Annotated in this window: 61 protein-coding genes and 1 tRNA gene (2 of these 62 cut by a window edge); 31 read left to right on the forward strand and 31 right to left on the reverse strand. The window is 63.5% G+C overall.

Annotation, left to right across the window (positions count from 1 at the left end):
* Positions 1-336: the 5' portion of an aa3-type cytochrome oxidase subunit III gene (gene ctaE / locus AB4Y63_RS03985; RefSeq protein ID WP_441789749.1), read on the reverse strand. The gene continues 333 nt to the left of window position 1, outside the view; only the first 336 of its 669 coding nucleotides appear in the window; its start codon is at positions 334-336; its stop codon lies beyond the left edge, outside the window.
* Between the two features lie 105 nt (positions 337-441).
* Here ctaE and trpD point away from each other — a divergent pair, with 105 nt between their 5' ends.
* Positions 442-1494, forward strand: coding sequence for an anthranilate phosphoribosyltransferase (trpD, locus tag AB4Y63_RS03990; RefSeq protein ID WP_441789750.1), 1053 nt, complete (start codon positions 442-444; stop codon positions 1492-1494).
* 80 nt (positions 1495-1574) lie between these two features.
* Here trpD and glpK read toward each other — a convergent pair whose 3' ends face one another.
* Positions 1575-3089 (reverse strand): glycerol kinase GlpK, encoded by a 1515-nt coding sequence (gene glpK, locus AB4Y63_RS03995; RefSeq protein WP_441789751.1) that lies wholly within the window; start codon positions 3087-3089, stop codon positions 1575-1577.
* A 275-nt stretch (positions 3090-3364) separates the two neighbouring features.
* On the opposite strand from glpK, the gene dhaK reads away from it, so the two are divergent.
* The 5 genes from dhaK (at position 3365) to AB4Y63_RS04020 (ending at position 6573) form a co-directional block, all read left to right on the forward strand.
* Entirely contained in the window at positions 3365-4366 is a 1002-nt protein-coding gene (gene dhaK / locus AB4Y63_RS04000) for a dihydroxyacetone kinase subunit DhaK (protein ID WP_441789752.1), read from the forward strand.
* A 57-nt stretch (positions 4367-4423) separates the two neighbouring features.
* Positions 4424-5062, forward strand: a complete 639-nt coding sequence (gene dhaL, locus AB4Y63_RS04005; RefSeq protein WP_441789753.1) for a dihydroxyacetone kinase subunit DhaL — start codon at positions 4424-4426, stop codon at positions 5060-5062.
* Positions 5063-5064: 2 nt separating this feature from the next.
* Positions 5065-5766 (forward strand): dihydroxyacetone kinase phosphoryl donor subunit DhaM, encoded by a 702-nt coding sequence (gene dhaM / locus AB4Y63_RS04010; protein ID WP_441789754.1) that lies wholly within the window; start codon positions 5065-5067, stop codon positions 5764-5766.
* Positions 5767-5840: 74 nt separating this feature from the next.
* Complete coding sequence (locus AB4Y63_RS04015) at positions 5841-6149, forward strand: hypothetical protein (protein ID WP_441789755.1); 309 nt, start codon at positions 5841-5843, stop codon at positions 6147-6149.
* 76 nt (positions 6150-6225) lie between these two features.
* Positions 6226-6573: a hypothetical protein gene (locus AB4Y63_RS04020; RefSeq protein WP_441789756.1), complete on the forward strand. Its 348-nt coding sequence runs from the start codon at positions 6226-6228 to the stop codon at positions 6571-6573.
* Positions 6574-6598: 25 nt separating this feature from the next.
* Here AB4Y63_RS04020 and AB4Y63_RS04025 read toward each other — a convergent pair whose 3' ends face one another.
* Complete coding sequence (locus tag AB4Y63_RS04025; protein WP_441789757.1) at positions 6599-7297, reverse strand: class I SAM-dependent methyltransferase; 699 nt, start codon at positions 7295-7297, stop codon at positions 6599-6601.
* Positions 7298-7538: 241 nt separating this feature from the next.
* On the opposite strand from AB4Y63_RS04025, the gene helR reads away from it, so the two are divergent.
* The 9 genes from helR (at position 7539) to AB4Y63_RS04070 (ending at position 15812) form a co-directional block, all read left to right on the forward strand.
* Positions 7539-9716: an RNA polymerase recycling motor ATPase HelR gene (gene helR / locus AB4Y63_RS04030; protein WP_441789758.1), complete on the forward strand. Its 2178-nt coding sequence runs from the start codon at positions 7539-7541 to the stop codon at positions 9714-9716.
* 126 nt (positions 9717-9842) lie between these two features.
* Entirely contained in the window at positions 9843-10196 is a 354-nt protein-coding gene (locus AB4Y63_RS04035) for a VOC family protein (protein ID WP_441789759.1), read from the forward strand.
* Complete coding sequence (locus AB4Y63_RS04040) at positions 10193-10690, forward strand: GNAT family N-acetyltransferase (protein WP_441789760.1); 498 nt, start codon at positions 10193-10195, stop codon at positions 10688-10690. The genes AB4Y63_RS04035 and AB4Y63_RS04040 overlap by 4 nt, the downstream gene beginning before the upstream one ends.
* Positions 10691-10753: 63 nt before the next feature.
* Entirely contained in the window at positions 10754-10903 is a 150-nt protein-coding gene (locus AB4Y63_RS04045) for a hypothetical protein (RefSeq protein ID WP_441789761.1), read from the forward strand.
* A 263-nt stretch (positions 10904-11166) separates the two neighbouring features.
* Positions 11167-11304 (forward strand): CDGSH iron-sulfur domain-containing protein, encoded by a 138-nt coding sequence (locus tag AB4Y63_RS04050; protein WP_441789762.1) that lies wholly within the window; start codon positions 11167-11169, stop codon positions 11302-11304.
* 160 nt (positions 11305-11464) lie between these two features.
* A complete protein-coding gene (locus tag AB4Y63_RS04055; protein ID WP_441789763.1) occupies positions 11465-13078 on the forward strand; it encodes a phospholipase D family protein in 1614 nt (537 codons plus the stop codon).
* Between the two features lie 121 nt (positions 13079-13199).
* Positions 13200-14063, forward strand: a complete 864-nt coding sequence (locus AB4Y63_RS04060; RefSeq protein WP_441789764.1) for a PPK2 family polyphosphate kinase — start codon at positions 13200-13202, stop codon at positions 14061-14063.
* Positions 14063-15061, forward strand: coding sequence for a diacylglycerol/lipid kinase family protein (locus AB4Y63_RS04065; protein WP_441789765.1), 999 nt, complete (start codon positions 14063-14065; stop codon positions 15059-15061). Before AB4Y63_RS04060 ends, AB4Y63_RS04065 begins: the two co-directional genes overlap by 1 nt.
* A 43-nt stretch (positions 15062-15104) precedes the next feature.
* Positions 15105-15812: a phosphatase PAP2 family protein gene (locus AB4Y63_RS04070; RefSeq protein WP_441789766.1), complete on the forward strand. Its 708-nt coding sequence runs from the start codon at positions 15105-15107 to the stop codon at positions 15810-15812.
* Between the two features lie 29 nt (positions 15813-15841).
* Here the strand turns inward: AB4Y63_RS04070 and AB4Y63_RS04075 are convergent, their stop codons facing one another.
* Entirely contained in the window at positions 15842-16654 is an 813-nt protein-coding gene (locus AB4Y63_RS04075) for a DUF1206 domain-containing protein (RefSeq protein ID WP_441789767.1), read from the reverse strand.
* Between the two features lie 236 nt (positions 16655-16890).
* Between AB4Y63_RS04075 and AB4Y63_RS04080 the strand changes: the two genes are divergently transcribed.
* Both AB4Y63_RS04080 and AB4Y63_RS04085 read left to right on the forward strand, forming a co-directional pair.
* Positions 16891-17631, forward strand: coding sequence for a phosphatase PAP2 family protein (locus tag AB4Y63_RS04080; protein ID WP_441789768.1), 741 nt, complete (start codon positions 16891-16893; stop codon positions 17629-17631).
* Positions 17632-18248: 617 nt separating this feature from the next.
* Complete coding sequence (locus AB4Y63_RS04085) at positions 18249-18848, forward strand: HdeD family acid-resistance protein (RefSeq protein WP_441789769.1); 600 nt, start codon at positions 18249-18251, stop codon at positions 18846-18848.
* A 64-nt stretch (positions 18849-18912) separates the two neighbouring features.
* On the opposite strand, the gene AB4Y63_RS04090 is transcribed toward AB4Y63_RS04085, so the two are convergent.
* Positions 18913-19674: an SDR family oxidoreductase gene (locus AB4Y63_RS04090; protein ID WP_441789770.1), complete on the reverse strand. Its 762-nt coding sequence runs from the start codon at positions 19672-19674 to the stop codon at positions 18913-18915.
* Positions 19675-19789: 115 nt separating this feature from the next.
* On the opposite strand from AB4Y63_RS04090, the gene AB4Y63_RS04095 reads away from it, so the two are divergent.
* The 4 genes from AB4Y63_RS04095 to AB4Y63_RS04110 all read left to right on the forward strand — a co-directional run bounded on the left by AB4Y63_RS04095 (position 19790) and on the right by AB4Y63_RS04110 (position 22464).
* Positions 19790-20263, forward strand: coding sequence for an NfeD family protein (locus AB4Y63_RS04095; protein WP_441789771.1), 474 nt, complete (start codon positions 19790-19792; stop codon positions 20261-20263).
* The gene (locus tag AB4Y63_RS04100) at positions 20260-21231 is read left to right on the forward strand and encodes an SPFH domain-containing protein (protein WP_441789772.1); all 972 of its coding nucleotides are present in this window, start codon (positions 20260-20262) and stop codon (positions 21229-21231) included. The genes AB4Y63_RS04095 and AB4Y63_RS04100 overlap by 4 nt, the downstream gene beginning before the upstream one ends.
* Before the next feature lie 76 nt (positions 21232-21307).
* Positions 21308-22009: a glycerophosphodiester phosphodiesterase family protein gene (locus AB4Y63_RS04105; RefSeq protein WP_441789773.1), complete on the forward strand. Its 702-nt coding sequence runs from the start codon at positions 21308-21310 to the stop codon at positions 22007-22009.
* A gap of 89 nt (positions 22010-22098) precedes the next feature.
* A complete protein-coding gene (locus AB4Y63_RS04110; RefSeq protein WP_441789774.1) occupies positions 22099-22464 on the forward strand; it encodes an RNA polymerase-binding protein RbpA in 366 nt (121 codons plus the stop codon).
* Between the two features lie 74 nt (positions 22465-22538).
* Here the strand turns inward: AB4Y63_RS04110 and lnt are convergent, their stop codons facing one another.
* The 10 genes from lnt to AB4Y63_RS04160 form a co-directional block, all read right to left on the reverse strand.
* Positions 22539-24173, reverse strand: a complete 1635-nt coding sequence (gene lnt, locus AB4Y63_RS04115) for an apolipoprotein N-acyltransferase (RefSeq protein ID WP_441789775.1) — start codon at positions 24171-24173, stop codon at positions 22539-22541.
* A gap of 9 nt (positions 24174-24182) precedes the next feature.
* A complete protein-coding gene (locus AB4Y63_RS04120; protein ID WP_441789776.1) occupies positions 24183-26630 on the reverse strand; it encodes a DEAD/DEAH box helicase in 2448 nt (815 codons plus the stop codon).
* 25 nt (positions 26631-26655) lie between these two features.
* Complete coding sequence (gene tatC / locus AB4Y63_RS04125; protein WP_441789777.1) at positions 26656-27408, reverse strand: twin-arginine translocase subunit TatC; 753 nt, start codon at positions 27406-27408, stop codon at positions 26656-26658.
* 46 nt (positions 27409-27454) lie between these two features.
* On the reverse strand, positions 27455-27658 hold the full coding sequence (gene tatA, locus AB4Y63_RS04130) for a Sec-independent protein translocase subunit TatA (RefSeq protein ID WP_441789778.1): 204 nt from the start codon (positions 27656-27658) through the stop codon (positions 27455-27457).
* On the reverse strand, positions 27643-28005 hold the full coding sequence (locus AB4Y63_RS04135; protein ID WP_441789779.1) for a hypothetical protein: 363 nt from the start codon (positions 28003-28005) through the stop codon (positions 27643-27645). Before AB4Y63_RS04135 ends, tatA begins: the two co-directional genes overlap by 16 nt.
* 2 nt (positions 28006-28007) lie before the next feature.
* On the reverse strand, positions 28008-28994 hold the full coding sequence (locus AB4Y63_RS04140; protein WP_441789780.1) for a helix-turn-helix transcriptional regulator: 987 nt from the start codon (positions 28992-28994) through the stop codon (positions 28008-28010).
* The gene (locus tag AB4Y63_RS04145; protein ID WP_441789781.1) at positions 28991-30040 is read right to left on the reverse strand and encodes a helix-turn-helix transcriptional regulator; all 1050 of its coding nucleotides are present in this window, start codon (positions 30038-30040) and stop codon (positions 28991-28993) included. The genes AB4Y63_RS04140 and AB4Y63_RS04145 overlap by 4 nt, the downstream gene beginning before the upstream one ends.
* 127 nt (positions 30041-30167) lie before the next feature.
* Complete coding sequence (locus tag AB4Y63_RS04150; RefSeq protein ID WP_441789782.1) at positions 30168-31136, reverse strand: FKBP-type peptidyl-prolyl cis-trans isomerase; 969 nt, start codon at positions 31134-31136, stop codon at positions 30168-30170.
* A 109-nt stretch (positions 31137-31245) separates the two neighbouring features.
* A complete protein-coding gene (locus AB4Y63_RS04155; RefSeq protein ID WP_441789783.1) occupies positions 31246-32307 on the reverse strand; it encodes a tRNA (adenine-N1)-methyltransferase in 1062 nt (353 codons plus the stop codon).
* On the reverse strand, positions 32304-33065 hold the full coding sequence (locus AB4Y63_RS04160; protein WP_441789923.1) for an HAD family hydrolase: 762 nt from the start codon (positions 33063-33065) through the stop codon (positions 32304-32306). The genes AB4Y63_RS04155 and AB4Y63_RS04160 overlap by 4 nt, the downstream gene beginning before the upstream one ends.
* A gap of 91 nt (positions 33066-33156) precedes the next feature.
* Between AB4Y63_RS04160 and AB4Y63_RS04165 the strand changes: the two genes are divergently transcribed.
* Positions 33157-34116, forward strand: a complete 960-nt coding sequence (locus AB4Y63_RS04165) for a PAC2 family protein (protein ID WP_441789784.1) — start codon at positions 33157-33159, stop codon at positions 34114-34116.
* A gap of 35 nt (positions 34117-34151) precedes the next feature.
* Here AB4Y63_RS04165 and mshC read toward each other — a convergent pair whose 3' ends face one another.
* Genes mshC through AB4Y63_RS04180 form a run of 3 tightly spaced genes read right to left on the reverse strand, consistent with a single transcriptional unit; the run spans position 34152 to position 37663 of the window.
* Positions 34152-35450, reverse strand: coding sequence for a cysteine--1-D-myo-inosityl 2-amino-2-deoxy-alpha-D-glucopyranoside ligase (gene mshC, locus AB4Y63_RS04170; RefSeq protein ID WP_441789785.1), 1299 nt, complete (start codon positions 35448-35450; stop codon positions 34152-34154).
* Positions 35451-35464: 14 nt separating this feature from the next.
* Positions 35465-36319, reverse strand: coding sequence for an undecaprenyl-diphosphate phosphatase (locus tag AB4Y63_RS04175; protein ID WP_441789786.1), 855 nt, complete (start codon positions 36317-36319; stop codon positions 35465-35467).
* An 18-nt stretch (positions 36320-36337) separates the two neighbouring features.
* Complete coding sequence (locus AB4Y63_RS04180) at positions 36338-37663, reverse strand: M20/M25/M40 family metallo-hydrolase (protein WP_441789787.1); 1326 nt, start codon at positions 37661-37663, stop codon at positions 36338-36340.
* 142 nt (positions 37664-37805) lie between these two features.
* Here AB4Y63_RS04180 and AB4Y63_RS04185 point away from each other — a divergent pair.
* Positions 37806-37890: transfer RNA gene (locus tag AB4Y63_RS04185), tRNA-Leu, on the forward strand.
* A gap of 283 nt (positions 37891-38173) precedes the next feature.
* Here AB4Y63_RS04185 and AB4Y63_RS04190 read toward each other — a convergent pair.
* The 8 genes from AB4Y63_RS04190 to AB4Y63_RS04225 form a co-directional block, all read right to left on the reverse strand.
* A complete protein-coding gene (locus tag AB4Y63_RS04190; RefSeq protein ID WP_441789788.1) occupies positions 38174-38635 on the reverse strand; it encodes a hypothetical protein in 462 nt (153 codons plus the stop codon).
* Between the two features lie 75 nt (positions 38636-38710).
* Positions 38711-39139, reverse strand: coding sequence for a hypothetical protein (locus tag AB4Y63_RS04195; RefSeq protein WP_441789789.1), 429 nt, complete (start codon positions 39137-39139; stop codon positions 38711-38713).
* Positions 39136-39378 (reverse strand): hypothetical protein, encoded by a 243-nt coding sequence (locus tag AB4Y63_RS04200; protein ID WP_441789790.1) that lies wholly within the window; start codon positions 39376-39378, stop codon positions 39136-39138. Before AB4Y63_RS04200 ends, AB4Y63_RS04195 begins: the two co-directional genes overlap by 4 nt.
* Positions 39379-40083: 705 nt before the next feature.
* Positions 40084-40593, reverse strand: a complete 510-nt coding sequence (locus AB4Y63_RS04205) for a hypothetical protein (protein ID WP_441789791.1) — start codon at positions 40591-40593, stop codon at positions 40084-40086.
* Between the two features lie 379 nt (positions 40594-40972).
* Positions 40973-41374, reverse strand: a complete 402-nt coding sequence (locus AB4Y63_RS04210) for a DUF4190 domain-containing protein (protein ID WP_441789792.1) — start codon at positions 41372-41374, stop codon at positions 40973-40975.
* Positions 41375-41789: 415 nt separating this feature from the next.
* Positions 41790-41948, reverse strand: coding sequence for a hypothetical protein (locus AB4Y63_RS04215; RefSeq protein WP_441789793.1), 159 nt, complete (start codon positions 41946-41948; stop codon positions 41790-41792).
* 1 nt (position 41949) lies between these two features.
* A complete protein-coding gene (locus tag AB4Y63_RS04220) occupies positions 41950-42408 on the reverse strand; it encodes a DUF6325 family protein (RefSeq protein ID WP_441789794.1) in 459 nt (152 codons plus the stop codon).
* A gap of 90 nt (positions 42409-42498) precedes the next feature.
* Positions 42499-43803: a cation:proton antiporter gene (locus AB4Y63_RS04225; RefSeq protein ID WP_441789795.1), complete on the reverse strand. Its 1305-nt coding sequence runs from the start codon at positions 43801-43803 to the stop codon at positions 42499-42501.
* Positions 43804-43896: 93 nt separating this feature from the next.
* Between AB4Y63_RS04225 and AB4Y63_RS04230 the strand changes: the two genes are divergently transcribed.
* The 3 genes from AB4Y63_RS04230 (at position 43897) to AB4Y63_RS04240 (ending at position 47661) form a co-directional block, all read left to right on the forward strand.
* Entirely contained in the window at positions 43897-45537 is a 1641-nt protein-coding gene (locus AB4Y63_RS04230) for a LuxR C-terminal-related transcriptional regulator (RefSeq protein ID WP_441789796.1), read from the forward strand.
* A 138-nt stretch (positions 45538-45675) separates the two neighbouring features.
* Positions 45676-46878 carry a flavin-containing monooxygenase gene (locus AB4Y63_RS04235; protein ID WP_441789797.1) on the forward strand — a complete coding sequence of 401 codons (1203 nt, stop codon included), beginning with the start codon at positions 45676-45678 and terminating at the stop codon, positions 46876-46878.
* A gap of 234 nt (positions 46879-47112) precedes the next feature.
* Positions 47113-47661 (forward strand): SRPBCC family protein, encoded by a 549-nt coding sequence (locus AB4Y63_RS04240; protein WP_441789798.1) that lies wholly within the window; start codon positions 47113-47115, stop codon positions 47659-47661.
* Here AB4Y63_RS04240 and AB4Y63_RS04245 read toward each other — a convergent pair.
* Positions 47658-48533 (reverse strand): alpha/beta fold hydrolase, encoded by an 876-nt coding sequence (locus AB4Y63_RS04245; RefSeq protein ID WP_441789799.1) that lies wholly within the window; start codon positions 48531-48533, stop codon positions 47658-47660. The two genes, AB4Y63_RS04240 and AB4Y63_RS04245, sit on opposite strands and share 4 nt — an antisense overlap.
* A gap of 84 nt (positions 48534-48617) precedes the next feature.
* Here AB4Y63_RS04245 and AB4Y63_RS04250 point away from each other — a divergent pair, with 84 nt between their 5' ends.
* Positions 48618-48962: a PadR family transcriptional regulator gene (locus AB4Y63_RS04250; protein WP_441789800.1), complete on the forward strand. Its 345-nt coding sequence runs from the start codon at positions 48618-48620 to the stop codon at positions 48960-48962.
* A gap of 2 nt (positions 48963-48964) precedes the next feature.
* A complete protein-coding gene (locus AB4Y63_RS04255; protein ID WP_441789801.1) occupies positions 48965-49735 on the forward strand; it encodes a hypothetical protein in 771 nt (256 codons plus the stop codon).
* A gap of 166 nt (positions 49736-49901) precedes the next feature.
* Here AB4Y63_RS04255 and AB4Y63_RS04260 read toward each other — a convergent pair whose 3' ends face one another.
* Together AB4Y63_RS04260 and AB4Y63_RS04265 are read right to left on the reverse strand one after the other, a co-directional pair.
* Positions 49902-50531, reverse strand: coding sequence for a hypothetical protein (locus tag AB4Y63_RS04260; RefSeq protein WP_441789802.1), 630 nt, complete (start codon positions 50529-50531; stop codon positions 49902-49904).
* Between the two features lie 101 nt (positions 50532-50632).
* Positions 50633-51004, reverse strand: coding sequence for a hypothetical protein (locus AB4Y63_RS04265; RefSeq protein ID WP_441789803.1), 372 nt, complete (start codon positions 51002-51004; stop codon positions 50633-50635).
* Positions 51005-51091: 87 nt separating this feature from the next.
* On the opposite strand from AB4Y63_RS04265, the gene AB4Y63_RS04270 reads away from it, so the two are divergent.
* Positions 51092-51967 carry a hypothetical protein gene (locus AB4Y63_RS04270; RefSeq protein WP_441789804.1) on the forward strand — a complete coding sequence of 292 codons (876 nt, stop codon included), beginning with the start codon at positions 51092-51094 and terminating at the stop codon, positions 51965-51967.
* Here AB4Y63_RS04270 and AB4Y63_RS04275 read toward each other — a convergent pair.
* Complete coding sequence (locus AB4Y63_RS04275) at positions 51964-52923, reverse strand: J domain-containing protein (protein ID WP_441789805.1); 960 nt, start codon at positions 52921-52923, stop codon at positions 51964-51966. The genes AB4Y63_RS04270 and AB4Y63_RS04275 overlap by 4 nt on opposite strands.
* A gap of 208 nt (positions 52924-53131) precedes the next feature.
* Here AB4Y63_RS04275 and AB4Y63_RS04280 point away from each other — a divergent pair, with 208 nt between their 5' ends.
* Positions 53132-53794: a DUF1345 domain-containing protein gene (locus AB4Y63_RS04280; RefSeq protein WP_441789806.1), complete on the forward strand. Its 663-nt coding sequence runs from the start codon at positions 53132-53134 to the stop codon at positions 53792-53794.
* Between the two features lie 49 nt (positions 53795-53843).
* Here the strand turns inward: AB4Y63_RS04280 and AB4Y63_RS04285 are convergent, their stop codons facing one another.
* On the reverse strand, positions 53844-54008 hold the full coding sequence (locus tag AB4Y63_RS04285) for a hypothetical protein (RefSeq protein WP_441789807.1): 165 nt from the start codon (positions 54006-54008) through the stop codon (positions 53844-53846).
* Between the two features lie 199 nt (positions 54009-54207).
* Between AB4Y63_RS04285 and AB4Y63_RS04290 the strand changes: the two genes are divergently transcribed.
* Positions 54208-54325 carry the start of a Dps family protein gene (locus AB4Y63_RS04290; RefSeq protein ID WP_441789808.1) on the forward strand. 368 nt of this gene lie beyond the right edge of the window, so the window shows 118 of its 486 coding nt (coding positions 1-118); the start codon lies at positions 54208-54210; its stop codon lies off the right edge, out of view.

Below are 54325 nucleotides of genomic sequence, written 5' to 3' on the forward strand. Positions count from 1 at the left end.
GGGCTTCCAACCGGTCGCCCGAGGCTGAAGTCGCTCTGCAGCGAACACGCCGAACTGGCATGTCACTGAGGAGGACACCAGGATCAGTGTGTTGATCAGCGCGTAAGTGAAATTGTGCTTGTCCGTCTCGAACTGCCACAGTTCGGGCGCAGTCGACCGAAGGGTGAAGTAGATGGCAAAGAGGCCGGCGAAGAACATAACTTCGCTGCCTAGCCAGACAATGGTGCCCACTGCCACGCTGTTGGGCCTGTTCACTACCGGCGCAACAGCCGTATGAGTAATTGAGGTGCTCGTCACCCCTCCATTATGGCCGATATTCGTACAGCTTTTTCTCATTCAGGCATGCCTGTCGCCCAATGGTTATGGTTAGGTAAGCCTTACCGAGCGGTGAAAATCCCCGTGATTTCGGGGGAGTAGGCAGATTCCTCTACGATTGTGCGCATGCTGGAATCGCAGTCTTGGCCCAATATCCTGAGCTCCCTTCTCCGTGGAGAGGACCTGAGTGTCGCCGATGCCGCCTGGAGCATGGAACAGATCATGGTCGGCGAGGCCACAGCGGCCCAGATGGGCGCGTTTCTGGTGGCTCTTCAGGCCAAAGGGGAGACTGTCGACGAGATCGTCGGGTTCCGTGACGCGATCCTCGATCACGCCATTCCACTCCCCGTCAACCCCATGGCCTTGGACATCGTCGGCACGGGTGGAGACAGGTTCGGCACCGTCAACGTGTCCACGATGGCGTCAATTGTTTGTGCGGCCTCTGGCGTACCAGTAATCAAGCACGGCAATCGAGCGGCAAGTTCCGACTCGGGCGCGTCGGATGTGCTCGCGGCGCTCGGCATCGACCTCACGCTGTCCGCCACCACGGTCGCCGAGATCCTGGATGCGACGGGAATCACTTTTGCATACGCCGCCGCTTTCCATCCCGGTTTCCGTCACGCAGCGGCCACGCGCAGCGAACTGGGCATCCCCACGGTCTTCAACTACCTCGGCCCACTGTGCAACCCGGCGAGGCCGGAGGCCTCGGCGGTCGGCGTCGCGACGCTGTCTCGCGTTCCGCTGTTCGTCGGCGTGTTCCAAACCCGCGGTGCGACGGCCCTTGTCTTCCGCGGCGATGACGGCCTCGACGAGATGACCACGACAGGCCACAGTCACGTCTGGGAGATCTCCCGCGGACTGGTGACCGAGCACGACATCGATCCTCGCGACCTCGGCATCAAGCGGTCCAAGATGAGTGACTTGACCGGGGGAGACGCCGCGCACAACGCCTCCGTTGTGCACTCGGTTCTGGCCGGCGATCAGGGTCCGGTGCGCGACATCGTGTTGCTGAACGCCGCGGCCGGATTGGTCGCCTACGCGTTGGCGCAGGATCCCTCCCAGAGCCAGATCAGCATTCTGGATCGTTTCCGCGCTCAGATGCTTGTCGCAGCGGAGGCGATCGATTCGGGCGCCGCCGCTCGCAAACTCGCACAGTGGGTCGAGGCAACCCGGGGCTGAGCCGGGCGCGCGACGCGCTGCCCCACACGAGTCCGACCGACCTGCCCTGACGGCGTGGTCGGTCGGACTCTGCTGTTTTGTCAGTTGACGTCTTCGTCGACCCATCCGAAGGTCTTTGTCACGGCCTTCTTCCAGTTGCGCAGCTGACGCGCCCGCTCCGCCTCATCCATCTGCGGCGTCCACCGGCTGTCTTCTTGCCAGTTGGCCCGCAGATCGTCAAGGTCGCTCCAGAACCCGACGGCAAGGCCTGCCGCATAGGCAGCGCCGAGCGCAGTCGTCTCGGCGACCACGGGGCGAACGACCGGGACACCCAGGATGTCAGCCTGGAACTGCATGAGCAGATTGTTCGCGATCATTCCGCCATCCACCTTGATTTCGGTCAGCGGCACGCCAGAATCTGCGTTGACGGCTTCGATGACCTCACGCGTCTGAAAGGCAGTCGCCTCGAGTGCAGCACGGGCGATATGCCCCTTGTTGACAAACCGGGTCAGACCAACCAGCGCGCCACGGGCATCCGATCGCCAGTACGGTGCGAACAGGCCGGAGAACGCCGGCACGAAGTAGGCGCCGCCGTTGTCGTCGACGGTTCGAGCCAGTGCTTCGATCTCGTCGGCCGACGAAATCAGGCCGAGGTTGTCACGCAACCACTGCACGAGAGCGCCGGTCACGGCGATTGAGCCTTCCAAGGCGTAGTGCGGGGCTGCGTCTCCGAGCTTGTAGCCCAACGTGGTGAGGAGGCCGTTCTTGGAGTGGACGATTTCTTCCCCGGTGTTGAAGATGAGGAAGTTGCCCGTGCCGTAGGTGTTCTTCGCCTCGCCGGTGTCGAACGCGGCCTGGCCGAACGTCGCTGCCTGCTGGTCGCCCAGGATGCCCGCAACCGGAACTTCTCGCAGCAACGAGTGTTCCTCGACGATCCCGTACACCTCTGACGAGCTCTTGATCTCGGGAAGCATGGACTTCGGCACATTGAATGCGGCGAGGATGTCGTCGTCCCACTGCAGCGTCTCGAGATCCATGAACATCGTGCGCGACGCGTTGGTCACATCCGTGGCATGCACGCCGCCGTTGACACCACCGGTGAGATTCCAGAGAACCCACGCGTCGGTGTTGCCAAAGAGCAGGTCGCCGGCTTCCGCCTTCGCCCGGGCACCCTCCACGTTCTCCAGGATCCAGACGATCTTGGTGCCCGAGAAGTAGGTCGCCAATGGCAGGCCCACCTTCTGCTTGAAGCGTTCGACGCCACCGTCGGCGGCCAGCCGGTCGACGATCGGCTGGGTGCGGGTGTCTTGCCAGACAATCGCGTTGTACACCGGCTCGCCGGTTGTCTTGTCCCAGACGACTGCAGTCTCACGCTGGTTCGTGATTCCGACTGCCTTGATGTTGTGGCGGGTGATGTTCGCCTTGGCCAAAGCCTGACCAATTACTTCACGAACGTTGTTCCAGATCTCCTTGGGGTCGTGTTCGACCCACCCGGCTTGCGGAAATATCTGTTCGTGTTCGAGCTGGCCGGTCGAGACGACCGAGCCTTCTTTACTGAAGATGATGGCCCGAGAACTCGTTGTTCCCTGGTCGATCGCGAGAATGTAATCAGTCATGGTGACCTCCGTTGGGCGGACTCTCTACCGTCGCTGGCCGGCGCAGTTGCTGCACATGAGGCGTGGAGATGAGACGCTGCAACGAACGGGGGCCAGGGTGAGCGTTTGGCTACACCCTAGCCTCGGCGCTCTGTGAGGGGAATGGCCAGCGCCCTCCGTGCGCGTTGCCCTTACCCCGCGGGCGAGCATGGCGTAGTTTGAGCGGGAGAACCACGACGACTCGAGACGGAGCAGACGTCCGGGTGGTTTCAGATTTGCCGAGTGAACGGAAGCTCATGAAGAAGCTCATCAATGATCCGAAGAATGTCGTTACCGAGGCTGTGTCAGGTTTCGGTGCGGCCCATGCCGATCTGGTCACGGTCTCCCTCGACCCGATCTTCATCGTTCGCCGTGACGCGCCGGTGTCCGGAAAAGTGGGAATAGTGAGTGGCGGTGGCAGCGGCCATGAGCCCATGCACGGCGGGTTCGTCGGGCCGGGCATGCTCGATGCCGCAGTTCCTGGGGCAGTGTTCACTTCCCCGACGCCCGATCCCATCCTTGCGGCGACGAAGGCAGTCGACGGCGGCGCCGGAGTGCTGCACATCGTCAAGAACTACACCGGCGACGTGCTCAATTTCGAGACAGCGGCCGACCTGGCAGCGGCCGAAGACATCGACGTGCGCGCGGTGATCATCAACGACGATGTTGCGGTCAAAGACTCGCTGTACACGGCCGGGCGTCGTGGCGTTGCCGGTACCGTGCTCGTGGAAAAGATTGCCGGTGCGGCGGCCGAACGCGGCGACGATCTCGCCGGCGTGGCTGCAATTGCCGAAAAGGTGAATGCGCAGGTGCGAACCATGGGCGTTGCCCTCACCCCGTGTGTGGTTCCTCACGCCGGTGAGCCGAGCTTCACCCTGGCCGATGACGAGATCGAAATCGGTATCGGTATCCACGGCGAACCCGGGCGGGAACGCATCAAACTCGAACCGGCCGATGCGATTGTCGACCGGCTGCTCGCCGCGGTGGTCGACGATGTGCCCTTCGTCGCCGGTGACAAAGTGCTGCTGATGGTGAACGGCATGGGCGGCACGCCGCAGGTCGAGCTGTACATCGTCTATCGGCGTGCGGCAGAGGTGCTCGCCGAAAAGGGGATCGACGTCACCCGGTCATTGGTCGGAAACTTCACCACCTCCCTCGAAATGCAGGGCGCGTCCATTAGCGTGTTGAAATTGGATGACGAACTGACCACGCTCTGGGATGCACCGGTTCACACCGCTGCATTGCGCTGGGGTCGGTAGGGAACTGAGGCGGATCTGCCCCGGACGGTCGAGGTCAAAGTTGAAGAAGGAGACCGAATGAGTGTGGGAGCCGACTGGGCCGAGGCATGGATCAGGCGAAGCGCGGCGGAGATCGCCCTGAATCGCGCCGAGTTGAACACGCTGGATCGGGACATCGGCGACGGCGACCACGGTGAAAACATGGATCGCGGCTTTCAGGCTGCCCTTCCGAAGCTCACCGAGCTCGCCAATACTGCGACGCCGTCCGATGTGTTCAAAGTCCTCGCCACGACGCTGATCTCCACGGTCGGCGGCGCGGCCGGCCCACTCTACGGCACCGCGTTTCTCAAGGGATCGCTTTCGATCGTCGGTCTGACCGAACTCGACGGCACCGGCATCGTCACCTTTCTCACCGCGGCACGTGACGGCATCGTTTTGCGCGGCAAGGCCGAGTCGGGAGACAAAACCATGGTCGATGCGTGGACGCCCGCCGTCGACGCCGCGGCGGCGGCAAACGGGGCGGGCGCGAACGTCGCGGAGATTCTCACCCGCGCGGCCGATGCCGCGCAGGCCGGGGCTGTGGCCACTGAACCCTGGGTCGCCCGCAAGGGGCGGGCGAGCTACCTGGGCGACCGGGCCATCGGTCACCGTGACCCCGGGGCCGAGTCGACGGCGCTACTGCTTCGGGCTGCGGCCGACGTGGCAGGGACGGCCTAGTCGTGGCTGCAGCAGGCGCGCGAGTCGGAGTCGTCTTTGTCTCGCATAGTGAGAAGATCGCCGATGGTCTCGTTGACCTCGCCCGGCAGATGGCGCCGACCGCGCTTCTTGTCGCGGCAGGTGGCACCGACGAGGGCGGCATCGGCACGAGCTTTGATAAGGTCAGTTCAGGGATGGCAGCGGCCGACACCGGTGCCGGCGTTGTGGTGTTGTGCGACCTCGGCTCAGCGATTCTAACTGCGGAGACGGCGCGTGATTTTCTTGTTGAAGCAGACCGTGAGCGTGCAGTGATTGTTGATGCGCCGCTGGTCGAGGGTGGCGTTGCCGCCGCAGTAGCCGCCGAGTCGGGAGAGGACCTCGCCGCGGTGGTCGCTGCGGCGCAGTCGGCGAATGCTGCGCACGTCCCCGCCCAGGCGCCGGCTGCCCCGGTGTCGAGCGCGGCACCCGCCGGCTATACCAGAACGGTGACTTTGATCAACGCCGACGGCTTGCACGCGCGGCCCGCGGCTGACTTCGTCAAACTTGCAACAACGTTTCCGGTGCGGGTGACGGTCAACGGCAAGGATGCGAAGAGCTTGTTGGGCATCATGGCACTGGGTCTCACCCGGGGTACCGCCGTCGAGATCAACACCGTTGATGACGGGGGAAAGGGCGCCGTCGATGCCTTGGCCGCCTTGATTGAATCGGGCTTCGGCGAGGCCTGATCGTCTGTTGAGGCTGCGTTCGGCCGTGTCGAATAACTCGTGCGGATCAGGGCGATCCGGCGTATCGTGTGGGCATGGCCGACGAGAAGAAGTCCCGAGCGAACGGGGCATACGCGCACCTCTTCGAATGGGTGGAAGACAAGCTTCGACCAGCATTCGAGAACCCGCCGCCCGGCCGTTACGACGCGGAGACCAGCGTCGACTTGGCTGTGTGCCCCGTCTGCGGGCGATCAATGCAGGAGCATGTCATTGACCATTCAGTACAGAACACGCGGTTGATCTGCCCAGGTCCGCCGACTAACGCCGGTGACCCCGATGTGTTTGAGCCGGTCAACGAATTCGGCATGGTCATCCACCCGGCGCCAGAGGATACCTCCACCTAGGTTGCCGGACGCCCCGCCGCTGGTAGTGTCGGCGCATGAGCGGGAGCCGGCGGTAGCGATGAAGCGTCTCAGTGGCATGAACCGTTCTGGTGGGGGAGTGGCGCGACCGAGCCGGGTCTGGTGGTTCGTTGGAGCGGGGTTCATTGCAACGGCAGTACTTGCTGCGGTGATGGTGGCGGCACCGGTCGCGTCACTCGTCGTCGTGGTCTTGTTCTGGGCTTCCATCGCCGTGGGGATGGTGGTCCGATTGGTCAAGGCGCGGCCTGGCTCGCGCATCCGTTCTGCCTTCGGGCCGGTGATGAGCGCTGCCGAGGAGTACCAGCGGCTGTACACGACTCAGCCGGGACTCGGCATCTCGATCGACTACGCGATCCGGGAGCAGCAGGAGAACAGCGCTGAAACGCCGGGAGGGCAGGACCGCTGAATCTGCGGAAGGCGAATATGACCGTTCATCGCTTCTGGGCGGTATAGACCACAAGCGATCCGCACAGTCGATAGGGCACTCCGCCGCGTTCCTCGCAGATCGACGCGGATTCAGTCATTGCGCGCAACACCGTCCATCCAGCAAAAAGTGACCTGAAACACGCCCGTGCGTCAGCGGCAGAGAGTGTGGTCTCGACGATTCCGGTGGAGCGTGAACCATCGGCAGCAATCTCTACTCGGTCGGCAACGACCCCGAACGAGACGATTCCTCCGGGAACTGTCGCCTCTCGGCACTGCGTGAGGAGCGCTCGCATGGCACGGGGGGAGTTGAGATGCTCAATGACCGAGAAGCCGACAATCAGCGCCGTAGGGGCATCGCCGAGTCGGTAGTCTTCGAGGTCCGCGACCACGGGCATGACCGACTCGAGCACACCGGCGGCGCGACAATTGCTGACGAGCATCGCGACGGCGCTGGGAAGTAAATCGACCGCGGTGACGGTCGAACCGATGGGGAGAAGCTGTGCCATTGGCACCGTATGTCGTCCGACTCCTGCTCCGAGATCGTATGCTCGGACCGGCTCGGTTTGAGAGACGAGACTGATCGCCTCGAGTACAGACGGATGCGGTGCGGCCAGCCAGGAACCAGCCGTGCCGAGCGACGTGACGGCGTAGAAACTCTCGTGATAGCGAATGGTTTCCAAGCGAGCCGCGCTGATGCCAGCCATGAACTCGACGCTACTCCGACAGTGGATTGCACGATACGGCAGGTGCCAGCGGGGCGGGCCAGGAGCGCGAGGCGCGGGCTCGGCGCATCCGTCGTCTGTTGAAGTAAATAGCAGCAATGGTGTCTGGTCCGCAACGACGCATGTCCTTCCACTTCCAATCTATCGCCGAGGGGGTACCTTGCGGCAAGCCCCCTGTCGTGTCCCACACTTGTCGTGCCCCGCTAAGGAGGGAGCTGCTGTCATGACGGTGACCACCAGTGCGTTTAATCTTCCCGACCGCCTCGCTGCTAAAGCTGACGCGCGACTGATCGGGAGCGATGAGCAACACTTCGCTGACATTGCGACGACTCTCGAGCAGTCGATTGCCGAGCCGACGGCCCGGCTCGCTGTTCTGCGCAGGGCGCCCGGCGGTAGCGGTCAGGAAGCGATGGACCGCGACCTGGAGATCCACCGACTGACGTCCCGCCTCCGGCTTCTGCGCCGGTTTGGACTGGACCTCTGCCTCGGCCACGTCGTTCGGGCCGGCAATTCTGAAACCATCTATATCGGGCGGCTGGGGCTGGTCGATAACACGGGCCGTCGGCTCCTCCTCGACTGGCGTTCCCCGGCGGCCGAGCCGTTCTTCGGGGCGACACACGCCAACCCGATGGGCATGGCCAGCCGTCGCCGGTATCGCTGGACGCGCGGACGGATCAGCGACTATTGGGACGAAGTCTTCGCCCTCGACGGGCTGGAAGGTCGCGCTGCTCTCGACGACCAAACCGCCTTCATCGCCAGTCTGGGCAGCAGCAGGTCGTCACACATGCGTGACGTGCTCAGTACAATCCAGGCCGACCAGGATTCCATCATCCGCGCAGGGTCTCGTGGCGCTCTGGTCGTCGAGGGCGGGCCGGGAACGGGCAAGACGGTTGTTGCTCTGCACCGCGCCGCATACCTCTTGTACTCCGACTCGCGGATCGCCCGGGGTGGGGGAGGCGTGCTCTTCGTCGGTCCGCACCAGGCCTATCTGGCGTATGTCAACGATGTTCTACCCAGCCTGGGAGAGGAGAGCGTGCAGATTTGCACGCTGCGCGACTTCGTGGCCGAGGGTGCGTCGGCGCCGGCGGAGATCGATCCGGATGTCGCCCGATTGAAGGCAACGGGCGACCTGCTGAGTGCAATCGAGGCTGCGGTGAGGGTGTACGAGCGTGCTCCGTTGAACGCCATGACGATTGAGACGCCCTGGTCGGATGTCTGGCTCAGCGCTGCCGAGTGGTCTGAGGCATTCGACGCCCCGGACCCCGGTACTCCGCACAATGAGGCGCGTGACCAGGTGTGGAACGCTCTCCTCGACATCCTGATCGACAAATTCGACGATGAAGAAGTCGCACCCCAGATGGTGCGTCGGGCACTGCTGCAGAACGACGAGCTGACCAGTATTTTCACGAAGGCCTGGCCGTTGCTCAACCCGGTCGGAATCGTCAGCGACCTGTGGTCGGTTCCCGCCTATCTCGGCGCGTGCGCGCCGTGGCTCACTTCTGAGGAGATTCGGATGCTGCAGCGCCCGGATGCCCAGGCCTGGACGGTATCCGACCTGCCCTTTCTGGACGCCGTGCGCCTGCGAGTGGGTGATCCGGGAGTGGCTCGACGCCAGCGTTTGCGCGAAGCCCAGATCGTCGCAGATCGGGACCAGATGGAGCGAGTCGTCGACGATCTCATCGCGGCAGACGACTCAGAGCTGCTCGTGATGTCGATGTTGCGCGGTCAGGATGCCCAGAACAGTTTGCTGGACGAGTCAGCGTTGCCCAACGCTGACCCTGACCTCCTTGCGGGACCGTTTGCCCACATCATCGTCGACGAGGCGCAGGAACTGACGGATGCCGAATGGAGGATGTTGCTGGTTCGGTGCCCGTCCCGGAGCTTCACCATTGTGGGGGACCGGGCGCAGGCGCGGCATGGGTTCACCGAGTCGTGGGAGGAGCGGCTCGCCCGGATTGGGCTGGGAAACTTCAGTCTGAACTCATTGAGCATCAACTACCGTACGCCTGAGGAGATCATGGTCGAGGCTGAGCCGGTCATTCGGTCGGTGTTCCCGAATGCCAACGTGCCGACCTCCATCCGCCGAAGCGGGGTTCCGGTCGAGCACGCATTGGTGTCGGATCTCGGGTCGATCCTCGAGGGCTGGCTCGCCGAGCATCCCGAAGGAGTCGCGGCCGTCATCAGCACCGACGGAAGCGATGGCGACGTCTTCACCGCACTGCCTCGCATCCGGTTTGTCACCCCGGAGCTCTCACAGGGACTTGAGTTCGACCTGGTCGTACTCATCGACCCCGAAACGTTCGGGACGGGCATCGAAGGCGTAGTTGACCGTTACGTCGCGATGACTCGGGCGACCCAGCGACTCKTCATCCTGTCGACGGCAAAGCGCAACGGAGCTTGAAGTAGCGCATATTCCTTGCGGTTCTCGTGACTTCGGATGGCTGCTTGCGCGGCCCCGCCAGTAAGCTGGCCGCAAACTGGCCGCGGGCGGATTGCTCGAAGTCGTTGTGCAACGAGGAGGCAGATCATGGGCGTGACAGGAATCGGCGGGCTCTTCTTCCGCAGTAATGATCCGGACGCACGGGCGGCGTGGTACCGCGAGCATCTCGGTATCGAGGCCGGTCAGGACAAAATCTGGCAGCAGGAGGCAGGCATGACCGTCTTCGCGCCCTTTCCCGCCGACAGCGACTATTTCGCGGCGGACCAAGCGTTCATGCTCAACGTGCGCGTCACAGAGCTGGATGCGTTGGCCGCGAAGCTGGAGGCGGCGGGCATCGCCGTGGAGCGCCGTCCCGAGTGGAATACCGACGACTACGGCAGCTTCGCCCGCATCCACGACCCCGAGGGACTGGCGATCGAGCTGTGGGAGCCGCCGGCGTGATCCGTTTCGAGATCTCACAGCCGACTGTGGCAGATGCCCCGGTCATCGCCGCACTCCATGTCGACAAGTGGCGCGAGGCGTACGGCCATCTGCTCCCTGCGGACTTCTTCACGGAGAAGCACCTGCTAGGACGTCAGGAGCAGTGGGATCAGTCCCTTCGAAGTCCCCGCGATGATTGGACGATTCGGGTTGCCAGGACAGGGGAGGGGATCGTCGGGTTCGCCGTGGCCGGGCCAAGCTCTGGTCCGGAAGGACAACACCTCCCTCGGGAGCGCCAGTTGCACAGCCTCTATGTGCTGGCGGACTCTCACGGAACCGGCGTCGGCCAAGCGCTGCTCGACGCGGTACTGGGCGAGGCGCCAGCGATGCTCTGGGTGGCGACGGAGAATCCACGCGCCATCGCGTTCTATCGTCGCAACGGATTTGAGTTCGACGGCGTTGAGACGTTTGACCCGAGCGCTCCGGGGATCACGCACGCCCAGATGGTGCGTTAGTCGAGGGGAGTGGACTGCCAGCTTTGATGCTCGTAGAGTTCCATCCACAGGGAGGCGGAGCCTATGCTCAAGAGAATTCTCGGTCGAGTCGGTCGAGCCTTCCAATGGTTTGCTGCCGTGATCACTCAGGTCGGCGGTGCGGCCAATGGAGGTCGAGAGGCTGACCAGTCTGCGCGTTCGCTCTACGAGGAGAAGAAGGACTACCGCCCGTAGCGAGCTTCACGATTTCTCGTTGACAGCCAAAAGGTTCTCAAAACAGTGGTTGCAATGCGCAATCGGTCTGGTCAGGTGGAGCCGATGCTCGGCCACGGGATTCCCGACCAGCGAGCGGCTTCGGGGAGGAGTCAGGATGGTTCTCCAGATCCACTGATGGGGAAATCGATTAACCGCTCTTCTGCAATGGTCAGGCTCTGGTGAGCCATCAGTTCGCCGTCACGGAGGCGCTGTTCAGACGTGCTTGAGATTTCGAGATCCTCATGTCTGAGAGGGAGCCGATGCCTCTGCGCCGGCAGACGGTCGCGCTCTGTCGGTGCGGCGTATCGACGATCAAGCCGTTTTGCGCCGGCACCCACAAGGTAACCGGATTCCACACAGAACCTTCCGCAGAAATCTAGAATCGGTGTGGGCGCGCGCCGATCATCACTCAGTTCACCGCGCACGAGGGTTGCGGTCGGTTGGCCTCTTCCTTCTCATGCGCTGTAATTGGTCTGCGCTCCAGACAACGAACTGTCTTTGCAACAGAGATGCGTCGGCTGGTGCCGTACACTGCGTGGGGTGGTCAATGATCCTGGCATCTGGTTCCTGAATCGCGCTGAGCGGGGGAATCTGGCCACTGCCGTGCACGCCGGCGCCACCGGGTCGCCGGCCTGGTCCGATGGTAATCTTGTGCAGCCTCTGATTCATGGCGCAACCTACTTCGCGCGGCTGCACGAGGAGCTGACGGCGCTGCACGCAGGAGACCGCGTGTGGTTCACCGACTGGCGTAGCGACGCCGACGAGCGGCTGCTGCCAGACGGACCCTCGATCGGTGATCTGCTCGCCGGCTTGGCCCGTGTGGGAGTGGAAGTGCGGGGCCTTGTCTGGAGATCCCACGGAGAACGTGTGTCGCCCCCGATCAGCGGCCGAGCCAATGAGCTGCTCAGCCGACAAATCAACGCCGCAGGCGGAGAGGTATTGCTAGATCAGCGAGTACGCCTGTTCGGCTCCCATCACCAAAAATTCTTCGTCATCCGTCATCGCGACAACCCGTCGCGGGACATCGCATTCGTTGGCGGGATCGACCTCAGCCACAGCCGTCGGGACGACGCCGACCACGCCGGAGACCCGCAAGCGCTGACCATGGATTCACGGTACGGCGAACGACCCCCGTGGCACGATGCCGCCCTTCAACTGCGTGGCCCCGTGGTGAGTGACCTACTGGCAGTTTTCGCTGAACGGTGGAACGACCCTACTCCGCTGGACCGGCGCACTCCCTACCGGATGCTGAAGCAACGACTCGCCCGCATGCCTCCGCAACCCAAGCCGCTCCCAGAAACGTTGCCACCACCACCACCGGCGGGCCCTCACGCTGTACAGCTGTTGCGCACTTACGGGGTGAAACGTCCGCCGTTCCCGTTCGCGCCGGCCGGGGAGCGCAGCGTTGCGCGCGCCTACGCGAAAGCCTTCGCCCGCGCCCGCTCTCTGATCTATATTGAGGACCAGTACATGTGGTCGACTGAGGTCGCGGCCGCTCTCGCCAAGGCCCTCAAACGGAACCCCGAATTGAACGTGATCGCCGTCGTGCCCCGTTACCCTGCTTCCGACGGCCCTCTCACCGGGCCGCCGAGCCGGATCGGGCAACTGCGTGCCATAAGAATGCTGCGCCAAGTCGCGCCAGGCCGCGTCGGTGTGTTCGACCTTGAGAACAGTGCCGGAACTCCGATCTACGTCCACGCCAAGATCTGCATCGTCGACGATACTTGGATCACCTGCGGCTCGGACAACTTCAACCGTCGATCCTGGACCACCGACAGCGAACTCACCTGCGCAGTCCTCGACACCACTGGCGACAACCGGGACCCATCCGGTACCGAGACCGGCCACGACGATTCCCGACGGCTGGCCCGCGATCTCCGCCTCCAACTCTGGGCCGAACACCTGGGTATGGACCAGAACGATTCCCAACTCTACGACCAGTCGGCTGGGCTCGAACTTTGGAACAGCGCCGCCGCCGGTCTCGACCGCTGGCACGAAACTGACCGCCGCGCCCCTCGACCCACCGGAAACGTGCGCCACCACACTCCCGAACCCGTCCCGCCCATCCAACGACTGTGGGCGGTCCCGATCAGCCGCCTCGTCCTCGACCCAGATGGCCGCCCCCGCCGGCTGCGAGGTACTGCGCAGTTTTAGGCCCACGAGGGTGGCGCCACCATCACGACACGCAGATCACGCAACCAGTTCGAACCATCCACTCGACGCTGGTGCCGAGAGCGGTGCCGGTGGAGAATAAGCACCCTGCGAAAGGTGCATCATGGGTAAGGACATCAGAGCATTCTGGACCGAAGACCTGTTCAGCGCGTTGCGTGTGACGCCAGGATTCACACTGGCACACGTCGAGACGGGCTCGACTCCGGGCTTCAACGGACGGAAGAAGGACTCCGCCGCCGCAGGAGCGGAAGGCGCCGTCATCCTCTCTCATCTACAGGAGATGCTTTTCGCGAACAGCAAATGCGGGGACAACCGCAAGGTGCTCCTCGTGTTGCAAGCCATGGACACGGCGGGAAAAGGCGGGATCGTTCGACACGTCGTTGGCGCCGTCGACCCACAGGGGATCAGCCACTTCGCCTTCAAAGCACCCACTAGGGCGGAACTCCGCCACGACTTCCTCTGGCGTATCCGCAAACGTCTGCCCGAGGCCGGCATGATCGGAGTGTTCGACCGCTCCCATTACGAGGACGTGCTTATCGCACGTGTTCATGAACTCGTCCCGGCAGCGGAAATCGAGAAACGCTACGACCTGATCAACAAGTTCGAGCAGGAGCTTGTCGACGATGACACCACCGTGATCAAGGTCATGCTGCAGATCAGCTCGGCCGAGCAAAAGTCGCGCCTCGCCGAGCGTCTGGACCGCCCCGACAAGTACTGGAAATACCACACCGTCGACGTTGACGAGCGGGCTCGCTGGTCGGGTTACCAGGAGGCATACCAGGTAGCGCTGGAGCGCACCTCTACTGCTGCGGCGCCCTGGTTCGTTGTTCCCGCCGATAGGAAATGGTATGCGCGCCTGGCTGTGCAACACCTCCTTACTAACGCGCTGAATAGCATGGTCCTGTCCTGGCCAGCGGCAGAGTTCGACATTCCCGCCGAGAAGCTCCGTCTGGCCGCGACCACCTGATGGCCTCCACTCGTTCATTTCCTGATGCAGCAGCGTCCCGTGTGGCCGCCGTCGTCTACAACCCGATCAAGGTCGATCTGGCGGCCGTCAAAGCCGCGGTGACTGTTGAAGAAAGAGACGGCGGATGGGGACCGACACTTTGGTTCGAAACCAGCGAGGAGGACGCCGGCCAGGGGGCAACCAAAAAAGCACTCGCAGCCGGTGCAGACATGGTCATCGCGGCCGGGGGAGATGGGACCGTTCGCGCCGTTGCCGAGGCGGTGTATGACAGCGCTGCGTCGCTCGCGTTGCTTCCGTCCGGGACGGGAAACCTTTTGGCTCGCAATCTCAGCCTCACTCTCGATGACCTGGAAGGCTCAATCCACATCGCGTTCACCGGTCACGACCACAATATCGATCTCGCCCTCATCGATATTCAGGGCGAGGACCAGTCAACAACTCGACACGCGTATGTTGTCATGGCCGGCCTCGGCCTCGATGCGAAAATGCTCGTGCACACCGACGACGACCTCAAGAAGAAGATCGGCTGGCTCGCCTACGTCAGTGCTCTCCTTGCAGCCGTGCGCGATAAAGAACAACTTCACCTGCGCTACAGCCTCGACAAAGGGCGAACTCGCTCGGCCCGCGTGCACACCCTCATCGTCGGCAACTGCGGTTCTCTCCCCGCTGACATCGTTCTCCTTCCCGATGCGGCCGTCGACGACGGCATGTTCGAACTTGTCCTTCTGCGCCCTGAAGGCTTCATGGGTTGGTTGCAGATCGCCGTCAAGATCATCTGGGAGAACGGGGTACTCCGCCGCACGGAAACCGGGCGCGCACTGGCCGGCAGGACGAAGAGAATTAGAGCGCTCCACTACGCCACAGGGAGTGAGCTGACGGTCCGCCTCACGCGGGCCCATGACATCGAGCTGGACGGCGACAGCTTCGGCACAGCACAAGCACTGAAGACCTGGATCGAACCGGGAGCGCTGACGGTGCGTCTGGCGGCTGAGGATTGAGCCATCAAACAACAATCGGCCACTGGCGATTTACCATTGCTCCATGGGCATCCGTCGGACCCCCGAGGTAGCAGCCAAGCCACCTGCGAAACGCATCACACGCCTCTGGCCGCTGGTGAGCGGCATCGCCGCGCTGGTGCTCACCTTTGCTTTGGGCGCACTGATCGTGCTCCGCAACAACGGATTGCCGTTCTCGATCGACACCAGGTGGATGCAGGATGTCATCGAGCATCGCGCGCCCGTCTGGGACGCCCTCTCGCTCGCAATGAATTTCCTCGGTGGCGGCCTGGCCGCAATCCTCATCGTGCCGGTGCTCATCCTCGCCGCCCTCTTGCTCGTGAAACGTCCCTGGGCAGCCGGGTACTACCTCGTGGCCACTCTGGTGACCGGGGGCGCCGTGCAACTTCTCAAGCATCTGTTTGGCAGGGCGCGGCCAGAAGACATTCTTGTGACCGTCGATTACGGATCATTCCCGTCTGGTCACGTCGCGAACGCAGCGACCATGGCCGCGGTTCTCTTTATCCTTTTCCCACGCTTCTGGGTAGGGGCAGCCGGTGTGTTGTACACGGTCGTGATGATGTTCAGCCGCACCTACCTCGGTGCGCATTGGCTGAGCGACACGATCGGCGCGTTGCTCCTGGGGATTGGTGTCGCGATCGTCGTCTGGGCGCCGCTTGCCGCGAAACTCGACGGTGAACATGAACTCGCACCGCCGCATCCCGCGAAGCTCCGGCATCCGCGCCGGGAATGAACGAGCAGTTCTGAAAGTCGATCCCGCGGTCAGGACAGGCGGGCCAGGCGCGCCCGTGCACAGCAATACACCGCATATGCGATGAGTCCGATGCCAATGACCGCCAGGATCAGGGCGCCATATGGCAGCGCGACAAGTGATTTCAGTGCCCCATCAAGTCCGGTAGCTTCGCTGGGGTTGAAGGTAGCAGCCGCGATCACGAAGAGTATTCCGACCATGCAGAGGGCGACCCCTTTCGCAACGTAGCCCAGCACGCCCAACGTAACGACGATCCCGCCGGCAGTTCCCGACGGAACGACGATGTCGTCTGTGAACCTCTTGGTCGCACCTTTGAACACGAAGTATCCGCCGATCCCTCCCACAGCGAGGCCGACCAGGATCAGTAGGATGACGCCGCCGGGTGCCGCAATCAGCGTGGCGCTGAAATCTCGTGTGGAGGTGGCGGAGTTCGTCGATCCGCCACTGGCAAAGATGAATGTGATGGCTGCGAGGGCAAGGTACGCAACGGCCTTTCCGAAGTCACGGATGCGGTGGGCCCACTTGCGTTTCGGGTCTGGACCGACAATGACGAAGATTTGAATGATTTGCCACAGCCCGAGAGCGACCAAGCCAACCACGATGATCCACAACAGCGCGGCACCGCCAGGCGCCTCCGCGAGTTTAGAAAGGGCGCCGGATTGGTCGGCTTCACCGCCTCCCGCGCCGATGGCGAGGCTGAAGGCTATTGCACCGATGACGCCATGCAGCAGGCCATTAACTACGTAGCCCATACGTGCCAGAAATCGGAGTGTCGTACTGCGCTTCGCGGTGCGCGCGGCCTTGGCCACGACTCCATCTGACATGTGCACAGCGTAGCCCCGCACCGCCACATTCACAGGATGAGTTGTCGCGCCTTGACCGCAACGCTCCGCCCAAGTTCACCCGACCGGGGCGTCAGCAGCACCGTGTCGACGACCAACGGTAGGCACCGACGTGTAGGAGCAGTACGTTCTTCTCAACTGAGACGCGATTGAGGAAAGGATGCAGATGAGCAAAGTGCAGTTCCATTGGCCAGTTTTGGGAACCGTGGAGTAGCGATATGCCTCCCGCTCGCGCACTCGATGGCAACCCGGCCGGCGCAGTCGGCGGGCCGGCCCACCTGAAAGTCGGACTTGTCATTGCCGCAGGCCTGCTCGTCGCCGTGGGAACGGGATGGTTTCTTCTCATGCTGGCCTCGGTGTCTGGAGAGTTCGGTCTGGCCCGAGCCGACCGGCCAATTCTGACGTGGCTGGTCGAGCACCGGACTCCGGTTCTCACCTCCGTCACAGCGGTGATCGCCACAGTCTCGGGCCCGGTCGGCATGCCGATCATTGTTCTCGTTACAGCACTCATCTGGGCGTTGAAATCCCGACGCCTCTGGCGTCCGGTTCTCCTTGCGAGCGCAATGATCCTGGGTGTGCTGCTCACGTTCCTGATCACGCACCTCGTCGGCCGCCCTCGGCCGCCCGGAGATCTGATGTTGCTGGGGTTCGACCCCACCCCGTCTTTTCCGTCGGGCCATGCCGTTGGAGTGGGCGACTTCCTCCTGGTCGGGGGATATCTCATCTGTTCACGGATGTGGTCGGTGACGCGCATCGTGCTGTGCGCGCTCACCGCTGTCGTTGGCATCTTGTTGGTCGATTTTTCTCGTCTGTATCTGGGCTACCACTGGTTTACCGATGTTGTAGCGGCTCTGGGGCTGTCGGTGGCGGTGCTTGGACTCGTCATCGCCGTGGATGCCGTGAGGCAATCCAGAGGAGAACGATACGTGCAGAATCGAACGAAAGAATTCCACTGGTAGCACGATCTGTCCTTGACTTTCTCGCCGGCCTGCTTCAGATTCGCGTCGCCAGTGTGGCCGAGATCAGAGACAAATGCATTCCTGTCAGGAAAAGACGATTCGGGGGACCGTTCTCCAACTTTCAACAATCTGCACGGTTTGCACTTTCTATCTTTTCGACCTGACATAATGTGCATTATCGGACACATTCGATATGCCACGGAAAGCGGCTTGTTCTTCCGGTTTTCTGCTGGTTCGGCGTCAGGATGCTTCCTGTGACGCCGTGCGCCGACGGCCGTGTATTTTGCACTGTTTTGCAAACAGACTGTGTTGTGAAAATCACGCACAACGCGGCTGCACTGGTGACCGACGCATTGGCCGCTGGTTCGTGCTGAGCCATTTCACGATGCAGCTTCGTTGGCCCACTGGACTCCTGGGCGAGGCAGCTCGCCTGAACCGAATGTGCATATTATGTCAAGTGATCTCGGCTGCACGCAGGCAGCGACGGCCCAGGTTGCGAATTGCCGGAAGAACATCGCGACCGCGCACCCTCGCGCAGTAAGTTGGGCCTGAACTATTACCTTCGCTCGACACCGTTCCCGTACGGACTAGTCGCGGCGTCCATTGAGGGGAACAGAATGTCACAAGGCGTCACTGTGTTCGATCTCACGATCGACCCAACACGGCTGAGCAAGTCCGAAGTCACGGGAATTCGCGTCGCCATCGGCATCAGCGGCCTGGTCGCAGTTGGGCTCGGAATCGTTGTGCTCGTCTGGCCGGAGTCCACCCTCTCCGTGATTGCCATTCTGTTCGGTCTCTATTTCTTGATCGCCGGAATCGTGCGCGTGACTCGCGGCCTCTTCGCCACGGGAATGAGCGGCGGGCTGAGGATTCTGGCCATCCTGCTGGGCTTGTTGCTGATCATCGCCGGCATCATCACGATCCGAAACCCACTCGATTCGCTCGTCGTGCTCGGCATGCTCGTTGGTATCTCGTGGATCATCGAAGGCGTCGCCGCACTCGTCGAGACGGCGTCTGACTCCAGCCGCTGGTTTGGCACGCTGTTCGCTGCGATCAGCATTATCGCCGGCATCATCGTGCTGCTCGTTCCCCTGCAGTCGCTCAGTGTGCTGGTGATCATCGGTGGGATCTTCCTGATCGCATCGGGTCTGATTCAGCTCGTACAGGCCTTCACATTCGGTCGTGCGGCGAAGCAGATCTCTGCAACGCTGCCGTAGATTGCATCAACAAGAGAGGCGTCGCACTCCCCCGGAGCGCGACGCCTCTTCTGTTGGTGAAGTTTTACGCTCCGAAGTCTGAGATGTCGCCGACGTAGCGCGTGTTGTTGGCCGGAACCGGTTCAACAGCGGCCGACGCAATCTCGGCCGCGAACTCGCTGACGTTGTAGAGGCGCCCCGCTGAGTCCTTGCGGGCGCTGATCGCACCCGGGTTGGCGCGCTCGAGCAGTGTCGCCGTGATCGTTCCCTCGATCATGTCGCCTGAGACGACGACAAAGCCGATTCCCTTTTCGTCGAGCTCCGGGATGAGGGCACGGAGGGCGTCCTCCCCCGCACGCTTGCTGCGCGCGACGGGCTCGTACTCCGGCATCGTCTCGGTGGTCTCGATGAAGTGCGCCTGGTGACTGGTGACGAAAACGACGCGTGCGCCGTCGGCCAGCACCGGCAAAGCAGTCTTCAGCAGGTTGACCTGAGCGTCTCGGTTCAGTTGCATCGCGTAGTCGGCAGCCATGCCGCTTTCCATACCGCCTGAGGCATTCATTACGAGGATGTCGAGACCACCGAATTCAGCACGGATCGTTTCGAACATGGCCGCGACCGAATCCGCGTCAGTCAGGTCAGCACCCACGGTGAGCGCGGTGCCGCCGGCCGCACGAATCGCGTCTGCGAGCTTCGTGGCACGAGCCTCCTTGTTGCGGAAATTGATGACAACCTTCGCGCCGGCTTCGGCGAAGTAGCCCACCGTGTCGGCGCCGATCCCCCGGGACGATCCCGTGACGAGTACACGCTTGCCCTCGAGTGTTCCGGCTGCAAGTGGATTGGTCACATGTACTCCTCAGAAATAGTTCAAGTTCAACAGAACGACACTACCAAGTTGACGGTCAGTCCCCGTGGTCCACCTGCTAGTTTCGAAGATGTACCCAACAAAGAAGGGGGCTCAAATGGACATCTTCCTCGCTGACTACGGCTGGATTGTCTGGCTTGTGCTCATCCTCATCTTCGTGACAATCGAAATGGTCACACTCGAACTCACCTTCCTCATGATGGCCCTGGGAAGCCTGGGTGGGCTGGTGTCCGGACTCCTCGGCGCCCCTTGGTGGTTGCAGCTGATTCTCGCCGTTGCGCTGTCACTCGTGCTTCTGCTTGGCATTCGTCCGCCGCTGCTTCGAGCGCTCAAGCGCGGCGGTGACCCGAGCAAGACCAATGTCGACGCCCTCATGGGTCTCGGCGGACGCGTCGTCCGCTCAGTCGGTATGAACGGCGGGCAGGTGCGTTTGGATAACGGGGAAACCTGGACCGCGAGGCTCTCCCCCGATGTTCCCCCGCGCGACCTGCAGCCGGGCGAAATTGTGAGCGTCACGGCAATCGACGGAGCCACCGCAGTTGTGGTGCCTTCTGAAGGGAACACTCCATGATCGGCACCAACCTCCTCATCCTGCAGATCTTCGTGGTGATTGTGATCGTGGCGCTCGTCGCCTTCCTGATCGTCACGTTGTTCAAAGCGATTCGCATCATCCCCCAGGCCAGCGCGGGCGTCGTCGAACGGCTCGGCCGCTATCACAAGACCTTGATGCCCGGCCTGAACCTGCTCATCCCGTTCGTGGACCGGCTTCGGCCGTTGATCGATATGCGCGAGCAAGTCGTGTCGTTCCCGCCGCAGCCGGTGATCACCGAAGACAACCTGGTGGTGTCGATCGACACGGTCGTCTACTTCCAGGTGACGGATGCGCGCGCCGCGACCTACGAGATCGCCAACTACCTCGGCGCGGTCGAACAACTCACGACGACGACACTGCGTAACGTCGTCGGCGGGCTGAACCTCGAAGAGGCCCTGACCAGCCGAGACAACATCAACGGCCAGCTGCGTGTGGTTCTCGACGAAGCAACGGGCAAATGGGGAATTCGTGTCGGCCGGGTCGAGCTGAAGGCCATTGACCCGCCTCACTCCATCCAGGATTCGATGGAGAAGCAGATGCGGGCAGAGCGTGACCGTCGTGCACTCATCCTGACGGCGGAGGGCACGAAGCAGTCCGCGATTCTCACCGCGGAGGGCGCGCGACAGGCTGCCATCCTCTCCGCCGAGGGTGACGCCAAGGCGGCGGTGCTGCGTGCACAGGGTGAGGCCGAGGCCATCACGACCGTGTTCAAGGCGATTCACGACGGCGACCCTGACCCGAAGCTGCTCGCCTATCAATACCTGCTGACCCTTCCCAAGCTCGCCGAGGGCAGCGCCAACAAGCTGTGGATCGTGCCCAGCGAACTGACCGAGGCCATGAAGGGTATCGGTCGCGCATTCGCTCCGCAGGGCCCGGCCGGCACCCCCGTCCCGACTGCCGCAACTCCGACCGCCTCCCCCGCCGCCCCCACTCCCCCGGCGTCGTAATAAGAAACAGGTACCACGCATCACCGCGCTTTCATTCTTCTCCCCGGCAACACCCCGCATTTTCGCGCATCGCGGATTGGCCGTCAACGCGCCGGAAAACACACTGTTGGCGTTTCTCAACGCGCTCTCGACCGGAGTGGGCTACCTCGAGACCGACCTTCACGTGAGCCAGGACGGCATTGCAGTGATCAGTCACGATGCCGATCTATTACGGCTGGCCGGCCGTTCCGTTCGGGTCGACCAACTGACCATGGCGGAATTGCGCCGAGTCGACCTCGGATTCGGACAGACATTCTGTTCGCTCGGTGAAGCCCTCGACGCGTTTCCGCAAGCACGGTTCAATCTCGACATCAAAGCCCTCGGTGCGGCCGAGCCGACTGCGCGTGCTGTGCAGAAGGCGAAAGCTACGGATCGAGTGTTAATCGGGTCTTTCTCTGAGGAACGACGGCTGCGCGCTCTGAGCCTGCTTCCGGGTGTCGCAACGTCTGCTTCTGCGGCAATTCTGCGTCAGGTGGTGTCGGCCGCAAAGTTTGGGTTGACGGCGCAAGTGCGGCGGAGTATGACTGGCATTCACGCTGTGCAGGTTCCGGAGAGCGTGAAGTTTCTGAGAATTGTCACACCCCGATTCGTGCGTCTCATGCACGCGACGGGTGTCGAGGTGCACGTCTGGACGGTCAACGAAGAATCGGCCATGAATCGTCTACTCGATATGGGTATTGACGGCATTATGACTGACCGGTGCGATGTCGCCTTGGGGGTGCTGGCCCGGCGAGACTGAGAGTTTCCTCTCAGAAGGCGGGTCACGGAAAGATAACGCCCAGCTTCATGGTTTACAACTGTGAATGCATCGCGAGAGGAGACCACACGATGGCGGATCGCAGTTTGCGTGGAATGAGATTGGGCGCACAAAGCCTTCAGACTGAAGAGGGAGTCACCTTTTCTCCACGAGTTAGTCACACTTACCTGTGTGCCGCGTGCGGACGCGAAACGGTGTTGATTTTTTCGGCTGAAGCCGACGCACCTGACGAGTGGGAGTGCAAGCACTGTTCCCAGGTGGCAACCCGCCTCGTTGATTCGAAGCCCGTTGTCGTCGACCACTCAGATGAGAAGATTCCCCGCACCCCGTGGGACATGCTGCTTGAGCGTCGCACCCTGCCCGAGCTTGAGGAACTGCTCGAAGAGCGCCTCACGTTCTTGCGCGCACGTCGCGGACAGCAGAAGATCGGCGCATAACGTGAAGTGACCCACCAGCATCCGGGCGTGGCGATTTCACACGCTCGAATTGTACGGACCGGCCGAAGCCACGCTTAACTGCGTGGCTTCTTCCGTTTCCGGCCGTCTCGATGAACGGCGCCGGACTGAACCGTGCCGGACTGAACCGCACCCACGGCGCAGAACGCGAATCCGGCGAGGCCGAGGCCCGAAACAAGCCATTCAATCCCCCGCCCTGCGGCCATGGCCGGGGTCACCGTGTCGCTGAGTGGAACCGTCTGAACCATTGCGCCTGGCACCCAGGTGGGAAGCGAGTCGAGGGTCGACCCGTCCGGGGTGATGATTGCGCTGGTGCCGACGGTCGAGATGTTGACGACCGTCCGCCCGGCTTCAATCGCCCGGATGCGCGCGATAGCGAGTTGCTGCACGCTCTCGTCGGTCGTGCCGAAATCGGCATTGTTGGTCTGCGCCAGAATGATCTCTGCCTTCTTGTCGATCATCTCGTGAACGAGCTGATCGTCGGCGATGTCGAAGCAGATCGCGATTCCGGCGAGTAGGCCGTTGATGTCGAAGACGTTGCTCTGGGTGCCGATCGTGTAGTCGCGGGAAATCAGGTCGATCAGCTCGGGAGCAAACGGGCGCCAGAACGCTCGATTCGGCATGTACTCGGCGAACGGAACCGGGTGCACCTTGTCGTAAATCTGCACGGCGCCCTCGTCGGCCTTCCAGAGCAGCGACGAGTTGTAGTAGAGCCCGTCCCGATGGGTGATTGTGCCGGTGACGACGGGGGCATCCATCGCCGTGCTGATGTAGTCCATGATGCGCGCGGCATCCGCGGATCTCGTCGGGTCGACATCGCTCGCGTTCTCCGGCCAGACGACGAAATCGACGCTCTCGCCGACCAACGGCAATGTCGCGGAGGCGTGGTCGTTCAGAATCTGACCCGGCGCATGCTGAGCGAACAGCCCGGCGTCGGCCCCGCCCTGCACCGCTGCCAGACGAGTGGTTCCCGACTGGATTGTCGGCCAGGCCGGAAAAACAATGAGCAAGGCGACGGATGCGACGGCGATCCCCCAGCGGGGCGCCACCCGGAGATCAGGCTCCCGGATCAGCTGAATCGCGAGGGCGCTCAGCCACACGATCAGGAAGCTGAGCCCTGACATGCCGACCCAGGCGACAAGCGGACCGAACGGACTTTCGGACTGCGAGATCGCCACCCTGCCCCAGGCGAAGCCGCCGTACGGCCAGACGGCGGCCAGCGCTTCGCGGGCCGTCCAGAGGCCCGCGACGACAATCGGCACCATGCCGACCCGGCCAAGCGGGGTCGGCCAGACGCGCGGACCCCAGCGCAGGACGACGGCGATCAAGGCGAGTCCGATGCCGAAGAAGATCGCCTCGAGCACGGCCAAGGCCAGCCACGGGACCGGTCCGAGGTAGAGCGTCAACCAACTGATGTGGATGGCCCAGAACGAGAACCCGGCCGTCAGGCCGACGAGAAGCCCGGTCCACGGCCCCCGGCCGATCAGAGCGACGAGCATCAGGGCCACGGCGACCGGGGCCAGAAACCAGAGGTTGAGATCGGGGAACGCCGCGTCGAGAACAGCACCAGCACCGACCGCGGTGAGGAGGGCCGCCCAGAGTGGGAGGCGAAGTTGTTCTGTGGCCGGCAGCGCGGCCGGAGCCTTCTTCGCGACCGGCGCCGCAAGCGGTTCGGTTGTTGCCACTGTCACCATTTCAGCCTAGCCAACCGACGAGTAGGCCACGATGCCGCGACGTATCGAGTCCATTGCAACCCGGGCGGTGCGCCCCACGTGGCCGTCTGCGACAACCGAGAGCTGGTCGAGCAAGTCGATGGTTTGCTTGGCCCAGCGCACGAAGTCACCGGCTGCCATCTCTGCCTCTTCGAGTACGTTGACGAGCGAGTCGCCGCGCGCCCACCGCCACATCGCCAAGCTGAGGCCGACGGCCAAGGGGTTGCTGCCGGGCAGGTGGTTGTCACGCTCCAGGTCGTCGAGGCGGCTCCAGAGCTCTTGGGTCTCATCCAACGCGGGTCGAAACGTGCCCTTCGGCAGGTAACGAGCGTCGATCAGGCCCTCGTCGCGGCGCGGCTCGAAGACGAGCGCGCACGCCATGGCTGCCAGGCCGGCGGCGTCGAGGTGGTTCCAGAGACCGCGGCGTAGTGACTCGGCGACCAGCAAGTCGCGCTCCGCATAGATGCGACGCAGGATCAGACCGCTCTCGCTTAGCGTGAGCTGGCCCGACGGATCGGCGACGAGGTAATCGAACCCGAGGAGCACATCGGTGACCCGGTCGAAGATGCGGGCGATGGCACCGGTGCGGGAGGCAATCTGCTTGCCCAGGGCGTCGTTCTGCCGTTTGAGCTTCCAGTAGCGTTCGGCCCACCGCGCGTGCTGTTCTCGTTCGGGGCATTGGTGGCAGGGATGCGCCTTCATGCGCTTACGCAGGCTTTGCAGCTCGCGTTGGCGCAGCTCGCGTTCGCCGCGCTTGGTCTGATCGCTGCGCTCGTTCTCACGCTCCAGGTCGCTCAACCGGCGACGGATGCCCGAATACTCGGTGAAATCGCCGAGGTGGCAGGTCATCGCCTCGGCGAATCCGGCCAGCGACTCATCTTGTTGTCGAACGGTGCGCGCGAGATCCACAACGGCTCGGTCGGCTTGGAACTGAGCAAACGACGACTCGAGCACCTGGCGGGTGCGCGTGCGGCCGAACTGATTGATCAGGTTCACCGCCATGTTGTAGGTCGGTTTGAAACTTGAGTTAAGTGGGTAGGTGCGCCGGGACGCCAATGAGGCGACAGCTTGCGGGTCGAGCCCCTGCTGCCACTGGATCACCGAGTGGCCGAGCGCGTCGATACCCCGGCGTCCGGCACGGCCGGTCAGCTGCGTGTACTCCCCCGGCGTGATCGGAACCCGAGCTTCGCCGTTGAACTTTTCGAGCTTGTCGAGCACGACGGTGCGCGCCGGCATGTTGATGCCGAGGGCGAGAGTTTCGGTCGCGAAGACAGCCTTGACCAGCTTCTTCTGAAAAAGCTCTTCGACAACTTCCTTGAACGCGGGCAGCATGCCGGCATGGTGCGCGGCGACACCGCGCTCGAGCCCGTCGAGCCATTCCCAGTAGCCGAGCACGGCCAGATCCTCGTCGAGCAGGGTGCGGCACCGGTCATCGACGATCGCGCGGATCTCATCACGTTCCTGCTCGTCGGTCAGACGCACGCCGGCGCGCAGCACCTGGCGGACCGCCTGATCACAGCCGACCCGGCTGAAAATGAAGAAGATCGCCGGCAGCAGGTGCTTGCCGTCGAGCATCCGCACGATCTCGGAGCGGTCCATCCGGCCGAGCTCTGGCTGCATCCGTTCGTGATAACGGCCGCCGCGATCGTTGCGTCGCCGGTTGTTGCTGAAACGGGAGGATGCGCCTCCTCCGCCTCCGCGAGTCAGCTGCACGAGTTCCGGGTTCACCCGGTGTGTCGCTGCTTTGCCCGACGAATCGAAGAGGTCGAGCATTTTGCTCTTGACCAGAACGTGCTGCTCGAGAGGAACGGGCCGCTCCTCCGAAACGATCACGTCGGTCTCACCGCGCACAGCCTGCAGCCAGTCACCGAATTCTTCGGCGTTCGACACGGTGGCGCTCAGCGACACCATGCGTACCGACTGCGGGAGGTGGATGATCACTTCTTCCCACACGGCCCCGCGGAACCGGTCGGCCAGATAGTGCACCTCGTCCATGATGACGAAGGCCAGGTTGGTCAGCAGATCGGAGTCGGCGTAGAGCATGTTGCGCAGAACCTCGGTGGTCATCACCACGATGCGCGCGTGCGGGTTCACATTGGTGTCGCCGGTCAGCAAGCCCACTTCGTCGGCGCCGTACTGGGCGACGAACTCCTGAAATTTCTGGTTGCTCAGCGCCTTCATCGGCGCCGTGTAAAAGACCTTGGCCGAGGGAGTCGCCATCGAGAGGAACACGGCGAACTCGGCGACGATGGTCTTCCCGGCGCCGGTGGGCGCCGCGACCAGCACGCTGTTGCCGTCTTCGATCGAGGTACAGGCAGCAATCTGGAACGGGTCAAGACCGAAGTTGAGTCCGGCTCGGAATGCTTCGACTTGGGGATGTCCGGCGCGGGTGCGTGCTGCGGCGAATCGTTCGGCTGGGGAGAGTGTGTCTGTCACGTCTGCGGGCACGAATCTGCGGGGATCAGACGGCATACTCTGCGGCGAACGACTGGGCGCGTTTGGCGACTCGGCGATCGTGGAGCCAGGCGATTCCGTAGGCCAGGAAGTACAGAACGATCATCGGTAGCGCGAGAAGGAACATGGACACCACGTCGGCGGCCGGCGTGGCGATCGCGGTGAAGAGAATGATGACCAGGATGGCGATCCGCCACGATTTGATGATCGACGCGGCGCTGATCACTCCGGCGAAGTTCAGCAGCACGATGAACACGGGAAGCACGAACGCGATGCCGATGGCGACGACGAGCTTCAGAACGAAGTCGAAATAGTTTTGGGCGTTGATGAACGCCGCGTCTTCTGAGGGCGCGAAGCTGGTCATCAGCTCGACCACATGCGGGAGCACGTACCAGCCCGCCGCGCAGCCGGCGAGAAACAACGGCACAGCGGTGAAGAAGAAGCCGAAGGTGTACTGCTTCTCACGACGGGTCAGACCGGGCACCAAGAAGGCGAAGATCTGGTAGAGCCACACCGGGCTCGACACAATCAGGCCCACGTAGAGCGAGATCTTCAACTTCAAGTCGAACGCCGACGTGATGTCGGGATAGTTGATCTGGGCGTTGCGGTGCTGCGCCTCGATAATGGCGTAAATCGGCTCGCGCAAGGCATCCCAGACGAAGTCTGAGAGAAACCAGCCGGCGATCGCACCGACGAACAGTCCGGCGGCCGCGAGGAAGAGTCGCTTGCGCAACTCGAGAAGGTGCTGCCCGAGCGACATCTTCCCGTCGCGGCCCGCCCTCTGTGGGACGCGCCCAGTCACCAGATTACGGCTTTGTCGTGGGATCGACCGGGCGAGCAACTTCGGCGTTCGGGTCTTCGTCGACCTTGTCGCTCTTGATCTCGCTCTTGAAGATCTTCATTGACTGTCCGAGGCTTCGGGCCAGTCCGGGCAGTTTCGGTGCGCCGAACAAAAGCAGCACGACGACAAGGATGATTAGGAAGTGCCATCCGGTCAAGTTCTGAAGCATGAGGCTGTGTCCTCTAAATTCGTTGGGGTGTGTGTGAGTAGTTTACCGCGGTCAATCCGTGCATCTCGACGAACCTGGCGGCGACGGGCGTGTTCAGCACGATCCTGCTCCCGTAGGAACCCGAGTTCGCCGGCATCCTGAAAGATCGCCGGGTTGAATCGGGGCTCGTGCTGGGCCGCTGCGTCGGCGAATGCCGCGTCGAGCAGCGTCATTTTGTCGCCGAGTTCGGCCAGAGCATCGGCCGTGACCATCGCTTTTCGAAAAAGCCTGATCGCGAACCAGACGAGCATGCCGAGCAGCCCGAGAATCAGCGCGCTCCAAATCAGGAGCCAGCCCCACCACGCCATGGCTATGCCTCGGTCTCGTCGTAGTGGGCGGCGCCATCCGCAGCCCAGTCGGCAACAACCCGACGAGCCGCATCCGGCGACACGACCGTGACGATGCCGGCCAGACCGGTGACGAGCCGTTTGAGACCGTGAAAGTGGGCAACCCTCAGCGTCGTGCGCACTCGGTCGCCGTTTCCGATTGGTTCTTCACCGACCGGCCGGTAGTCGGCCATGAGGCGCATGGCAGTGGCCGGCAGTTCCACAACGACCGTGAGGTCGTCGTCTGAGCCTTCGAAGAGGCGTTCTGGAAGCCGCACATCACCGGCATGCGCTGCGGCCGGCTGATCTGTCGGTGTCACCAGGCTCATCCGGTCGAGCCGGAAGGTGCGCACGGCCTCGCGGAGGTGGCACCAGCCGCGCAGGTACCAGTCGTTATCGACGGATTCGACCCTCAGCGGGTCAACGACACGGTGAACGCTCTCGCCCCGTGCGTTCAGGTAATCGAATTCGACGGGCAACCCGTCGCGCACGGCGGCCTGAATCGTCGAGATCGTCTCGCTGGCGACGACCTCAGAGACCGCGACCTGGCTGGGTGCCGACGAGGCGCCACGGGTCAGTTTGGCCATCACCCTGGCAATTGCCTCTTTGTCCGCGTTCTCCGGTAGCGAGGACAGGTACTGAAGGCCAGCAATCAGCGCCGCGGCCTCCCGCGCGCTGAGCCGGGGAGCATCGTCGATGGCCACCAGGTGGGTGAGCACGATGCGGTCATTGTCTTCGAACTCATCCCAGTGGATGTCGAAGAGGTCGCCGTGCTGGTACTGACGTGACTCCCCCGGCACTCCCGAGAGCGCGATCAGCCGAACTGCATCGCGCACCTGGTTCGGGCTGACGGCGAAATGGGCAGCGACCTCGGACACCTCGACGTTGGTGTGCTCGGTGAGGTACGGAACCAGCGACAACAGAAAAGTCAACTTATCTGGCGCACTGAACTGGGCAGCTCGTTCGGTCATGAGTTCACGCTTCCGCTGTCTGTTGCGCCGGGTGCGGCACTCGCCGGTGCGGAGTGGGCGTCGCGCACCCCGATCAGGCGGGTGCGCACGGCCTGGCGTAGCTCCCGTGGCGTCTGGACGACGACCTCGGGGCCATAGCCGGCGAGTTCGTCGGCGAGGATGTTCAAGTCGGTGAAGTGCAGGGTGAGCAGGTTCTCGCCTTCGTTCTCCGCGGCATTGCGTTTGCCGAGGCGAAGTGCTGCGTCGCTGCCGGGGCGCACCTCGACGACGGCCGTGTTGGCGCTCCAGAGGCGGTCGAGGTCTTCGAGCGCGTTCTGCGCGGCACCCGGCACCACCTCGGCGCTGGGGCCGGGCATCGTTTGCACCGGTCCGGTGATGCGTGACAGCAAGAAGGTGCGGTTGGCGTCGGCGGCCAGGTCGGTGGCCGCAAGGTGCCAGCGCCCTTCGTGCAACACGATGGCGCGCGGGATGACCTGCCGGCGTCGCGGCGCGGGTTCACCCGGCTTCAGATAGAGAAATGCGACACTCTGCCCACGATCGAGAGCCTTGCTCAGTGGCTCGAACGCCGCATCCCGCGCCCGGAGGCTCGGCGCATAGCCGAGGATCGGATCGTTCGAGTCAACCCCGAGCGAATTGAGCTTGGTGAGCGCCCGGCGGGATTCCGCCGAGAGCGAGCCCTCCCGCCAGACCGTGCCGGCAAGCTTGAGGAGCATGAGCTCATCGGCCGAAAAGGTGATGTCGGCGGGCAGGTCGTAGAGGCCCTTGGGAATGCGATAGCGCAGGTGATGGTTGCTTCCTGGCTCGTCGTCGGAGTCGATGGTTTCCAAGGGGATGCCCAGGTCACGGATGTCGTCTTTGTCACGTTCGAATTGGCGTTCCAGGCTCGCATTGTCACCGCCCAGCACATAACGCTGACGGTAGCCCTGCACCGTGGACAGAATGTCGGACTTGGTCAGCCCGATTTCGGTCGCGATCAGCGCGAGGACGAGGCTGAACAGGCGTTCCTCAATGGCGACGGTGGGGTGTTTGTCTGCGGTGGGCGGCACAGGGGCGATTCTATGGGATTGACGTGCGCGGGAGGTGGAGGCGGGCAAGACGAACGCCCCGCGTCGGCCAGCTGACTGACCAACACGGGGCGTTCGGGGAAGCCGGTTGCGGCATCCGGAAGTGAACCTAGTTCACACCGAGGATGTCGACGACAAAGACCAGGGTGGAGTTGGCGGGAATCGATCCAGACTCCTGGTCGCCGTAACCCTGGTCGGGCGGGATGACCGCAATGATCTGCGATCCGACCGTCTGGCCGATCAAGGCGTCGGCGAATCCGGGGATCACGCCGCCCTGGACCTTCGAACCGTCGGCCGCAACGAACTGCGCAGGGGTGCCCTTCTCCCAGCTGGAATCGAAGACCTTCTTGGTGTCCCAGACCACGCCGGTGTACTGCACGGTGACGGTGTCACCCTCCTTGACGACGGGGCCATTGCCCTTCTTGAGCACACCGATGGCGAGCTCGGTCGGAGCATCGCCTGACGGAATCGTGATTCCGGGGGTGCCGTCTTCGGCCAGTACGACCGCCGGCAGGCCGGATGCGACGGGCTGGTCCTTGCCGTTGGCGCGCGGCAGGTAAGCCTTCACGACATCGATCACGAAGACGAGGGAGTCGGTGGCGCTCACGCCGAGCTGTTCCTGACCGCCCTGCGGGCCGAAGCCGTCGGCCGGGGAGACAGCCACTGCAACGCGTTCGCCGACCTGGGCGCAGAGCAATCCGTCGACGAGGCCCTTCATCGTCGCGTCGTTCAGCACCAGGGTGGCGGCTTTCTCGCCGTCGTAGCCGGTTGCCTCGATCAGTTCGCCGGAGGTGCCGTTGTAGACGCTGAAGTCGACCTTGACCATCTGGCCCTCGACCAGCGGGTCGCCGGAACCTTCGATGATCGTGGTGCGCTGCGTGGTCTTGGTCTTCAACGGGGTCGGGAAGTCGACGGTCGGAGCCGTGCCGAAATCACCCGAAACGTCGATGAGCTCTGACGCGGCGCCCGACTTCACTGGTGCAGTGCAGTCGGCAGCGGCAGTGCCGGGGGCGCTGCATCCCGTCAGGGCTGCAGCCAGAAGCGCAGCGGTGGCGATCAGTGCGGATGCTTTACGCACGAGTCCTCATTTCAGTACAGGGTGTCCGGTGTCAATCAATGTCTATCAATGCGTGGTGGCCCGTATGGCAGTGCTGTGACGCACTGCCAGTGGCGAGCCGGTGCCTATCCTAACCGGCGTCGACGTTGTCGCCGGTGCCGTCGGCGACGGTGTCGTCACCAGCGCTGACACCATCGACCTCGAGCTCCCGGCCCTTGGACAGGGCGGCGCTGGTTCCGGCGGCGCGCATCCGCTTGCGCATGCTCTTCGCACTCACATTGCGTTCGCCGAGTGCGCCAGGGGTCCAGGCTTCGAAGTCCGCGTCGGCGAAGTCGGTCTTCGACGGGCGACGCTTGAGCTCGGGCAGGATCGTGTCGGGAGCCAGACGGCGGGCGGTGATCAGGAATCCGGTGTGGCCGATCATCCGGTGGTCGGGGCGTACCGCGAGGCCCTCGACGTGCCAGCCGCGCACCATCGTCTCGTTGGAGTCCGGGTTCGTGTAGAGGCCACTGCCGCGGATTGCCTCGGAAACGCGCGAGAGCTGAGTGACGGTCGCGACGTAGCAGAGCAGCACTCCACCGGGCTTGAGCGCGTCGGAGACGACGCCCAGGCACTCCCAGGGAGCGAGCATGTCGAGCACAACCCGGTCGACGCTCTGCGGTTCCATCGTGTCAGGCAGGGTGTCGGCGAGGTCGCCGAGAGTGATCGTCCAGTTGTCGGGGTCGTAGCCGAGGAACGTGGCGATGTTGTCGCGGGCGACGTCGGCGAACTCTTCACGGCGTTCGAACGAGGCCAGACGACCGGACTGACCGATCGCGCGCAGCAGCCAGAGCGAGAGGGCGCCGGAACCGACACCGGCCTCGACGACGGTGGCGCCGGGAAAGATGTCGGCCTGGGCGAGGATCTGGGCGGCATCCTTGGGATAGATGATCGCCGCGCCACGCGGCATCGACATGACGAAGTCGTTGAGGAGTGGGCGCAATGCCAGGTGCTCGACGCCGACGTTGTTCGTGACGACGGAGCCATCGGGCAGGCCGATGATGTCGTCGTGGGCGAGGATGCCGCGGTGCGTGTGGAAGACCTTCCCCGGTTCAAGCGAGATGGTGTTCAGCTTGCCCTTGGGGCCGGTGAGTTGAACACGGTCGCCGACCCGGAACGGGCCGCTGTTCTGGTTGACCTGGTTGTCGCTCATGCTGTTGCGTCCTCGTGGTTGTCCGCTGTGGCGCGGGAATTGGTGTGTTCAAAGTCAAGAGTTGCGGGGGCGGCTTCGTCCAAGAGGTCGAAGCGGATGCTGCACAGTGCCGAGAAATCGGCCAGGGTGCGCTCAGCGAGGGTGGGCCAGCGGGTGTGCGTGTCGGCCTCGGGAAGATCGACCTCGTGCGGCACGTGGATCGCAATGGTGCCGGCGGCGATGGCCGCACCGAGTCCGGTCGGGGAATCCTCAATCGCGACGCAGCGGGCCGGGTCGACGTCGAGCAGGCTGGCGGCGAGCAGGTAGGCCTCGGGGTGCGGCTTGCTTTGTGCAACCATGTCACCGGCGACAATGACGTCGAACGTGCCGGCGCCGATGAGGTCGGCGACCTGACGCGCCATCCGCTCGATCGACATCGTGACCAGGGCCATCGGAACGCCGGCTTCGGCGAACGCGGTGAGGAGTTCGCGGGCTCCGGGGCGCCACGGCAACCCGTGTTCGTTGATCTTCAGCTGCACACGGTCGGTGAGCCAGGACACGATGGCGTCAAGCTCCATGTCGACGCCGCGCGACTGCAACACCGCCGCCGCGTTCGGCAAACCGGAGCCGACGAGCAGCATGCAATCGTCGTAGGTCCAGGTGCCGCCGAACGAGGTGACCAGGTCGGTCTCGGCCTGCATCCAGTACGATTCCGTGTCGATCAAGGTTCCGTCCATATCCCACAGAACGGCCGCGGGCAGGGGGGAAAGGGTTCTGATCTGGTTCACGGGGTTCAAGTCTAGAGGGCACGGCCTATCCTTGACTGTGGGTGCGCCGAACGGGCACGCGGAATGATCGAGGTTTGCAAGCGTGACAAACGGCAATGGGTTTTTGAGCGGGCGCCTTCTTGTGGTGGCGTTCGAGGGCTGGAACGACGCAGGCGAGGCCGCCACCGGTGCGGTGAGCACGCTCAAAGATTTGCTGGGTGTCACCCCGATCGCTGAAATCGACCCGGAGCTGTACTTCGACTACCAGTTCAACCGCCCCACGATCTCGACGAATGACGAGGGCGGCCGCTCGATCGAATGGCCAGAAGCGGTCATGTACGGCCCGGTATCGCCGGGCGTGGCGCCCGTTCCGCTCGCCGAAGACGCCGAGTTGGCTGTCAGCGGTACCAACGCCGGCAACATCTACCTGTTGCTCGGCACCGAGCCGTCACGCAGTTGGAAGAGTTTTACGTCCGAGATTCTGGATTCGGCGCTGGCCGCCGACATCAGCGGGGTCGTCTTTCTGGGTGCGATGCTCGCGGATGTCCCCCACACGCGACCGATTTCGATCTTTGTCTCGAGTGACAACCCTCAGGTGCGCAAGGAATTGCATATCGAGCGCAGTAATTACGAGGGACCGGTCGGCATTCTGAGCGTTCTGGCCGAGGCTGCGGAAAAAGTCGGGATTCCGACGCTGTCGATCTGGGCTTCCGTACCGCATTACGTGCATAACGCGCCGTCACCGAAGGCCGTGCTGGCTCTGATCGACAAGCTCGAGGAGATCATCGACGTCGTGATTCCGCGTGGCGACTTGGTCTCGGATGCTGCCGAGTGGGAGCGCGGAATTGACGCACTCGCCGCCGACGACGACGAGATGGCGGCCTACATCGCGCAGCTGGAACAGGCGCGCGACACCGTCGACTCCCCCGAGGCAAGCGGTGAGGCGATCGCCCAGGAATTTGAGCAGTACCTCCGCAAGCGCGGGGACGGCCGTGAGGGCTGGGCCGATGGCCGCTCCGGGCCGGACGGGCGTCCGGGGCCAGAAGGCCCGCCGCGCGCCTAGCTCTCACATGCCGCGATTCGGTATCGGCCCGATTGCTAGAGCTGCACCCCGAGAAGCGCGTCGATCGCCTGCGCGATCAGCGCCGGGTCGTCGGACAGCGTGGCGGTTGCAGCGTCGATGACGGCCAGCGCGCCCGGAGTGTCGAGGTCGTTGTGCAGGGCGTCACGCAGCTGCTGAACGACAGCGTTCGCCGAACCCGTGATGGCCGGCTCCGCCGCATCCGTTGCCGCGTCCGTGCTCGCCTGGTCGGTCGCGAACGCGACACCCCAGCGAGCCAGGCGAGCCTGTGCCGCCTCGAGCGTGGCGTTGGTCCACTCCCAGTCGGAACGGTAGTGCTCGGAGAGCAGAGCGAGTCGGATGGCCCGCGGGTCGACGCCCTCGGCGCGAAGCCCGGAAACGAGCACCAAGTTGCCGAGTGACTTGCTCATCTTCTCGCCCTGGTAGGCGACCATTCCGGCATGGGAATATACGCCGGCGAGCGGATGCCCAGACAGGGCAGCGGCATGGCCGGCGCTCATGTCGTGGTGTGGAAAAACCAGGTCGCTTCCGCCACCTTGCACGGTGAAGTCGGTGCCGAGCTCCTTGAGCGCGATGACCGAACACTCGATGTGCCAGCCCGGGCGGCCGGCACCGACGCGGGTCGGCCAGGACGGCTCGCCCTCGCGGGCCGCACGCCAGAGCAACGGGTCGAGTGCGTCACGCTTGCCGGCGCGATCCGGGTCGCCGCCACGCGCGGCGAATAGCTCAAGCATCGCGGAGCGGTCGAGGTTGCTCTCGTCACCCAGGCGCCAGGGCGCGGCTTCCTCGGCCGCGGCGTTGTCGAAGTAGAGATCGGCTCCGCGCTCCCCCGATTCGGTGAGCAGCGCATCCGGGGTGTCGACCGCATAGGCGAGACCGGCGTCAGCGAGTGCGCACACCGCCGCTGAGATCTCGTCGATCACCTCGGTGACGGCCACGTAGTCGTTCGGCGGCAGGATGCGCAGAGCCGCCATGTCGGTGCGGAAAAGCTCAACCTGCGACTCGGCGAGTTCACGCCAGTCCACGCCGGTGGCCGCCGCCCGCTCGAGCAGCGGGTCGTCGACATCCGTCACGTTCTGTGCGTAGTGAACCTTGTAGCCGGCGTCGAGCCAGACGCGCTGCAACGTATCGAATGCAAGGTACGTGTTCGCGTGCCCGAGGTGGGTCGCGTCATACGGGGTGATTCCGCAGACGTAGAGCCGGGCGACGTCTGCCGGCTGCGCGTAGACGAGCACGTCAGTCGCCGTGTCATGAAGCAGCGGGGCGTCGGAATGGCCCGGCACAGACGGGACGACAGGATGTTGCCAAGCACGCATGAGATCCAGCCTAACTATGCGGCGATGACGTTCGTGCCCAGAAGCACGAACACGACGATGCCGGCCACGATGCGGTAGATCACGAACGGCAGGAAGCTGTGCTTCGAGATGTAGCTCATGAAGAACGCGATCACGACCAGGCCGACGAAGAAGGCGACGATCGTGGCAACCAGGGTCTCGGCGGGGCCGAAGACCTCTGGCGTGCAGTTCGTGGCACCAGCGAGGCAGGGGTCGGCAATCGACTTGTAGACCTGGTAGAAACCGCTGCCGAGCACGGCCGGGATGGCGAGCAGGAAGGCGTAGCGAGCCGCAGCCTTGCGCTCGTAGCCCATGAACAGGCCGGCGGTGATCGTGCCGCCGGAACGGGAGACGCCGGGGATCAACGCGAGGGCCTGGGCGAAGCCGTAGATCGTGCCGTCACGCACGGTGAGGTCTTTCAGCCGACGCTTCTTGGAGCCGACGTGGTCGGCGATACCGAGCAGGATGCCGAAGAGGATGAGCATCGTCCCGGTGATCCAGAGGTTGCGCAGAACCGTCTCGATCGCATCCTGAAAGAGCAGGCCGAGCACGATGATCGGCAATGAACCGAGGATGATGAGCCACCCCATGCGGGCATCGGGGTCGTTGCGCGGAACCTTGCCGACCAGCGAACGGCACCACTGCCCGATGATCTTCACGATGTCGCGCCAGAAATACAGCACGACGGCGACTTCGGTTCCGATCTGGGTGATGGCGGTGAACCGGGCGCCCGGGTCTTCACCCGTGCCGATCAGCTGACCGACGATGCTCACGTGAGCGCTCGACGAGATCGGCAGGAACTCGGTGAGGCCCTGGACCAATCCGAGAATGATGGCGTTAATGAAATCCACTTGTGGTGCTCCGCAGGTTTAGTAAGTCGACAGCAGGTCGGTCAGAACCCGCCTGCCAAACACTAATGCGTCAAGCGGCACCCTCTCGTCAACGCCATGGAACATGCCCGGAAAATCCAAATCGGCTGGGAGTTTCAAGGGGGCGAAGCCGTAACCGGTGATTCCAAGCTTGCTCAGGGCTTTGTTGTCGGTGCCCCCAGAGAGCAGGTAAGGCAGAACTGGCGCGCCGGGGTCATGCGCGTCCAAAGTGCTGACAATCGCGTCAATGAGCGCGCCGTCGAAGGGGTTTTCGAGGCCGATGTCGCGGTGCATGACGACGATTTCGATGTCTGGCCCGACGAGCTCGGCAATTTCGGCGAGCACGGCGTCTTCTTCGCCCGGCAGCGTGCGCACGTCGATCAGTGCCTCGGCGGTGTCGGGGATCACATTGTGCTTGTAGCCGCCCTTCAGGACCGTTGGGTTCGAGGTCGTGCGCAGGCTCGCCTGGATGAAGCCGGAGGCGGTGCCCGTGGCGAGAGCCAACGCGTCGGGTCCCACCCGCTGCGGGTCGACATCCAGGATGCGCGCAATCTCACCGAGCAGTTGCGTGGTCGTGTCGGTCAGGCGGATGGGCCATTCGCGGCGGCCGACGGCGGCAACGGCCTCGGCCAGTCGGGTCACCGCATTGTCGTGGATGAGACGTGAGCCGTGCGCAGCGCTGCCGCGGGCGACGAGTTTGATCCAAATCAGTGCTTTTTCGCCGGTCTGCAGCAGGTACGAGCGCTGGTCGCCGAATGTGATGGAGTAGCCGCCCACCTCGCTGATTGCCTCGGTGGCACCGGCGAAAAGGTCGGGGCGCGTGTCAACCAGATAGTGCGAGCCGAGCACTCCCCCGGCTTCCTCGTCGGCGAAGAAGGCGATCACGAGGTCGCGGGCCGGTGCTTCGCCGGCGCCGAGGATGTCTTTCAGGGAGGCGAGCATCATCGCATCCATGTTCTTCATGTCGACGGCGCCGCGGCCCCAGAGCAGACCGTCTTTGATCACTCCGCCGAACGGGTCCACCGACCAATTGGCCGGGTCGGCGGGAACCACGTCGAGGTGGCCGTGCACGACGAGTGCGCCCTTGCTGCTGTCGCGACCCTTCACGCGGGCGACGACGCTTGTGCGGCCGGGTTCGGATTCGAAGACTTCTGGCTTGAGGCCGAGTCCGCGCAAATTCTCGGCAACGTAGTCGGCGGCATCCGCCTCACCGTTGGAGCGCCCCTCGCCATAGTTGCTCGTGTCGAACCGAATCAGGTCGCGTGCGATGCGTGCGGTGAGATCAAGAATTTCTTCTTCGGGGCGTGCGTTCCCAGTGTTTGACATGTGGTTCACGGTACCGGTCGATTCGACACGCCGCCAAGCTGAGAAATGCTCGCCCGCATGGCGACCGAGTGGTGTTTTGGTGCTCAGAAACCGTGCTAAGTTATTACCTCGTCAGCAAGAAACACAACGCAGACGACATCCAGTCCGGGTGGCGGAATTGGCAGACGCGCTAGCTTGAGGTGCTAGTGTCCGTATAGGACGTAGGGGTTCAAGTCCCCTCTCGGACACAGTAAGAATCCCCCGTAGAACTTCGGTTCTGCGGGGGATTCTTCGTTAACGCGTGAAAAGAACTTTGTGAAGAATTCTGGCTTGTAGGCGAGAACGTGTGGATGGCGTCGGGCGTGTCATGCCCGGCCAGCCAATCCTGAACGTTGCCAAAGGTCTCTTACTGCGCTCAGGCCGGTGGTGTAGTAGTTCGGTTCGGCTGGCTCTGCGTTGGTCTCCTTATCGGCCGGCGCCAGTTCTGATGTCTGCGCTGGGGTGAGTTCGTGGGCGCGGTCGATCGGGACCTCACACTTGGTAGACGAAGCGTTCCCGGTAGGACCACAGTTGGCTGACATTGGTGCGAGAAATCACGCTGGCCCCGCCGGGAAGCGACCGTGTGGTTTGCGCAGGAGCCCCGGTCCCATCCAGGGCGATACTGGCCCCGTTGGGGGTATTGGCGAAACGGATCGTCTTGGCGGGGCCGACGGCGGGGGTTTCGGTGCGTTGGATGATCTGTCCGCCTGCGTCGCGGGTGTACGCGATGACGGTGCAGTCGGCGAGAGTAGTACTGGTGTGCCGGTCGGTGTTGTCGTAGGCGAGGGTCTGGTCGACCAGCTTGGTGGTGTTGCCGTGGGAGTTGTAGCCGATGCCGTTGCGTGCGATTCCGGCGGCGATCGGGTTGAAGTTGGCGACCGGTCCGGCGACGCCGCTAGAGGTGGGGCGGTCGGCTTGGTCGTAGCAGGAGGTGGTGGTTTCGGTGCGGGTCAAGGTTTGGTCGGTACTGGCGGTGCGGCTGCCGTTTCGACCGGCGCCGGAGTTGAGTCCGCAGGATCCTGTGCCGGCCTACTGGTACGTCAACGTGTGTCCGGGGATGGTCGCGGTGACGAGTCTTCCGGCGGCGTCGAACGCGTAGGTGAGGCTGGTGCTTACGGCGCCGTCGGTGGGGGTGTTTGCGACAATTCGCCCGGATTGCGACCGGTAGACCCGGTCGGTGTACCCGTTCTGGCCGGGGAATGCCCAGGTTTGCGCGGCCAGCGTGCCGGTTGGGGTCCGGTCGATGGTCCACAGGCTGGTGCCGTTGTCATAGGTCACCGTGGAGAGTTGTCCGAAACTGCCGTCGGCGGGGTCCGCGAGCAGGGTGCCATCAACGGTGACGGATTCGACTTGACCGCTCAGATTGTAGGTCAATGCGGTCGTCGAGGGTGCCTGGCCCGGCGCGGTGATCTGGGAGGTGGTTGCCTGGCCGGGGACGTTGAAGGTCGCGGAGGTCACGACTCCCCCACGTCGGTATATCGCACCATGCGGCCGACCAGGTCGGTGGTTGTGGTGATGGTCCCGGCGGGATCGGTGACGGTACTAGTCAGGGGATCTGCGGTGATGGCGCCGTTGGCGGCGGCGTAGTTGTTCGTGACGGTGCGTCCCGGAACCCCGTTGTAGTCCGGAAGACGGTCGAGACGGTGCGGCCGCGGGCGTCGTACGTGGCGCACGTCCACGTCGGGTCGCCGCTTCACTTGGAGCCAACCACTCACTTGGAGCCAACCACGCGACCGAACAGATCGTATGCGGGAGCCGTCGGCCACACCACGAAATTGTCTAACTGAGTCTGAGATGCACTGCAATCTGGAGGTCGTCTCCTTGTTTTCTTTCCGAAGAGAAAAGCGATGTTCGTGTCAGTCTGATGCGTAGTGCGCGTTGCTCGCCCCTCAACTTCACAATGGCTTCATTCGCCAACCAAGTGCGTTGCCGAACAGAAAAGTCTGCGATTTCGTCCCACTTGATGACGTGAATCAGCAATTGTGTCGGCAGCTGGAGCGGCCAGTAGATTTCGAGGCCGATGTCTGTGGCGACGACGTAAACACCGGGCGGGGCTGCCAAGCGAAGCCGACGATTCTCGTTCTGATGTATTAGCCACCGAGACGACGCCGAGTCCAGACTTCCGCTGAAGGATATTTGTGCCGATTTGGATGTCGCCAGCTGTCCAAGGGAACGCCTCTGCGATCCGATCCGAATAGTCAAGCCGACCGCGAAGAGTGCGACCGCGAACACCAAGGTGAAAAGCATTCCCGGGAGGCTGCGTAGAACGCCGGTTTGGGGAGACAGCCCAAATCCGAAGAAATTCAAAGGAATCAAAATGAGGAACACGAATATGCAAAACCATGCCATTGCACTAAGCGCCCTCAACGTCCAAAAAACTAGCATTTACATCCCCTCACGAGCTACCAAAGCCATCGCGGCAGAACAGCGGCTCCCAAAAATGCCCCGCCGGCCAGAGTCGAAAAGATGACTGGGCGCACAGACAGCGACACCTGCAGGGGCTCCCCGGGGGCAGCACTGCTTAGCGACAACTGATAGTTATAGCCGTCCTTTACCCCAAGCCCGGTGCACTGGACTGCGCGTCCGATGTTGTTTGCTGGCCGCTCGCACGGCCGATCCACGGTCAGGGTCACGTTCGCCGTCGCAGCGATCTGCTCCAGGTCTCTGGCGGTCACTACCGAGTCGGTCTCCCACCGCCGCGAAATGCTCGGGCACGGGTTGCCGCCCAAACACACGAATCGATCGGGTTCTATAACGTCATCCAGCATTTTCCAGCCTGCAGGAATGGTCAGCTGGGAGACCTGTGAAACGAGGTCTTCGGTGACCCTGTCTTCGAAGGACCTGACGATGAAGAAAGCGGCGACAGCAAGGACGACGATGCCAATCAAGATCGCACCAAGAATCTTCTTCACGGTGTCCCCCGTCGACAGAAGCTCCGGCGACCGTTCCCACCGGTGACTGCTGAGTGCAGCTGCCAGCAGCGTATCGGGGCGGCTGGTTTCATGCCACTAACAAGTCAGTCACGGCACGTCGGTACGTCATGTTCAAGCCGTCCTGACTCCTCAACGCCGGATGTGCGAACAGACACAGGCCGACCTATATGGATGGCGTGCTGTATCCCGGCAGCGCACTCGTAAGACGGACGCCCAAAGGGCGGCATTCCGGGCCTTCGCGGGAATGGGCTCGAGGCCACTTTTTGACCAAAGAGGGTGCCCGATAGCGGAACGGTCAGCGGGCACTGTTGAATTCGTTCCGAATATCGGAGTGGAAACCCTGAGGGGGCTAAAGCGTCTACGGGTGGGTATAGACGCTGAACGATGTAGGCGTACATGTGTACGTGGACTTTTCGATGACATGGGTGCCATCGCCAAGTCGGGCACACTGCTGCCCCGCCTGAATCAGCGGCGGTGCGATGAGTGCGATGATTCCCGCACAGAACAGGATCCCAGCGATCGAGATGATAATGCCGGCAAGAGCGAAGCCGTTCCTCTGGCCGGCACGCTTTGACTTCACCATCGCGACAATACAAATGATGAGGCCGGCGACATCGATGAATCCCACGAACGACAGCACGAACCCCACGATCCCCAGCGTCCGTCCTGGCCGCTCGGGCGCGGCGGCTGGCGGATACGAATACGCGGGGTCCTGCGCGCTCGGGACACCGGGAGCCGGGGGGATGGCGCCTTCACTCATGCAGAAAACCTAGCGCAATCCGTTTGATTGTCTGGTCGAAGACGAGCGGCAGCCGATTCGGCAGCGGAACCTTCACCGGACCTTTCCCGGACAGCCATGGGCGAATCAACCACCACAGAATCCACGGGAATTCTTGGCGCCGGCTCGGGCGTGAAATGCGTCGCCGTCGTTTATAGTCCGCGTGGAAAAGTTAGAGTTATTGGCTGGAACTCCCTTGCGACCCCCTAGTCAACTCCCGCGCCCTTGCGCGGCGAAAAGCATTCTCCGAACCACCCACAGTAAGAATCCCCCGCACTACTTCGGTTCTGCGGGGGATTTTTCGTTAACGCGTGAAAAGAACTTTGTGAAGAAATTTTGGGGCCCACGCTCTGTGCGCGGCCACGAACTCGTGATCGCAGAAGTCGCCCCGTAATTTCTAGATCCTGCGGCGGCCCGGCGTGACTACCGCCCCGACGACTGCCGCCTTCGCCACTGGGGAGGGGCCTGGCGTCACTGCTGCTGCGACAACGGCGGTTTTCGCCACGGGTGCGCCGACGACGCCGACTCTTCCCACTCGTCCTGGTCGAAGCGGCATGTCACTCTCCTACTCTCTCGAGTGTTTGATCGGCCTCGAGTGAGGCGATGATGGCCTGAATGGGAATTCGCCCATTTGCAATCAATTGCCCGCCCGCTCGGCGGGCCGCCGATGCGAAGGGTGCCGCCCAGAGGTTCTCGTAGACAAGAACTCCGGCGGTGCTTCCGGGATCCATCGCGGCCGAAAGGTGCAGAACGTCATCCTCCGCCAGCAGCTCAGCGAGCTCTGCCTCAATCTTCTGCAGCGCGCCGAGCTCGTCCATGTCGGAGAGTTCCATCGCCTCAACAACCCCATCGTCGCCTTTGGCGAGAATCAGGATGTCGATGATCCGAATCGTGCCTGCGTCGACAAGTCTCACCAGTTCATCGACCATTTCGCCCGTGAAATTGGATTGGTCTTTGGGAAACTCAACGATCACAAAATCGACGGGTCCCAACTCGTCGAGTGAAGTCTCGGCCATAACATTCCCCTCTGTCGGTCTCGATCGCTCTGGTTCGGACCAAGAATGTGGCCCATGGTACGCCTCGCTCTGGCAGTCCAACAGGCCGAATCAGCGTGACCCCTGGCCTGGCCCGCCCTGACCGCCAGTGTGGTGTTCCTGCTGGCGCCGCAGGCGCGGCAACGTTGTCGGCGCGGACTCTGCCGCCGAGGGATGCTCGACCGTGTGTGCCGCATACCAACGGTGATAGGAGGCGACCAGGGGTACAGAGGTCAGCCCGTGAAGGATGACGCTGAGCGCGACGGTCACAATGACGGTGGTGAGCACGACCTCGCTGTCGGGGATGCCCCGTTCGAGAGCGAGCAGAGCGAACACCAGCGAGGCGAGCCCACGTGGGCCGAACCAGCCGATGAACGCCACGGTCGGGCGCCTGACCCCCTGACCGGCGAATGCGATCGCGACCGGGATCATGCGTACGAGGGTCAGGCTGAGCGCCGCATACAGCACGACCTGCCAGGTGATGTGCGGGAGAACAAAGGAGAGGGCGAGGGCTCCGAACCCGATCCAGGTGACGGCGGCGAGAAAGCCACCCGCCTCTTCGGTGAGAAGCGTGACAGTCGAACCGCGCGCGCCGGAGAATCTCCCGAACGCGATGCCGCCGACAAAGGCCGCGATGAATCCGCTGCCGCCCAGCAGGACTGCGACGGTGTAGGCCAATAAAGCCACCACGAGTGGCAGAACCTGCCGCCACTCATGCCCGATCCATCCGCGCCGATCCGCTGAACGGAACAGGTACCCGCCCACAATGCCCGCGCCGAGTCCGGCTGCGAGTCCCCCGCCGATCTGGATGGCCATGTTACTGATGACGGATGCGGTCACCCCGGTGTGGAGGTCGGCATTGGCAACGTCGAGTGCGACAAGGAAGAAGGGCACGGCAAGACCGTCATTGAGGCCGCTCTCCACGTCGAGTGCTTGGCGCACGCGGGCCGGCACCGCGGGGTCGGAGACGACTTTCTGGCCGAGCGCCGCATCGGTCGAGGCCAGCATTGTGGAGAGGAGAACAACGGATGCGAGTGCCATGCCCGGAAAGACAAGCGCCCCAACGCCCACGCCGGCCAGCATCGTGAGTGGGAGCCCGATCAGGAGTAGTCGACTCGGCCAGCCGAGCTCGTGTCTGAGCGATCGGAGGTTCAGCCGGCTCGCGTCGCTGAACAAAAGCAGAACCAACGCGACCTCCGCCACTCGCTCGGCAAACACGGACTCAACTGAAAAGTTGAGAATGCCGAGGGCCGAGGCGCTGACGAGGAGGCCGGCAACCATCAGGAAGAGGGCGGAGGTGATGCCACGCCGGTCAAGTGGCCCGGAGAACACGCTCCAGATCAGGATGAGCGCCAGTATCGTCGTCGCCGCTACCATACGGATCAGTGTGGCCTGCGCACGCCCATCCTCCAAGGCAAGATGCCGCGACGGCCCTATCGTGGCCAGGATGTGAAGCGGATAATTGCTCTCATGCCGACCGATGGCTCGGGAATCGACGAATTGGCCAGCGCGCACCTGGCGTTCGACGAGTGGCGCTGGGAAGATGCGTTTACTCATTTCATGGCCGCTGACGCCGAACATCCGTTGGCATCTGCAGACTTGGAGCTCTTGTCCAGATCTGCGGAGCTGACCCGGCACGAAGCGGTGGCAACTCAAACGCTTGAGCGCGCCTATGCCTCCTGCCTCGCGGAGCACGCTGAATTGCGCGCTGCCCGCCTGGCGTTTTGGCACGGATACCGGTTCGCTTCTCTCGGGGAATCCGGGCAGGCCGAGGCCTGGCTCGGCAGATGCGAGCGACTCGTCGACCTGCACGGCGATTGCGCCGAACGCGGCTACCTGTTCTTGCCGCGCATCCATCATCTGATCCACCAGAAGCGCACCGAGGAGGCGCACGCCGCAGCTCAGGAAGCGATGGCGATCGGTGATCGTTTCACCGACGCCGACCTTTCTGCACTAGCACGCCAGCTCGGCGGACGCGCTCTCGTCGAAGCCGGGCGGGTGTCGGAGGGAATGCGCCTTCTGGGCGAAGCCATGCTCATCGCAACCACCGAGCCGGTGACCGAGCTCAGTAAAGGGCTGGTGTACTGCGCGGTAATCGCCAGCTGTCAACGGGTGTTCGCCGTCGACCGGGCCCGTGAGTGGACCGCGGTACTCGACGGTTGGTGCCGGATGCAGGAACAGCTCGGAATGTTCAGCGGCACCTGCCGAGTTCACCGAGCAGAGCTCATGAAGTTCGGCGGCCTCTGGTCAGAGGCTCTCGATGAAGCTCGCCGGGTGACCGCTGGGCTGTCCGCCGACGATGACGGACGGGCCTCGGCGTTCTATGAGGAAGCAGAGATCCACCGGCTGCGCGGCGAACATCGGGCGGCCGAGCTGGCCTACGAGCGAGCCAGCGCACTCGGCGGAGAACCGCAACCGGGGCTGGCGCTGCTGCGTCTGGACCAGGGGCGGTTTGATATCGCGAGCGGCGCGATCAGTCGGGCAGTGATTACCAGCAGAACCGACCTCGACCGGGCCCGGTTTCTTCCCGCCCAGGTCGAGATCATGTTGGCGGTCGGCAACAGCTCGGAAGCCCAGGCTGCCGCGCACGATCTCGAAGAAATCGCCGCGCTCTACGACACTCCCGCCTTGCAGGCGATGTCTGCGCAAGCGAGCGGCCTTGTTCTGCTTGACGCCGGCAACCCCGAAGATGCGCTCCGCTCGCTGCGTCTGGCGCTGCAGCTCTGGTTGATGCTGGCGGCGCCGTATGTGGCGGCTCGGGTGCGCGTCGGCCTTGCTGCAGCATGCGGTGTTCTGGGCGACATCGAGGGTGCGCGGATGGAATTGACTGCGGCACGAGACACCTTCGCCGCGTTGACGGCACGCCCCGATCTCGACCGCTTGGCGTCAGCGCACCCGGCAGCCGCACCTGCGCACGTGCTCAGCGCGCAAGAGCTGCGGGTGCTGCGCCTGGCCGCGCGCGGAGCGACGAACAAGCAAATCGCCACCCAGCTGAAACTCAGTGTCAGAACCGTCGACCGGCACATGAGCAACATCCTCGCGAAACTCGCTGTGCCGTCACGGGCGGCAGYGACCGCCTACGCCTATGAGAACAGGCTGATTCAACGCTGACTGTTGGCGTCGGGCGACGGATGCCTCGACCGCCCAGGACTCCGCGCGGCGGACTGGGTAGAAGTACCCATTCGGTAGGAGCAGGGTGCGGAAGATTTCGCCGATGTGCCGGCAGGGGACGCGTTCTACCGTGTGTGCATGGAACAGCTACGGAACTCAGAAAACACGTCAAGCGGTTGGAATCGCATCGACGTGATCGTGATCGGCGGTGGCCAGGCTGGACTCTCGGTCTCGTACCACCTCGCCCAGTTGGGCGTGCACCATGTGGTGCTCGATGCCGCAGCCCAGATCGGCGACGCCTGGCGCAACCGGTGGGACAGCCTGCGGCTGTTCACCCCGGCCCAGTATGACGGACTCGACGGGATGCGATTCTCGGCCGGCACAGGGTATCTGCCGACCAAGGATGAGATGGCCGACTACCTGCAGGCGTATGCGTCGCGTTTCAATCTCCCCGTACAGAGCGGGATGCGTGTCGACAGTCTGTTTCGCGACGGTGACGACTTCATCGTCACGTGCGGCGCCCGGGTCTTCATCGCCAGTCAGGTCATCGTGGCAATGGCGAACTTGCAGGTCGCCCAAGTGCCGGCCGGCGCGAAGGGGCTCTCCCCCGCCATCCGCCAGTTCGACGCGGTCAGCTATCGCAATCCCGAACAACTCGCAGAGGGCACGACGCTCATCGTGGGAGCCGGAAATTCGGGCGCCGAAATCGCAAAGGATCTCAGCGCGACGCATCCGGTCGTCTTGGCTGGAGCGGGTCCCGGTGAGTTGCCCTTCGCCTCGACAAGCTTCATCGGCCGTCATATCGTCGTGCACCTCCTCAACCGCATCATCTTTCCGAAGGTTCTGTCGGTCGATACACCCATCGGGCGGCGGGCGCGGCCGAAGATGATGAAGCGTGGCGTGCCGTTGATTCGGGTGCGGTCGAAGGAGCTAGCGGCCCTCGGGGTGCGCCGAGTCGGCCGATGTGTCGGAAGCGCTGACGGGAGGCCGCTGCTCGAGGATGGCACCGTGCTGCCCGTCGCCAATGTGGTGTGGTGCAGCGGATTCACCGCCGACTTCTCTTGGATTCACCTGCCTGTGTTCGGTGCAAACGGCGAGCCGATTCACGATCGAGGACTCGTGGCGACCGAGCCGGGGCTCTATTTCGTTGGGCTGCACTTTCTCACGTCGGTCTCATCGGCAATGGTGCACGGTGTGGGCCGCGACGCCCGGAGAATCGCGTCTGTGGTGGCGGAACGGGCCGAAGGCCGACCGCCCGCGATCGAGAAGGCACAGGATCACGCGGTAGGATTGACCCAGATTTCCGGTGCCGCGCAAGCCGCGCCGGAGAGTACTGGTTGAGACAGTGCTCACAGCCCCGGCGCTTTGGCGCCGGGGCTATTTTCTTGTTCTATCCGTGTTCGGTGCGTGCTCGGTTCGTGCTCGTTGCGGCAGCAGCGGCTCTCACGTCAGTCGGAAGATCGCCGCCAATGATGCCGTCGACGCGTCAGACGCTTGGTCTACCGCGCGGATCGCATCCGAATTAACATTCTCTTATGGTTCCGTGTGCAGTCCCGGCCTCGTTGCGCGTGCGGCATGAGTGCTGATTACGAGTTCCACACCGACTGGCGCATTCCGGGCACGGTACCGGAGATCGCGGAGGTCCTGGCCGATGCGGCGACGCTGCCCCGCTGGTGGCCGGCGGTCTACCTCACTGCCGTCGTGTGGCGACCTGCGGATACCGAGGGACGCGGCGCGGTTGTGCGACTGCACACGAAGGGGTGGTTGCCGTATACCCTCCATTGGACCTTGACCGTGACCGAACCGGTCACAGCGACAGGATTCGCTGTGACTGCCGACGGCGATCTCGTCGGCGACGGCCGGTGGTCGTTCGAGCAAGATGGCCCCGAAGTCGTCGTCGGCTATGACTGGCGAGTGAGTGCGAGCAAGGCGCTGCTGCGCCGTCTGACGTGGCTGCTGCGTCCCGTGTTCGCTGCAAACCATCGCTGGGCGATGGCACGCGGCGAGGAGAGCCTGAAACTTGAACTGCGTCGTCGGCGTCAACTGACTTCCGGAGCCGATCGACCGGTGCCGGCCCCTCCCGGCGCGACGTTTCGGCTTCGCCGGCGATCCGTGTCACGCTAGCGTGGCCGAACGACGGGAGGCAAAGTCGCGAGGAATGCAGTGACGGCGTCGCGCTCCTGCTCCGCGTGAGGCCCGATCCAGAGGAGGTGGCTGACCGAATCGGTCATCACCAGCGTCGCGTCGACGATCTGATCGACGAGCGCAAGCGGATGTTCCTGGCCAACTGCCCCGTCGTGACGGCTCGCCACGATGAGTGTGGGCTGATGTATCGGCTGGGTGACGTCGATCGGCTCCCGCAGATCGTTGAGAAAGCCTCTTCCCGAGCGCATCCGTGTGAAGAGCGCCACCAACTGTGCCCGGTCCGCCTCCGACAGCGCCCGGAGGGCTGTGTGAGCGGGAAGCGTGGAAAGAGTTGTGAGCATCCCCCACAACATGATGTCGGGGAACAGGCCGAAGAAGAGACGCGTGACTCCCCACGTCACTCGTTCAACCGTCGGGCGGAAAAGCACCGTCGCGCCAGTTCTGGTCCACCGTGCAGGCCAAGGCAGAAAACTGACCGAACCTTCCAAGACCAGCCCGGAGACAATATCTGGATGCCGCGCCGCGAACGTCATCGCAGTACGACCGCCAGCGGAGATCCCGATCGACACCACGTCCTGATAACCGAGTTGCGCACAGAGCAACGCAATCCGGTCGACGAAGGCCGCGTCATCCGGCCCGGCCTTGAGCGGTGTGCCGCCATAGCCGGGTCGCGAAGGGTGCAGAAGCGACCAGCCGGCATCGCTGAAGGACTCTTGCCCGATCGCGAGGTCCGCCCGCAGGTGCCCACCGTGAAAGAGAACGGCCAGGCGCGGCCCGCTCGTGCGAAGGAGGTACTCGATCTCTGCACCGTCAATGACCCGAGTCACAGGCACCGTGGGCTGCCGCTTCATGGCCTCACCCTAATACCGGCCACATCGCGCAGCAGCGATGGTCAATTGGTTGTGATACTCCAGCCACAAGACTATGGTGATCGCATGTCCACCGAAATGCGCGAACCGACCTTCTGGGTGCTCACTGTGTTGACAGGCGGCCGACGTCATGGCTACGCGCTGATCGAAGAAGCCCGTGAGCTTTCCGGCGGGCGGGTCAGCCTCAAGGCGGCCACACTTTACGCGGCGCTCGAACGACTCGGACAGCTGGGTTGGGTGGAACTCGACGGCGACGAGGTCGTCGATGGTCGCTTGCGCCGCTACTTTCGCTTGACCGATGCGGGCGCAACGCAGCTTGAGATCGAAGTTGCACGACTCGAGGCGAATGCCAGTCAGGCGCGCACCCGATTGCAGGCCCGTCGCTCGTCAACTCCGATTACGGCGTTCTAACCGTGATCGGTCACGGAGACGATTCGCGCAGTGCGGCAGAGGCGGCACGGGCGTCACGATATCGGAAGCTCGTGCGCTGGTATCCGGCCGACTGGCGCAAGCGCAACGGCGAGGCACTCGTGTCGGTGCTCATGGACGAGGATGATGCGCATGGACACGTCGCGCCCACCCCGCTCAGCAGCGTCACCGTTGTCGTCGCCGGCCTGCACGAACGTTTCATCGCACCCGAGCGTCTCAATCGTGTCGGTCTCGCCGCACAGGTCGTCGCGGCCGTGTTCTCAGTGTGGTATCTCGCCGTGATTGCCTGGGCTCCGGGCATCAGCTACGCAGGTACGTTCGGACCGTTCTCGAACCCATCGGCGATCATCGGCGCAATGCTGACGATCGGGCTGGGGTGTGCTCTGTTTGGCCGAGGGAGGACGGCTCGGCTTGTAGCGATGCTCAGTGTTCCCGTCACCATCCTGATTGGGATCCTGTCTGCGAGCCACTCCTGGCTGGGCCCTGGCCTGCCTGCCGTCGTCATCTTTGCCGGACTCGGGCTGATGGCCGGTCTGCAGCTTCGCTCTGCCGTCGATGTCGGCCGAGTTCTCGGCGCCCTTTTCCTGCTGATTCTCGGAATCTACCTGTCGCAGATCGTTCTCGCGCGCTTGCCCGTGCTGACGTCAAGCGCCGCGGGTATTGGAATGACGATTGGATCCGTCACGTCTTTTGCGGGCGCGCTCGTGGTCCTCTGGCCGCTGCGTCCGCGTCTCCGGCGCACGGAATTGAATTAGCGCACGTCGCCTGTTGCGTGGCTCATGCTTACGCTCCACGACGTGGGCGTGGGGAATCCCGCTGGGCGTGCGAGATGGCGCACGCCCACGGGGATTCCCCACGCCAGAGTGAGTCGCGTGGCCGACGGCAGCGCACGGAGGTCGCTCGACAAGGCCAGGCCGACCGCTAGACGAACGACGGATGCTCCGGCGGCAGCGCATGCCGCTGCCCAGCCGCCGCCAGCTGCACGTTGCGGGCTTCCCATTCGGCGAGCTCGCTGCGCAGGGTCTCGAGTGCCTGCCGATCCGGACACTGCGCCACGTTCAGTCCGCAGCCACACAGCCCAGGTTTGGTCGCATCGACTGCATGCCGGTGGGCGAGCCTCCAGAGAACCGCCATCGCGCGGTCGGTGCGCCGGGAAGCGAGTTCGGTCTTACGCTCGGCCCGCTTGACGAGATCATTCGCGAGAACGTCCCGGATGCCCCCGCGCGGCGTTGAATCGAAGCTTCCGGCCAGCAGGCTCCGCAGCTCGTCGACCTCGGCCACACGTTCGGCAATGGTTTGGTCTTTCGCCGCCAACTCAGCGGTCGCGTTCTCAACCGCTGTCGCATGGACATCCTGCAGCTCGGTGTAGAGCCGAAGCCAAAGCGCGACATGGTCAGCGTCGCGACGTTCGGCGCGATCGGCGCCGGTGTGCCGCACGCAGAACGAGCAGACAACCTGATCGGCCGCCGACGTGAAATGGAACGGCTGCATCGACCGGCAGCACAGGCACTGTGCGGCAATGTCTTGATACAGCGGATAGGCGTGGGCCACTCGAACTCCTGTGGTCGATGGGGGAACAACGCGACGTCACTTCGTGGGTTGAACGAGGTGAGGTTGAGCTCCGGAAACGAGCTCTGAGTGAAGCGGGTGAGTCAGGCGCCGCTCGGCGCCTCGTCGATAATGCCGATGAACCGGGTGCCGATTCCGTCAACCTCACGACGGGCCAGACCCTCCGCCGGCTCCGGCAGCTCATCGAATCCATGGTGGTCGCAGCTGAGGTAGGTGAATGTCGGCCACCATTTTTTGGGACGGGCCGCCTCGGTGAAACCACAGACGTCACAGCGAAGCTCCACCCAGACCGGCTTCTTTCCGGTGCGGTTTGCGCGCGACTGAGCCAGCCAGACCGGTGGATTCGTGTCGATCTCGGCGAGCTGCGCCTCGGTCAGTCGCGAGGGAATCCCATTGCGCTGAGCCATTTCGAGCGGGATATCAAGGCGGAGTGCTGCTTCTCTTCTGGTAATCATCTCCACCAAGAATAGGCCGTCGGCCGCACCCACGCCGAGGCGGCCCGCGGGCAAGAGCGGCAGCGCCTGAGATGAAAGAATGATCGGATGCCTGACATCCACTCTCCGCTTGGTCTGCTGCTTGACGTCGACGGGCCGATCGCGAGCCCCGTGACCCGCACCATCGCCACCCCGAGCATCGTCAATGACCTGATTCTGCTCGCCGGCGCGAACGTGCCGATTGCGTTCATCACCGGTCGTTCAGCCGACTTCATCCGCGATGAGGTGATTGCTCCCCTGGTTGCCGCCGGACTGCCGGACGGCCTCCGGATGTACGGAGTGTGCGAGAAGGGGGCGGTCTGGTTTCCGATCAGCCCGGACGGGATGGGCGAGGTTGTCATCGACGCCTCGGTCGCATTCCCCCAGACCGTCATCGACGAAGTGCGCCAACTGGTCGCCGAGCGGTTCAGCGACACGATGTTCTTCGACACGACCAAGCGCGCGATGATCTCGGTCGAGCAGCGCACGGATGTCGACAGCGCGACCTATCTGGCGGCCCAGCCCGCCTTCAACGAGGCCGCGTTCGCCATCGTCGCCCGCCACGGTCTCGGCGTGCGTTACGCCGACCGGGAGCAACCCGACGCGGACGGTTCGGTTCCGTTCCGCCTCGACCCGACGATCATCTCCACCGACATCGAGTCGGTGACCCTCGACAAGGACCACGGCGCCCGTCGGGCCCTGGAGTTCTTCGCCGAGTCCGGTTCGCTGCCCGAGGTCTGGCGCTCAGTCGGTGATTCTCGTAGCGACTATCTGATGGCCGATCACCTGCATGCCGCCGGGTATGACGTCGCGCACGTCGACGTGCGACCGGCCGACGGCATTCTGGACCGCCCCTACCCCGTGATCGTCATGGGTGAACAGATTCACGACGAGGCCGGGGCCGCTTTTCTTGACTACTGGGTGGAGAAGCTGACGCTGCGCTAATCCAGCAGCCGCACGCCGTTCTGCAGGGTGCTGCGCAGCTCGAAGACCTTCTCGAAACTCCCCCGGCTCATCCCTGGCATGCCCTCGCGTAGCAGCCCGACCAAGCGTGACCGCGGAACGACGAGAAGTATCGGGCGGCGGCCCCGCGCCGGYAGCGTGAAGACTTCGCTGAGCGCCGCATCGGGAAGCACGATCACGAGGGCGGTGAACTTCACCCGCAGCTCACGGGAGAACGCCCGGGCGGCGTCTTCGAAATCGTGAATCGGCTCGGCGCCCTCAAGCGACTCCCCGACCAGTTCGCCGCGCTTGAGCTCGACCGGGCCGCCCCAGTCTTCCGACAGGATCGCGAAGAGGCCGGCCGGACCCAACACCACATGGTCGAGCTTGTGGCCACGCGGGCCGGCTGCGACGTCGTGCCAGGCGGTGTAGCCGATCCCGAGACTCGAGATGAGCTGGGCGGTGGATTCCTCGGCGAGGGCCTTCGCCAAGGTGTGCCGGATCTCCCGCGGGGCAGAGCGGATCAGTTGCGGCGCGTAGGGGTCGTCGAGCGTGGTTCCGCGGCCAGACCACTCCCGGATCAGCGTGAGGTAGTGCTGCCGGGCAATGCCACCGGGATGCCCGTGCATGCGTGCCTTCGGCCCCGACGACGGGGTGGAGCGACCGGAAGCACCGCCGGCCGCGCGAGCAGATCCCGACGCACTGCCGGGACCCGCCGTGCGTGTCGGATGCTGGTCGGCCTCCGCGAAACGATGGCCGTCGTAGGCCGCCCGACTCTGCGGAGTGCCGATCCGCTCCCAGGCTGTCTGAACGGCCTGAAATTCAACGGCGTTCCCTCCCACATCGGGGTGGGTGGCACGCAGGCGCCGACGATACGCGCGGCGCAACTCGTCGTCGCCGACCGTCGCGGCGACACCCAACACTTCATAGGGGGTGGATGCGGCGGGACTATCAGGCATCCGGGGCGTTCTCTTTCAACGTGGATCAAGGGCGGGAGACACCGCTCAATCGGCAGTGCACCCCCACGGGCGGTATAACAACGTATCGAACAATTCTGGCACGATGCCGATGAACACCTGATCATGGCTGAGGATGCCCGCGCGTCGCGCTGGGAACCCGACGCGTGGTGAACCCGGCCAGAGCGCGATTCTGTGCAAGCATCGGCCCATGAAGAGTAATACGTCGTGGCCGCGAGTGCACCGGTCCGGCACCCGATTCGTGCTGATGCTGGTGGCGGGCGTGCTTGTGGCTACCGTCACCGGGCTCCTCGGTTACTGGGACTTCGCGCTCATCGCCGGCTGGGGCGCCGCATCCATCACGTACATCGTCTGGGTCTGGGCGATGATCGGGCGCATGGATGCCGCCACGACGGCCAGCCACGCAACGCGCGAGGACCCGGCGCGACCAATGGCCGACCTCCTGATCGTGCTCGCCAGCATTGCGAGCCTCGGCGCCATCGTGTTTCTGCTCATCGGAACCAGCGGCGCCAGTGACAGGGTGCAGGTGGTGGTCGCCGTGTTCGCGGTCTTCGGCGTCGCACTGTCCTGGTTTCTGATCCACACCCTGTTCACGCTGCGCTACGCGTCCCTCTACTACCGAGGGGTCGACGGGGGCGTGGACTTCAACCAGAAGGAACCGCCGAGCTACGGCGACTTCGCCTACCTGGCGTTCACCCTGGGCATGACGTTTCAGGTCTCAGACACGAACCTGACCACTCGTGAGGTGCGGATGACCGCCCTGCGGCACGCTTTACTGTCGTATCTCTTCGGCTCGGTGATTCTGGCCAGTCTGATCAACCTGATCGCTGGGCTCTCGAGCAGCACGTCATAAGCCCGGCCGTGCAGGAGCAGGGCCGGGCCGGGTAAAGCGAGACGGAAGGTTAGTCGCGCAGAATGTTCGTCGGAATCGCGATGGACAATGCCACGCACAGAATTCCGGCGAAGAAGATCGGCAGCATGCCGGCGGTCACAGCGAACGCGAGGCCAAACAGCCACATGCCAAGCACGAAGATGGCGAGAGAGACGATGAAGATAACGACATTCATGAACTGTTCCTTGCGATGGGCTGCCAACGGGCACGGCTGACGCCGCACCATCGAGCGTAGCGCGTTGCCGGGCACCGGAGGCGGCACTGAGAAAAGCCGGTCCATTCAAACTGCTCCTGTTACCCTGAAATGACCAAGACAGGGGTAGCAAGCCCAGCTGATCGGTCGGGTTCTCCCCTCTCAGGCGAGGAGGAACTCCGTGCAAGCGTCCGAGACTCTCAGCAAGAATCTGCAATCAGTTCTGGTGGACCTCATCGAACTGCATCTTCAGGGCAAACAGGCGCATTGGAACATCGTCGGAACGAATTTTCGCGATC

The sequence above is a fragment of the Leifsonia sp. YAF41 genome, assembly GCF_052113185.1.
In the GTDB taxonomy this organism is placed as follows: Bacteria; Actinomycetota; Actinomycetes; order Actinomycetales; family Microbacteriaceae; genus Cryobacterium.

Excerpts from the sequence above, each read along its gene's own strand:
- trpD (WP_441789750.1), top strand. The coding sequence starts at position 442 with ATGCTGGAATCGCAGTCTTGGCCCAATATCCTGAGCTCCCTTCTCCGT.
- glpK (WP_441789751.1), bottom strand. The coding sequence starts at position 3,089 with ATGACTGATTACATTCTCGCGATCGACCAGGGAACAACGAGTTCTCGG.
- dhaK (WP_441789752.1), top strand. The coding sequence starts at position 3,365 with ATGAAGAAGCTCATCAATGATCCGAAGAATGTCGTTACCGAGGCTGTG.
- dhaL (WP_441789753.1), top strand. The coding sequence starts at position 4,424 with ATGAGTGTGGGAGCCGACTGGGCCGAGGCATGGATCAGGCGAAGCGCG.
- AB4Y63_RS04015 (WP_441789755.1), top strand. The coding sequence starts at position 5,841 with ATGGCCGACGAGAAGAAGTCCCGAGCGAACGGGGCATACGCGCACCTC.
- AB4Y63_RS04020 (WP_441789756.1), top strand. The coding sequence starts at position 6,226 with ATGAACCGTTCTGGTGGGGGAGTGGCGCGACCGAGCCGGGTCTGGTGG.
- AB4Y63_RS04025 (WP_441789757.1), bottom strand. The coding sequence starts at position 7,297 with ATGGCTGGCATCAGCGCGGCTCGCTTGGAAACCATTCGCTATCACGAG.
- AB4Y63_RS04035 (WP_441789759.1), top strand. The coding sequence starts at position 9,843 with ATGGGCGTGACAGGAATCGGCGGGCTCTTCTTCCGCAGTAATGATCCG.
- AB4Y63_RS04045 (WP_441789761.1), top strand. The coding sequence starts at position 10,754 with ATGCTCAAGAGAATTCTCGGTCGAGTCGGTCGAGCCTTCCAATGGTTT.
- AB4Y63_RS04050 (WP_441789762.1), top strand. The coding sequence starts at position 11,167 with ATGTCTGAGAGGGAGCCGATGCCTCTGCGCCGGCAGACGGTCGCGCTC.
- AB4Y63_RS04060 (WP_441789764.1), top strand. The coding sequence starts at position 13,200 with ATGGGTAAGGACATCAGAGCATTCTGGACCGAAGACCTGTTCAGCGCG.
- AB4Y63_RS04065 (WP_441789765.1), top strand. The coding sequence starts at position 14,063 with ATGGCCTCCACTCGTTCATTTCCTGATGCAGCAGCGTCCCGTGTGGCC.
- AB4Y63_RS04070 (WP_441789766.1), top strand. The coding sequence starts at position 15,105 with ATGGGCATCCGTCGGACCCCCGAGGTAGCAGCCAAGCCACCTGCGAAA.
- AB4Y63_RS04075 (WP_441789767.1), bottom strand. The coding sequence starts at position 16,654 with ATGTCAGATGGAGTCGTGGCCAAGGCCGCGCGCACCGCGAAGCGCAGT.
- AB4Y63_RS04080 (WP_441789768.1), top strand. The coding sequence starts at position 16,891 with ATGCCTCCCGCTCGCGCACTCGATGGCAACCCGGCCGGCGCAGTCGGC.
- AB4Y63_RS04085 (WP_441789769.1), top strand. The coding sequence starts at position 18,249 with ATGTCACAAGGCGTCACTGTGTTCGATCTCACGATCGACCCAACACGG.
- AB4Y63_RS04095 (WP_441789771.1), top strand. The coding sequence starts at position 19,790 with ATGGACATCTTCCTCGCTGACTACGGCTGGATTGTCTGGCTTGTGCTC.
- AB4Y63_RS04100 (WP_441789772.1), top strand. The coding sequence starts at position 20,260 with ATGATCGGCACCAACCTCCTCATCCTGCAGATCTTCGTGGTGATTGTG.
- AB4Y63_RS04110 (WP_441789774.1), top strand. The coding sequence starts at position 22,099 with ATGGCGGATCGCAGTTTGCGTGGAATGAGATTGGGCGCACAAAGCCTT.
- tatC (WP_441789777.1), bottom strand. The coding sequence starts at position 27,408 with ATGTCGCTCGGGCAGCACCTTCTCGAGTTGCGCAAGCGACTCTTCCTC.
- tatA (WP_441789778.1), bottom strand. The coding sequence starts at position 27,658 with ATGCTTCAGAACTTGACCGGATGGCACTTCCTAATCATCCTTGTCGTC.
- AB4Y63_RS04135 (WP_441789779.1), bottom strand. The coding sequence starts at position 28,005 with ATGGCGTGGTGGGGCTGGCTCCTGATTTGGAGCGCGCTGATTCTCGGG.
- AB4Y63_RS04140 (WP_441789780.1), bottom strand. The coding sequence starts at position 28,994 with ATGACCGAACGAGCTGCCCAGTTCAGTGCGCCAGATAAGTTGACTTTT.
- AB4Y63_RS04155 (WP_441789783.1), bottom strand. The coding sequence starts at position 32,307 with ATGAGCGACAACCAGGTCAACCAGAACAGCGGCCCGTTCCGGGTCGGC.
- mshC (WP_441789785.1), bottom strand. The coding sequence starts at position 35,450 with ATGCGTGCTTGGCAACATCCTGTCGTCCCGTCTGTGCCGGGCCATTCC.
- AB4Y63_RS04180 (WP_441789787.1), bottom strand. The coding sequence starts at position 37,663 with ATGTCAAACACTGGGAACGCACGCCCCGAAGAAGAAATTCTTGATCTC.
- AB4Y63_RS04210 (WP_441789792.1), bottom strand. The coding sequence starts at position 41,374 with ATGAGTGAAGGCGCCATCCCCCCGGCTCCCGGTGTCCCGAGCGCGCAG.
- AB4Y63_RS04215 (WP_441789793.1), bottom strand. The coding sequence starts at position 41,948 with ATGCCGCTTCGACCAGGACGAGTGGGAAGAGTCGGCGTCGTCGGCGCA.
- AB4Y63_RS04220 (WP_441789794.1), bottom strand. The coding sequence starts at position 42,408 with ATGGCCGAGACTTCACTCGACGAGTTGGGACCCGTCGATTTTGTGATC.
- AB4Y63_RS04225 (WP_441789795.1), bottom strand. The coding sequence starts at position 43,803 with ATGGTAGCGGCGACGACGATACTGGCGCTCATCCTGATCTGGAGCGTG.
- AB4Y63_RS04235 (WP_441789797.1), top strand. The coding sequence starts at position 45,676 with ATGGAACAGCTACGGAACTCAGAAAACACGTCAAGCGGTTGGAATCGC.
- AB4Y63_RS04240 (WP_441789798.1), top strand. The coding sequence starts at position 47,113 with ATGAGTGCTGATTACGAGTTCCACACCGACTGGCGCATTCCGGGCACG.
- AB4Y63_RS04245 (WP_441789799.1), bottom strand. The coding sequence starts at position 48,533 with ATGAAGCGGCAGCCCACGGTGCCTGTGACTCGGGTCATTGACGGTGCA.
- AB4Y63_RS04250 (WP_441789800.1), top strand. The coding sequence starts at position 48,618 with ATGTCCACCGAAATGCGCGAACCGACCTTCTGGGTGCTCACTGTGTTG.
- AB4Y63_RS04265 (WP_441789803.1), bottom strand. The coding sequence starts at position 51,004 with ATGATTACCAGAAGAGAAGCAGCACTCCGCCTTGATATCCCGCTCGAA.
- AB4Y63_RS04270 (WP_441789804.1), top strand. The coding sequence starts at position 51,092 with ATGCCTGACATCCACTCTCCGCTTGGTCTGCTGCTTGACGTCGACGGG.
- AB4Y63_RS04280 (WP_441789806.1), top strand. The coding sequence starts at position 53,132 with ATGAAGAGTAATACGTCGTGGCCGCGAGTGCACCGGTCCGGCACCCGA.
- AB4Y63_RS04285 (WP_441789807.1), bottom strand. The coding sequence starts at position 54,008 with ATGAATGTCGTTATCTTCATCGTCTCTCTCGCCATCTTCGTGCTTGGC.